This window comes from Kitasatospora sp. NPDC093679, assembly GCF_040683455.1.
In the GTDB taxonomy this organism is placed as follows: Bacteria; Actinomycetota; Actinomycetes; order Streptomycetales; family Streptomycetaceae; genus Kitasatospora; species Kitasatospora arboriphila.
The window spans coordinates 1-49,774 of the sequence record NZ_JBFBDW010000060.1; the positions used below are offsets into that span (position 1 = coordinate 1).

42 protein-coding genes are annotated in these 49,774 nt (G+C 74.8%); 21 read left to right on the top strand and 21 right to left on the bottom strand.

The window, feature by feature from the left end:
- Positions 1-41: 41 nt before the first annotated feature.
- From AB0O09_RS32885 to AB0O09_RS32920, 8 genes are all read right to left on the bottom strand, one after another.
- Positions 42-1,529, bottom strand: a complete 1,488-nt coding sequence (locus AB0O09_RS32885; RefSeq protein ID WP_363548271.1) for a SagB family peptide dehydrogenase — start codon at positions 1,527-1,529, stop codon at positions 42-44.
- A 58-nt stretch (positions 1,530-1,587) separates the two neighbouring features.
- The gene (locus AB0O09_RS32890; RefSeq protein WP_363548273.1) at positions 1,588-3,843 is read right to left on the bottom strand and encodes a TOMM precursor leader peptide-binding protein; all 2,256 of its coding nucleotides are present in this window, start codon (positions 3,841-3,843) and stop codon (positions 1,588-1,590) included.
- Between the two features lie 24 nt (positions 3,844-3,867).
- A complete protein-coding gene (locus tag AB0O09_RS32895) occupies positions 3,868-7,137 on the bottom strand; it encodes a type 2 lanthipeptide synthetase LanM (protein ID WP_363548275.1) in 3,270 nt (1,089 codons plus the stop codon).
- 1 nt (position 7,138) lies between these two features.
- Complete coding sequence (locus tag AB0O09_RS32900) at positions 7,139-9,382, bottom strand: ATP-binding cassette domain-containing protein (protein WP_363548277.1); 2,244 nt, start codon at positions 9,380-9,382, stop codon at positions 7,139-7,141.
- The gene (locus tag AB0O09_RS32905) at positions 9,379-11,691 is read right to left on the bottom strand and encodes an ATP-binding cassette domain-containing protein (protein ID WP_363548279.1); all 2,313 of its coding nucleotides are present in this window, start codon (positions 11,689-11,691) and stop codon (positions 9,379-9,381) included. Before AB0O09_RS32905 ends, AB0O09_RS32900 begins: the two co-directional genes overlap by 4 nt.
- Complete coding sequence (locus AB0O09_RS32910; RefSeq protein ID WP_363548281.1) at positions 11,688-12,476, bottom strand: acetyl-CoA carboxylase biotin carboxyl carrier protein subunit; 789 nt, start codon at positions 12,474-12,476, stop codon at positions 11,688-11,690. The genes AB0O09_RS32905 and AB0O09_RS32910 overlap by 4 nt, the downstream gene beginning before the upstream one ends.
- Before the next feature lie 185 nt (positions 12,477-12,661).
- Positions 12,662-13,912 (bottom strand): cytochrome P450, encoded by a 1,251-nt coding sequence (locus tag AB0O09_RS32915; RefSeq protein WP_363548283.1) that lies wholly within the window; start codon positions 13,910-13,912, stop codon positions 12,662-12,664.
- Between the two features lie 104 nt (positions 13,913-14,016).
- Entirely contained in the window at positions 14,017-14,181 is a 165-nt protein-coding gene (locus tag AB0O09_RS32920) for a hypothetical protein (protein ID WP_179419324.1), read from the bottom strand.
- 264 nt (positions 14,182-14,445) lie between these two features.
- Between AB0O09_RS32920 and AB0O09_RS32925 the strand changes: the two genes are divergently transcribed.
- The 5 genes from AB0O09_RS32925 (at position 14,446) to AB0O09_RS32945 (ending at position 23,403) form a co-directional block, all read left to right on the top strand.
- Positions 14,446-15,414: an ABC transporter ATP-binding protein gene (locus tag AB0O09_RS32925; RefSeq protein WP_363548285.1), complete on the top strand. Its 969-nt coding sequence runs from the start codon at positions 14,446-14,448 to the stop codon at positions 15,412-15,414.
- Positions 15,411-16,292, top strand: coding sequence for an ABC transporter permease (locus AB0O09_RS32930; protein WP_363548287.1), 882 nt, complete (start codon positions 15,411-15,413; stop codon positions 16,290-16,292). Before AB0O09_RS32925 ends, AB0O09_RS32930 begins: the two co-directional genes overlap by 4 nt.
- Before the next feature lie 119 nt (positions 16,293-16,411).
- Entirely contained in the window at positions 16,412-17,911 is a 1,500-nt protein-coding gene (locus tag AB0O09_RS32935; RefSeq protein WP_363548289.1) for an NAD(P)/FAD-dependent oxidoreductase, read from the top strand.
- A 315-nt stretch (positions 17,912-18,226) separates the two neighbouring features.
- Positions 18,227-22,510, top strand: coding sequence for a LamG-like jellyroll fold domain-containing protein (locus AB0O09_RS32940; protein ID WP_363548290.1), 4,284 nt, complete (start codon positions 18,227-18,229; stop codon positions 22,508-22,510).
- Positions 22,511-23,001: 491 nt separating this feature from the next.
- Positions 23,002-23,403, top strand: coding sequence for a hypothetical protein (locus AB0O09_RS32945; RefSeq protein ID WP_363548292.1), 402 nt, complete (start codon positions 23,002-23,004; stop codon positions 23,401-23,403).
- 10 nt (positions 23,404-23,413) lie between these two features.
- Here the strand turns inward: AB0O09_RS32945 and grpE are convergent, their stop codons facing one another.
- Positions 23,414-23,863 (bottom strand): nucleotide exchange factor GrpE, encoded by a 450-nt coding sequence (gene grpE / locus AB0O09_RS32950; RefSeq protein ID WP_363548294.1) that lies wholly within the window; start codon positions 23,861-23,863, stop codon positions 23,414-23,416.
- A gap of 96 nt (positions 23,864-23,959) precedes the next feature.
- Between grpE and AB0O09_RS32955 the strand changes: the two genes are divergently transcribed.
- Positions 23,960-24,325, top strand: coding sequence for a hypothetical protein (locus AB0O09_RS32955; protein WP_363548296.1), 366 nt, complete (start codon positions 23,960-23,962; stop codon positions 24,323-24,325).
- 36 nt (positions 24,326-24,361) lie between these two features.
- On the opposite strand, the gene AB0O09_RS32960 is transcribed toward AB0O09_RS32955, so the two are convergent.
- From AB0O09_RS32960 to AB0O09_RS32970, 3 genes are all read right to left on the bottom strand, one after another.
- Positions 24,362-25,105, bottom strand: a complete 744-nt coding sequence (locus tag AB0O09_RS32960; RefSeq protein WP_363548298.1) for a TetR/AcrR family transcriptional regulator — start codon at positions 25,103-25,105, stop codon at positions 24,362-24,364.
- Positions 25,106-25,170: 65 nt separating this feature from the next.
- Positions 25,171-26,682 (bottom strand): MFS transporter, encoded by a 1,512-nt coding sequence (locus AB0O09_RS32965; protein ID WP_363548300.1) that lies wholly within the window; start codon positions 26,680-26,682, stop codon positions 25,171-25,173.
- Positions 26,683-26,786: 104 nt separating this feature from the next.
- Entirely contained in the window at positions 26,787-27,269 is a 483-nt protein-coding gene (locus AB0O09_RS32970; RefSeq protein WP_363548302.1) for a MarR family transcriptional regulator, read from the bottom strand.
- 99 nt (positions 27,270-27,368) lie between these two features.
- Between AB0O09_RS32970 and AB0O09_RS32975 the strand changes: the two genes are divergently transcribed.
- Positions 27,369-27,779, top strand: a complete 411-nt coding sequence (locus tag AB0O09_RS32975) for an HGxxPAAW family protein (RefSeq protein WP_363548304.1) — start codon at positions 27,369-27,371, stop codon at positions 27,777-27,779.
- Here AB0O09_RS32975 and AB0O09_RS32980 read toward each other — a convergent pair.
- The 3 genes from AB0O09_RS32980 to AB0O09_RS32990 are packed head-to-tail and all read right to left on the bottom strand — an operon-like array spanning position 27,751 to position 32,281.
- Positions 27,751-28,734, bottom strand: a complete 984-nt coding sequence (locus AB0O09_RS32980) for an antibiotic biosynthesis monooxygenase (protein ID WP_363548306.1) — start codon at positions 28,732-28,734, stop codon at positions 27,751-27,753. The genes AB0O09_RS32975 and AB0O09_RS32980 overlap by 29 nt on opposite strands.
- Complete coding sequence (locus tag AB0O09_RS32985; RefSeq protein ID WP_363548307.1) at positions 28,731-31,457, bottom strand: molybdopterin-dependent oxidoreductase; 2,727 nt, start codon at positions 31,455-31,457, stop codon at positions 28,731-28,733. The genes AB0O09_RS32980 and AB0O09_RS32985 overlap by 4 nt, the downstream gene beginning before the upstream one ends.
- Positions 31,454-32,281 carry an FAD binding domain-containing protein gene (locus AB0O09_RS32990; RefSeq protein ID WP_363548309.1) on the bottom strand — a complete coding sequence of 276 codons (828 nt, stop codon included), beginning with the start codon at positions 32,279-32,281 and terminating at the stop codon, positions 31,454-31,456. The genes AB0O09_RS32985 and AB0O09_RS32990 overlap by 4 nt, the downstream gene beginning before the upstream one ends.
- 286 nt (positions 32,282-32,567) lie before the next feature.
- Here AB0O09_RS32990 and AB0O09_RS32995 point away from each other — a divergent pair, with 286 nt between their 5' ends.
- From AB0O09_RS32995 to AB0O09_RS33025, 7 genes are all read left to right on the top strand, one after another.
- Positions 32,568-33,353 (top strand): sterol desaturase family protein, encoded by a 786-nt coding sequence (locus tag AB0O09_RS32995; protein WP_363548311.1) that lies wholly within the window; start codon positions 32,568-32,570, stop codon positions 33,351-33,353.
- Positions 33,350-33,766, top strand: coding sequence for an HIT family protein (locus tag AB0O09_RS33000; protein ID WP_363548313.1), 417 nt, complete (start codon positions 33,350-33,352; stop codon positions 33,764-33,766). Before AB0O09_RS32995 ends, AB0O09_RS33000 begins: the two co-directional genes overlap by 4 nt.
- Positions 33,767-33,813: 47 nt before the next feature.
- Positions 33,814-34,338, top strand: coding sequence for a DUF4240 domain-containing protein (locus AB0O09_RS33005; RefSeq protein WP_363548316.1), 525 nt, complete (start codon positions 33,814-33,816; stop codon positions 34,336-34,338).
- 83 nt (positions 34,339-34,421) lie between these two features.
- On the top strand, positions 34,422-34,595 hold the full coding sequence (locus AB0O09_RS33010; protein ID WP_199922877.1) for a hypothetical protein: 174 nt from the start codon (positions 34,422-34,424) through the stop codon (positions 34,593-34,595).
- A 93-nt stretch (positions 34,596-34,688) separates the two neighbouring features.
- Positions 34,689-35,534 (top strand): pentapeptide repeat-containing protein, encoded by an 846-nt coding sequence (locus tag AB0O09_RS33015; RefSeq protein WP_363548319.1) that lies wholly within the window; start codon positions 34,689-34,691, stop codon positions 35,532-35,534.
- A gap of 4 nt (positions 35,535-35,538) precedes the next feature.
- Positions 35,539-36,213, top strand: coding sequence for a hypothetical protein (locus tag AB0O09_RS33020; RefSeq protein ID WP_363548321.1), 675 nt, complete (start codon positions 35,539-35,541; stop codon positions 36,211-36,213).
- A gap of 37 nt (positions 36,214-36,250) precedes the next feature.
- Entirely contained in the window at positions 36,251-36,853 is a 603-nt protein-coding gene (locus tag AB0O09_RS33025) for a DUF4291 domain-containing protein (RefSeq protein ID WP_363548323.1), read from the top strand.
- A 16-nt stretch (positions 36,854-36,869) separates the two neighbouring features.
- On the opposite strand, the gene AB0O09_RS33030 is transcribed toward AB0O09_RS33025, so the two are convergent.
- Positions 36,870-37,430 carry an SLATT domain-containing protein gene (locus AB0O09_RS33030; protein WP_363548325.1) on the bottom strand — a complete coding sequence of 187 codons (561 nt, stop codon included), beginning with the start codon at positions 37,428-37,430 and terminating at the stop codon, positions 36,870-36,872.
- A gap of 109 nt (positions 37,431-37,539) precedes the next feature.
- Here AB0O09_RS33030 and AB0O09_RS33035 point away from each other — a divergent pair, with 109 nt between their 5' ends.
- Positions 37,540-38,070, top strand: coding sequence for a SigE family RNA polymerase sigma factor (locus AB0O09_RS33035; protein ID WP_363548326.1), 531 nt, complete (start codon positions 37,540-37,542; stop codon positions 38,068-38,070).
- A gap of 38 nt (positions 38,071-38,108) precedes the next feature.
- Positions 38,109-39,296: a hypothetical protein gene (locus tag AB0O09_RS33040; RefSeq protein WP_363548328.1), complete on the top strand. Its 1,188-nt coding sequence runs from the start codon at positions 38,109-38,111 to the stop codon at positions 39,294-39,296.
- Between the two features lie 20 nt (positions 39,297-39,316).
- Here the strand turns inward: AB0O09_RS33040 and AB0O09_RS33045 are convergent, their stop codons facing one another.
- Both AB0O09_RS33045 and AB0O09_RS33050 read right to left on the bottom strand, forming a co-directional pair.
- Entirely contained in the window at positions 39,317-40,984 is a 1,668-nt protein-coding gene (locus AB0O09_RS33045; protein WP_363548330.1) for a putative PEP-binding protein, read from the bottom strand.
- Positions 40,981-41,259, bottom strand: a complete 279-nt coding sequence (locus AB0O09_RS33050; RefSeq protein WP_359983656.1) for an HPr family phosphocarrier protein — start codon at positions 41,257-41,259, stop codon at positions 40,981-40,983. The genes AB0O09_RS33045 and AB0O09_RS33050 overlap by 4 nt, the downstream gene beginning before the upstream one ends.
- A 288-nt stretch (positions 41,260-41,547) precedes the next feature.
- On the opposite strand from AB0O09_RS33050, the gene AB0O09_RS33055 reads away from it, so the two are divergent.
- The 3 genes from AB0O09_RS33055 to AB0O09_RS33065 all read left to right on the top strand — a co-directional run bounded on the left by AB0O09_RS33055 (position 41,548) and on the right by AB0O09_RS33065 (position 45,379).
- Positions 41,548-42,309 carry a DeoR/GlpR family DNA-binding transcription regulator gene (locus AB0O09_RS33055; protein ID WP_363548332.1) on the top strand — a complete coding sequence of 254 codons (762 nt, stop codon included), beginning with the start codon at positions 41,548-41,550 and terminating at the stop codon, positions 42,307-42,309.
- Entirely contained in the window at positions 42,306-43,250 is a 945-nt protein-coding gene (gene pfkB / locus AB0O09_RS33060; RefSeq protein WP_363548334.1) for a 1-phosphofructokinase, read from the top strand. Before AB0O09_RS33055 ends, pfkB begins: the two co-directional genes overlap by 4 nt.
- Positions 43,251-43,372: 122 nt before the next feature.
- Positions 43,373-45,379: a fructose-specific PTS transporter subunit EIIC gene (locus AB0O09_RS33065; protein WP_363548336.1), complete on the top strand. Its 2,007-nt coding sequence runs from the start codon at positions 43,373-43,375 to the stop codon at positions 45,377-45,379.
- A gap of 66 nt (positions 45,380-45,445) precedes the next feature.
- On the opposite strand, the gene AB0O09_RS33070 is transcribed toward AB0O09_RS33065, so the two are convergent.
- Positions 45,446-46,156 (bottom strand): pyridoxamine 5'-phosphate oxidase family protein, encoded by a 711-nt coding sequence (locus AB0O09_RS33070; RefSeq protein ID WP_363548338.1) that lies wholly within the window; start codon positions 46,154-46,156, stop codon positions 45,446-45,448.
- Positions 46,157-46,205: 49 nt separating this feature from the next.
- Positions 46,206-47,588, bottom strand: coding sequence for a glutamate decarboxylase (locus AB0O09_RS33075; protein WP_363548345.1), 1,383 nt, complete (start codon positions 47,586-47,588; stop codon positions 46,206-46,208).
- A 211-nt stretch (positions 47,589-47,799) separates the two neighbouring features.
- On the opposite strand from AB0O09_RS33075, the gene AB0O09_RS33080 reads away from it, so the two are divergent.
- Together AB0O09_RS33080 and AB0O09_RS33085 are read left to right on the top strand one after the other, a co-directional pair.
- Entirely contained in the window at positions 47,800-48,228 is a 429-nt protein-coding gene (locus tag AB0O09_RS33080; protein ID WP_363548339.1) for a hypothetical protein, read from the top strand.
- A 108-nt stretch (positions 48,229-48,336) separates the two neighbouring features.
- Positions 48,337-49,260: a LysR family transcriptional regulator gene (locus tag AB0O09_RS33085; RefSeq protein WP_363548341.1), complete on the top strand. Its 924-nt coding sequence runs from the start codon at positions 48,337-48,339 to the stop codon at positions 49,258-49,260.
- A gap of 18 nt (positions 49,261-49,278) precedes the next feature.
- Here the strand turns inward: AB0O09_RS33085 and AB0O09_RS33090 are convergent, their stop codons facing one another.
- Complete coding sequence (locus tag AB0O09_RS33090) at positions 49,279-49,698, bottom strand: acyl-CoA thioesterase (protein WP_363548343.1); 420 nt, start codon at positions 49,696-49,698, stop codon at positions 49,279-49,281.
- Between the last annotated feature and the right edge of the window lie 76 nt (positions 49,699-49,774).

Consider the following 49,774-nt stretch of genomic DNA (forward strand, 5'->3'; position numbering starts at 1 on the left):
TCCGAATTGCGCAGTTCCCCGCGCCCCTGTTGGGCTCGGCCCTACCCCCTTGCCTCGGCGACCATGTCGGCGAAGCCGTGGGCGGTGCGGGGGACGTCGGACGGGCGGCTGCCGATGAGGAATTCGCCGACGGAGGACTCCGCCGTCCAGTCCAGGCCGAGCGCGCGGGCGGCCGCGTCGGTGTCACCCGAGCCGAGGCCGCAGGGGGCCAGCCCCATGGCCGTCGCCACCAGGTACAGCGTCTGGTAGACCACGCCGACGTGCTTGAGCGTCAACGCGTACGCGATCTGGCTGTACTTCCAGGAGAGCCGACCGAACCGCGAGGTCACCGTCAGGAGCACCTGCGGGTCGACGCTGCAGCCGGTCGCCCGCCAGGCCGCCGTCATCAGCTCGCGGAAGGCGGTCTCGTCCCCGGGCCCGGAGAAGGGCCGCGGGCGGAGCCGGTGTGCGGCCGCGTCGTACCGGTAGACCCCGGGCACCAGCCCCTCGCAGCGGACGACCGAGAGGTAGACCTCGAGTTCGCCGGTGGCGCCGCCGGCCGGGTAGGGCCGGTCGACGATGTCGTAGCCGTGCGGGTCGGCCGGGTCGCCGGGGATCACCCGTCGGACCCGGGCCACCCGGTAGAGCAGTTCGCCGAGCTGGTCGAGGGTGACGGGCCGCTCGGCGTAGGTGCGCACCGAGCGGCGGCCCTCCAGGACTTCGGAGAGGGCCGGGTCGCGGGCGAGCACCTCGTCCCAGTCGGGGACGGGCAGGTCGATGCCGGCACCCTCCTCGCGCGGGCCGGTGCCGGGGATCGCCGGCAGCTGGGCGACCTCGGGGTGGGCGAAGACGCCGCCGCTCGGGTAGTCGTGGCGGCCCGGGCGGCTGCGGGCGTGGAAGAGCAGGTCGTGGAAGTCCCAGAGCGGGGGTTCGCCCTGGGCGGTGTCGTCGAGGAAGCCCGCGCCGGCGAGCAGTCCGGCGAGGGAGCGTCCGGCGGCCGGGGCGAGGCCGGCCAGCAGGGCGGCCTCGTCCACCGAGCGGGAGGCGGTGACGGCTGCGACGAAGGCGCCCGCGGCGGGCCGGTGCAGGGTGAGCCGGAACGGCGCCGTGGGCGATTCGAGGACGCAGGCCCCGGCGTGCTCCTCGGGCAGCCGTCGCAGGTAGGCGAAGCGGGAGAGCACCGCGGTGTCGGCGGACCGGCCGAGGCCGGGCAGGCCGGCCGAGCGGGCGATGGGGACGGCGGTGGCCAGCGGCACGCCGAGCGGGTCGGCGAGCGTGGTGGTGACCAGGTACGGGAAGCGCCGCAGCAGGTGCAGCAGCCTGCCGCCTGCGGGGAGTTCGTCGAGGTCGACCTCGGTGCGGGTGAGTTCGGCGAGCCGGTCGACGGTGTCGGCGCCGAGGGCGTGGACCCGCTGGCGGCCCCAGGGGTGGCTGAGTTCGAGGTCGTCGCCCTGGGCGGTGACGACGACCTCGGGGCGCAGCCGCAGCAGGGTGCGCAGGGGGCCGCCGCCGGCCGCGAGGTCGGGCGGGAGCTGTTCGGTCACGGTCATGCGGAGTTCCTCCTCCGGGAGGGGCGGGCCGCCGAGCAGCACGGCGGCCCGCACGTCGTCAGATGAAGATCGGGACGGGGTTGAGGTCCTCCTCCCGGGTCGGCCGGTCGAGCCAGCCGAGGGCGAGCGGCACGTCGTAGAGGCGGCCGGGGGCGAAGCGGGCCCAGAAGTGCCGCATGCCGGGGACGATCACCTTGGCGACCGGCAGGCCGACGTCGGGGCGGGTCTGGTCGAGCACCAGGAACTCCATGCCGCGTTCCTCGACCAGGCGCTGGGCGAGCCGCAGGTCGTCGGCGAGGTCGGTGCCGGCGAGCTCCGCCCACCGGCCGGGGCCGGCGGCCGGGGCGGCGGGGTCGGGCAGCAGGTGGGGGTTGCCGGCGACGGTGGCGGTGGTCCACCAGGCCTTCTGCTCGGGGTCGGCGCCGGCGTAGTTGACCCGGCCCTCGGCGTCACCGGCGACGGGGCCGAGGAACTGGTTCATCTCGGTGAGCGCCCGGGTGAGCGCGATGTGCGGGTCGAGGTGGGCGCCGAAGGCGATCAGGATGTCCTCGGCGGGCTTGTCCAGGCGCCGGGAGAACGCGCCGACCACCGGGATGCCGAAGTCCGAGGTGAGGTCGAGCGCCCAGATCTCTCGGCGCAGCCCCCCGTAGATGTCGCGGAGTTCGGCGATGTACGGGTCGCCGAAGGCGTCCAGGTCGACGGCGGGCCGCTGGACCCGGTTGTACCACCAGAGGGCGGCGGCGTCGCGTTCGACGAGTTCCAGGAAGCCCTGCAGGGCGGCGTCCTCGAAGGAGGTTCCTGCCGCGCAGCCGTTGGAGTCGCCGGCGGCGAAGAAGCCGTGGCGGTGCCGGTAGCCGTAGTAGAGCGACATGGTGGGCAGCCAGCGGGTGCGCTGATCGGTGAGCGACCAGGCGGGCGACCATTCGATCCGGTCGTCCTCGCGGAACCGCTCGGGGACGGTGTTGAACATCGAGCGGCGGGCGTTCCAGCGGGCCCGATCCTCGTACTGGCGGTCGCTGTAGAGCAGGGTGCGGGCGGGGTGGATCGCGGCGTCGCCGAGTTCGGTGTAGCTGGCGGTGCGGCGGGCCTCGTCGCCCTGGAAGACGCCGGAGTAGCGTTCCATCGCCTCGCCGAGTGCGCTGGCCCGGGCCTGGACGTCGGTGCGGCCCTTGCCGCAGCTCACCGAGCGCAGGCCGGTGCGCAGTTGGCGCAGGTCGCCGCTCTGCCGGGAGAGGTTCTGCCCGGAGACGTACACCCGCAGGCCGGTGGGGGTGCGGGCGGCGGGTACCAGGGAGGTCACCACGCCGGTCACCGGGGAGAGTTGGGGCCGGTAGCGCTCCAGCATGTCCTCGGGGGAGGCGGAGCGGTGGCCGCCGTCGGCGGTGAAGGCCTTCGGCCGGGAGGTGAACTCGACGGGGGCGAGCTGGCGTTCGGCCATCAGGCCGGCCTCGCCGCAGGCCGGGCACTGCGGGCGGCGGACCAGCTTGTGGCGTTCGGCCTCCAGCAGCACGGTGTCGAAGGTGAGCACCACCGGCTCCGCGGGGCGCACCCCGGCGAGCCACTTGGCGGCCTCCAGGGCGGCGAGCTGGGCGCCGGTGCCGAGGGTGGGGGCGAGGTGGGCGCCGGCGGTGGAGATCGGGGTGTCCTGGCCGAGCCGGTGCTGCAGGTAGCTGAGCGACTGGCGGTTGGCGGAGAGCCGGTGGGCGAGGCACTCCCAGCAGCCGGTGGCACCGTCGGAGGGGCCCGGGACGAAGACCGGGCCGACCCAGACGATGGAGCCGACCGGGCGGGCGAGCAGCCAGGGGTGTCCGCTCGCGCGGGCGGCGCGGTCCCGGTCGGCGAGGCCGGGGTGCAGGTAGTCCTCGGTGAGGGCGACGGTGAATCCGGCGTTCTCGTCGACGGTGACGCCGGCGGCGGCGAGGGCGTCGAGGAAGGGCTGCGGGTCCAGGTCGCCGTACACCTCGACCCGGGCGCGGGAGGTGCGCAGGGCGGCGGAGGAGGCGGCGCCGTCCAGGCCGGCCATCTCCAGGTAGGCGGCGCCGGCCGGGTCGTCGACGGGCCCGGCGGGGGCGAGGTAGCCGCGGTCGCGGAGGGTGCCGACGGCGCCGAGGACCTTGTCGGCGGGCACGGTGCCGTCCAGCGCGGCGCCGATCTGCTCGGGGGTGCGGGTGCCGTCCAGCAGCGGGGCGAGGCGCTGGGCGAGGACGCCGTCGACCACACAGACGCCGCGCTCGGAGACCAGGTAGACGGCCTCGCCGTCGACGACGTACGGGGTGTAGTGGCGTTTGAAGCCGATCGCGGTGGTGTCGGACATGGCGGTCCCTCGGGTCTCGGGCGGTCAGCGCAGGGTGGCGAGCGGGGCGGTGGCGGGGTCGAGCAGGCGCAGCAGCAGCAGTCCGAGGGCGGCGGTGCCGTCCAGGGCGCCGAGGTTGATCCGGTCGTCGGCGGCCCGGTCGGGGTGCCAGCGGCCGGTGGCCGCGCGGCGGGCGATCAGCTCGCCGACGAGCAGCCCGGCAGCCTCCCGGCCGTCGTAGAACGGGCCGGGCAGCAGTGCGTCGGCGCCGTCGGGGACGGTGTGCAGCAGGCCGGCCTCGGCGGCGGTGAGCGCCTCGCCGGCGGTGGCGATCAGGTCGCGGGTGGTACGGCCGGCGATCTGCGCGGCGCCGACCGGCGGGGTGAGGGCGCCGAGTTCGGCGGGGTCGACGGTGCCGGCGCCGAGCGAGACTGCGGTGTCCAGGCAGGCGAGCCGGCCGGCCCGGGTGGCGGTGGCGAAGCGGTGGCCGCGGAGGCGTTCGCGGACGGTCTCGGGGGCGGCGAGCAGGCCGGGTGCCTCGGCGAGGGTGCGGGCGAGGGCGGCGGCGACCGAGTCGGGGCCGGCCGGGACGAGGTCGAGGAAGCCGTTGTCGGCCGGCTCCTCGTCCGGACCTGCGGCGAGGTGGTCGAGGGCCGCGGCGGCCAGGGTGCGGATGCCGTCCTCGGTCGGCGCGTGGCCGGGGCCGGTGGCGCGGCGCAGCCGCAGCAGGTTGAGCAGCAGGCCGGCGGTGCCCATCGGGGTGTCGGGCCGCGGGGTGCGGGCGGGGCGTCCGGGGCGGGGGTCGGCGGGGGTGGCGACGGCGAGTGCGCCGGGCACCAGGGCCCGGGCGCGGGCGAGGAGTTCGGGTTCGCCGAGCAGGACGCCGGCCCGGGCGAGGGCGTGGATCAGCGAGCCGGGGCCGGCCAGTCCGCCGGGGACGGGGGCGCCGGCGGCGAGCCGGGTGTCGGCGGCGAAGGCGAAGCCGCGCGGGGAGTCCGGGTCGATGAGGTCGGCGGCGGTGGTGAGGGCGTGCAGGGCGGCGCGGTGGAAGCGGGGTTCGCCGGTGGCGGCCCAGAGTTCGGCGAGCAGGACGGCGAGGCCGGGGGTGCCGGTGACGAGGTCGAGGCCGAGCACCTCGACCTGGCGCAGCCCGGTGCCGGGGTACCAGCTCTGGCCGAGCCAGCCGTGGCCGCGCCGGTCGGCGAGGATGCGGTCGCCGACGGCGACGGCGTGGCCGAGGAGTTCGCCGGAGCCGGGTGTGGTGGTGCGGCGGGGCCGGGCGGCGGTCGGGGCGGGCAGTTCGGTGCCGGCCCGGGCGGCGTCGATGCAGCCGGTGAGGACGGCGAGGTGGGTGTCGAGGTCGAAGGTGTCGAGTTCGGCGACCCGGTGCTGGAGGCGCTGCCAGCCGGTGCCCTGGAAGTGCCCGGGGATCTCCCGGCCGTCGGCGGTGAAGACCGAGGTGGAGGTGGTGAGCGAGCGGAAGAACGGGATGTCGAGGACGCGGTAGGAGTCGAGTTCGGCGAGGACGACGTCCAGCAGGTCGCCGCGGCCGGGGTCGCCGGCCCGGGCGGTGACGGCGCCGTGCAGGGCTCCGGCGATGACCGTCTCGCGGGTGGCGCCGCTGTCGAGGGCGAGCGGGCTGGTCGAGGCGCGGACGATCTTGTAACCGTCCCAGGTGTGCCGCCAGATGTAGCGCACCCAGATGCCCCGGAAGGGCGCCAGCGGGCCGTCCGCGGAGGCGAGTTCGCCGCGCAGCGCGTACAGCGCGGCGTGCATCTCGCGGTAGCCGGCGGTCAGCTCCTCGGTGTACTGCCACGGGTCGGCGGTCTCGCCGTCGTGGACGGGCCGGTACGGGGGCAGCGGCAGCGCGGGGACGCCGGGGGCGACCTCCAGGCTGCCGATCCGGGAGAGGCAGCCGATGTCGAGGGCGCCGGAGTGCTTGGCGGGCGTCCACGCCTGGAAGGCCATCGCGGTGCGCACCACGGTGGACTCCAGCTCGTCCAGCAGGCCGTGCTGGCCGGGGCTGAGCACCGGCGGCGCCTGCACCCGCGGGTAGAGCAGGCACTCCAGGTCGATCAGGGCGGGGTGCTCGCCGTCGGCGATCAGGTTGTCGGCCCACAGGTCGCGGCCCTCCAGCAGCTGGACGAGCCGGATCGTCATGCCGAGCCGCCGGTAGAAGCGGGCGAAGCCGCCGCGGTCCGCGCAGGGGCGGTGCGGGACGAGCTCCTCCCAGCCGTAGTCGCTCTCGCAGTCGGCGGCGAGCGAGGCGCCGTGGCCGTCGTCGCCGCGGTCGCTGCGCAGCAGCACGGTGCGGACCGGCAGGTCGAGCGGGAGCTCGCGGTTGAGCCGGCGCACCAGGCCGAGGTAGGCGGTGGCGTGCCGCATGTCCTTGGGCTTGTAGACCACGGCCCGGCCGTCGGCGAAGTGCAGCAGGGCGACCGAGCGGCCGCCGGCGTGCCGGTCGCCGGCGTCACCGCGGACCTGGTCGAGCGGGCCCGGGTCCACGCCCTGCCACAGCTGCTCGACGAGCAGCGCCCGGTCGGCGGCGAGCCGGGCGAACAGCTCGGTCTGCACGTGCTGCCACTGCCGGCAGACGGTGCCGACCAGGTACGCGAGGGCGGGCAGCCGCTCCAGCCGGGCGAGCCAGCCCTCGACGGAGGTGTCCAGGCCGCCGGCGGCGTCCCAGTCGGTGGCGCGCGGCCGGCCGGTGGCGGCCTGCAGTTCGTGGCAGAGCGAGAGGTTGCAGGCCTCGGTGAGCCGGGCGGTCAGGGCGCCGGCCAGGTCTGCGCGGGCCCGGTCGGTGACCGGGACGCCGAGGATCCCGCCGGGGCCGTCGGGCAGCAGCGCCCGGGCGGCGGCCCCGAAGGCGGCGGTGAGGGCGCCTGGCGCGGTGGTCTCCGGGCCGGGCGCGGCGGGCAGGGTGCGCAGGAAGGCGGCGAGGGCGAGCGCCCAGGGCGGCAGCGCGGCCGGGTCGGCGAGGACGACCGGGCGCAGGCCGTCGCCGAGCGGCCGGCCGGTCTCCGCGAGGTGGTCGAGCAGGACGCCCGCGCCGCCGTGGCCGCCGGCGGCGCGGCGCAGCCAGGTGTCGACGGCGGCGGCGCGGGCCCGCCGGTCCTCGTCCGGGTCGGGGGCGAAGTGCGCGGTGCCGTCCGGCCGGGCGGCGGCGCGGTCCTCGAAGGAGGCCGCGGCGGCCACCACGGCGCGCAGCCGCTCGTCGCCCCGGGCGGTGCCGGGGAGCAGCCGGGCGGGGCCGTCGGCACCCCCGTCGGCGGCTGCGTCGGCGGGGCGGAGCCAGGTCTGCAGGTCGAGCGACATCTCACATCTCCTGGAGTCGGGCGAGGCGGGTGAACAGCGGGTCGGTGCCGAGCAGTTCGTCGTACGTGCCGGTGGCGGTGACCCGCCCGCCGGAGAGCACGTGGATGCGGTCGGCGGTGCGGACGGTGCTGAGCCGGTGGGCGATGACGATGCGGGTGGTGTCGAGGCCGGCGACGGCCTCGGCGACCTTGCGCTGGGTGGCGTTGTCGAGGGCGGAGGTGGCTTCGTCGAGCAGCAGCACGGCGGGCCTGCGGACGAGGGCGCGGGCCAGCAGCAGCCGCTGGACCTGCCCGCCGGAGAAGCCCTGGGCGTCCTCGCCGATCCGGGTGCCGAGGCCGAGCGGCAGGCGGCGCAGGTCGTCGGCGATGCCGGCGAGTTCGGCGGCCTCCCAGATGCGGTCCTCGGTGACCTCGCTGTCGGTGCCGGCGAGGTTCTCCAGCAGTGAGCCGCGCAGCATCCGGCCGTGCTGGAGGACGGCGCCGAGCCGGCGGCGGACCAGCCGCGCGTCGAGGCCGGCGAGGTCCCGGCCGTCGTAGCGGACGGTCCCCGACTCCGGCTGCTCGAAGCCGAGCAGCAGCCGCACCAGGGTGGACTTGCCGGCGCCGGACGGGCCGACCACGGCGACCAGTTCGCCGGGTGCGGCGTGCAGCGAGACGCCGTCCAGGGCGGGGGCGGCGGTGCCCGGGTAGCGGAACACCGCGTTCTCCAGGGCGACGTCGCCGCCGAGCGGGCCGGGGTCGGCGAGTGCCCCGCGGCGCTCGCCCGGTGCGGACTCGGCGAGGATCGGCCGCAGCCGGTCCAGCACGGGGGCGATGCCGTAGGCGCCGGCGGCGGCGTGGGTGACCTGGCCGAGCGCCATGGCGACCTGGCCGGCGGCGACACCGGCGGCCATCAGGTGCCCGGACGGGGTGTCCCCGGCCGCCGTCGCGCCCGCCAGCAGCACCGCCAGCAGCAGCGGTTGCAGAGCGGCGGTCAGCGCACCGGCCGCGGCGTCGGCCCGCTGGGCGGCGGCGTCGGCCCGCTTCTGCGCGGCGAAGGGCACCGCCCAGCGGGCGAAGGCCTGGATCTCCCGGCCCGCCGTCTGGATCTTGTCGATGCCGAGCAGCAGCCCGTACAGCACGCCCTGCAGCCGGCCGTGCAGCGCGAACACCTCGCTCTCGTACCGCTGCCGGCGGCGGCCGAGGGCCAGCAGCAGCCCGGTGACCACCAGCACGGCGAGCAGCAGCAGCGCGCCGAGCCACGGGTCGACCAGCAGCAGCACGGTCAGCCCGGAGGTGGCGAACACCGCGCCGAGCACCGCGCCGACCAGCACCTCGGACATCGCCTGGCGGGCCTGGGCGACCGCGTTCGCCCGGTGCACCAGGTCGCCGGTGGTGAAGTCGCGGAAGAACCGGGCGTCGTGGCCCAGCAGCCGGTCCCAGACGGCCGGTTCCAACGCGGACTGCACCCGCCCGGTCAGCCGGACGGCCGCCGTGTTGCGGACGAGCACCAGCAACCAGGACGCCGCCACCGCCGACCCCAGCAGCAGGGCCAGCCAGCGGACGGGGTGCCGGTCCGCCGCGAGCAGCTGCGGCAGCAGCACGCCGGTGCTGAGCGGCACCAGCAGGCCGAGCAGGGCCGCGGCCAGGCCGGCCGCGGTGAGCCGGGCGAGGTCCCGGCGGGCACCCGGGACGGCCAGCACGAACCGGGCCAGCCCGGCCGGACCGAGCGCACCGGGCGGCAGCGGCGGGTACAGCAGCAGTGCCCGCCGCTGCAGCGCCACCCGGTGCCTGCGGCCGGCGGGTCGGGCACCCGCCGGGTCGTACCGCCGGTGGCCGCCGGACGGGCGCGGCACCAGCGCGATCGGACGGCCGTCGTCCGCGGCGAACCCGACCACCGGGCCGGCCAGCCCGGCCGGGTCGCCGTGCCCGTCCGGGTCCTCCGGCAGGGTGATCGGGCGGGACCGCACCCCGGCCGACCGCAGCAGCGCGGCCAGCGGGTCACGGGCCGTCCGCACCGCGGCGGGCAGGTCGGCGGGCGGTCGACCGTCCTCACCGCGGAGCCCGAGGCCGAGCGCGTCGAGGACGGCCCGGGCCCGGTCGGCCGGGTCGGTGGCGGCGGGCGGCGGCGCGGCGGGCGACGGACCCGCGGTGTGCAGCTCGCCGAGGGCGGCGGCCAGCGCCGCCCGGTTGGCGGCGGCGGTGGCGGCCGGGCCCGCCGTTGCGGGAGCCCGGTCGGCGGGAGCCGGGGTGGTGGCGGTGGTCATGCGGTCTCCTGGGGGCCGGTCGCCCGGTCGGCGAGCAGGGTGCCGGCGGGCGCGGTGTCGGCCAGCAGGGTGCGGTACGGGCCCGGGACGGCGGCGAGTTCGGCCGGGGTGCCCTGCTGGACGATCCGGCCGTCCGCGATCACCACGACCCGGTCGGCGGCCTGCACGGTGCTCAGCCGGTGGGCGAGCACCAGGCAGCTGGTGCCGCGGCGGCGAAGGTGCGCGTTGACGGCGGCCTCGGTGTGCGCGTCGAGCGCCGAGGTGGCCTCGTCCAGCACCAGCAGGGCCGGTTCCAGGGCGAGCGCCCGGGCGAGTTCCAGGCGCTGGCGCTCGCCGCCGGAGAGGTTGCGGGCGTCCTCCTCGATCCGGGCGCCGTCCGGGCCGCCGCGGCGGCGCACCAGTTCGGCGGCCTCGGCGTCGGCGAGCGCCCGGTGCAGGGCGTCCTCGGTCAGGGCCGGGTCCCAGAGCGTGAGGTTCTCCCGGACGGTTCCCTCGAAGAGCCGCAACTGCTGTTCCACGTAGGCGACCTGGGAGGTCACCACGGACCGGTGCCAGTCGTCGCGGGGGCGGCCGTCGAGCAGCACCCGGCCGCTCCACGGGCGGAGTACCCCGGCGGCGAGCCGGGCAACGGTGGACTTGCCGCTGCCGCTGGTGCCGACCACGGCGACCCACTCCCCCGGGCGGATCCGCAGCGAGATGCCGGAGATCGCCGGCGGCCGGTTGGGGTCGTAGCCGAAGGAGACGTCCTGCAGCTCCAATTCGCCGGTCAGCCGGGCGGGTTCGGCGGGGGCGTCGAGGACGGGGACGAGGAAGGGGTCCGGCTCGGTGGTCTCCACGTCCTCCAGCAGCGCGTTCTGCGCCCGGGCGACGGTGAACTCCGACCCGGTGCCGACCAGTTGGCCGACCGGCAGGAGGAAGCCGTTGAGCAGCAGCAGGAAGGCCACCAGGGTGCCCAGGGTGAGCGAGCCGCCGAGCAGCAGTGCGGTGCCGGCCACCACCACGGTCGCGGTGGCGGCCGAGTTGAGCGCACCCGGCAGCGACAGCGGCACGATCACCGCGGTCGTGACCTTCTGGCCGGTCTCCATCGCCCGGGCCTGCCAGCCCGCCCAGGAACGGAAGAAGGAGTCCTCGGCGCCCTCCGCCTTGACCGTCTCGATCGCCGACACCCCGGCGAAGGCGACGCCGTCGCGCTTGTACTGCTCGGCGTGCAGCCGGTGCACCAGGCCGCCGCGGCGCCGGTCGGCGACCCTCAGCGCCAGTACGTCCAGCACCGCGACGGCGACCGGCACGGCCACGAGCCGGGGTTCCAGCCAGGCCAGCGCGCCCAGGTGGACGGCGGCTCCGGCGGCGGAGGCGGCGGCGCCCGCGGCCCGGTACGAGAGCAGCGCGGCCAGGCCGTCGTTCATCTGCACCCGGGTCACCAGGCCGCCGAGCTGCCGCCGGTGGAAGAACGAACCCGGCAGCCGCAGCATCCGCCAGAGGAAGCCGGACGAGCCGCGGGCGGCCATCGCCTCCAGCACCCGGTTGACCAGGCTCTGCTGCAGCCAGGTGCCGAGCAGCACCGTCACGGCGACCGCAGCCGCCGTCAGGGTCAGCGGCAGCGCCCAGGAGGCGGTGCCGGCCGGGGTCACCGAGGCGAGGTAGGCGCGCAGCAGGAACGCCGCCGCGACCCCCGGCACTGCCAGCAGCACCGCCAGCAGCACGGCGAGCAGCAGCGGTCCGGCGAACGGCCGCATCCGCCCGGCCAGGGCGTGCAGCAGCGGGAAGCGGCGGCCGCCGCGCTCGAAGTCCGGGCCCGGCTCGAAGCCGACCGCGATCCCGGCGAAGGACTCCCAGAACTCCCCGGGTGAGGCCGAGTAGGTGCCCAGCGAGGGGTCGTTGATGTGCACCCGGCCGCGCCGGACGCCCTCGAAGACGGCGAAGTGCGGGCCGGTGACCAGCACCATCGACGGCACCGGCACCTTCTCCAGGCCGAGCAGCCTGCTCTCGGCGCGCACCACCCGGCGGCCGCGGGCGATCAGCCCGTACCGGCCGGCGGCGCGGGCCACCGCGGCGGCGCTCACCCCGTCCCGGCTCACCCCGCAGGACCGGGACGCCTCCTGCAGGGTCACCCGCCGGCCGAAGGCGCCGAGCACCACGGCCAGGCAGGCGGCGCCGCAGTCCTGCTCCTCCATTTGCGGCACGACCGGGGTGCGCAGGTGGCGGCGCGGCCTGCGCCGCCGCGGAGCCTTCGCGGGCTCCTCCTGCGCGGCGGCCGGACGGGGTGTGTCGGCGGCCGCGGCCGGACTCTCCCGGACGTCGAGGCTCATCGCGCGACCCCCTTGCCGAGCACGGCCTGGTACGGGTGGCGGGCGCCGAGGTCGAGTTTCACGGTGACCGGCAGCGGGCCGGGCAGCGCGGCCGCCGACCGCTGCACTGCGGGCGGGAGTTCGGCGTACGCCGTCCAGACCGGGGCCGCACCGGCGGGCAGGCCCGGCAGCGCGACGGGCAGGGTGCCGTCCAGCGAGTCGGCGCGGGCCGGCAGCGGGTCGACGGCGGTGATCACGGCCCGGACGGGTGCCCCACCGGGGACGGGGACGAGCACCGTCCGGCCCGGCCGCAGCTCCCCGGCCCGCGTCGGGTCGGTGGCGAACAGCCGGACGGTCAGCGGGAGTCCGGCCGGGTCGAGGGTGAGGACGGGGGCGCCTGGGGCCAGCAGCCCGCCGGGGGCGGCCGCCAGCGCGGAGACGGTGCCCGCCCGGTCGGCCCGCAGCTCGGACTGCCGTCCGTCGGCGCCGCGCAGCACGGCTACGGCCTGTCCGGCCGCCACCCGCTCACCGGGCGACACCAGCAGCCGGACGAGCGTGCCCGCCTGCTCGGCCCGGACGGTCGCCGGGGCCGAGCCGTGGGCCACCACCGCGGGCAGGGCCACGGTGTGCGGCAGCGTGCCGAACACCACCCAGGCCGTCCCGGCGCCGACCGCGAGCAGCAGCGCCGCCGCAGCGGCCGACAGCCGCGCGCCGACCAGCCGCACCGGCCGGTCCAGCCCGGGTTCGAGGACGGCGGCGGCCCGCCCGGCGGCCGCCGCGGTGGCGGCGGTGGGCGCCGCGGTCACGGCGGTTGCCGCTGGTGCTGCTGGTACCGCTGCCGTGCTCACCGCGCCGGGCGGTGCGGCCTCGGAAGGTGCGGGCTCGGGCGGTGGCGTCGACGTCGGGGCCCGCTCCCCCGCCACGGTGGGCGTCGGGGTCGGTGCGGCGCTCGTGCCGCCGCGTCGGGTGCGCTTCCTGGTGGCGGTGCCGCTCATGCCTGCCCCACCTCCGTGAGGACCGGTCGGGGCGGGCAGTGCAGCGGGAGTTCGCGCAGGCCGCCGAAGACGAACTGGGTGCTCCACGGGGCCGTCCGGGTGGTGAGCGGGGTGCTGAGGGTGCGGTGTTCGCCGGCTGCGGCGAGGCCCCGCAGGACTGCGGCCCCCGCCATCAGGGAGAGCGGGGCGCCGAGGCAGTGGTGCGGACCGTGGCCGAAGGCCAGGTGGCGCGGTTCGGCCCGGTCCGGGTCGAAGCGGTCGGGGTCGGCGAAGCGCCGCGGGTCCCGGTTGGCGGCGGCGTACAGCAGCAGGACGACCCGGCCGGTGGGGATGACGGTGCCGGCGACCTCCACCTCCCGGGTGAGGGCGCGGGCGCTGGCCCGGACGGGGCTGCCGAGCCGCTGCGCCTCGTCGAAGACGGCGGCGGCGTCGGCGGGCCGCTCGCACAGCCGCTCGGCGAGGCCGGGGGTGTGCAGCAACTGCCATACGGCGAAGGAGAGTCCCGAGGTGAGTGTCTCCAGACCGTTGGCCAGCAGCATGACGACGAAGGCCAGCAGGTCCCGGTCGTCGAGCCGGCCCTCGCCGCGGGCAACGGCGAGCCGGCTGATCAGGTCGTCGCCGGGCCGGGCCGCGCGGGCCGCGCAGAGTTCCTCCACGTAGCCGCGGAACTCCTCGAACTCCACGTCGAGTTCGGCGATGCGGGCGGCGCCCTCGGTGCCGTCGAAGTCGTCGAGCAGCGAGCGGGCGACCAGGCGGGCCCAGCCGGTGACGCGTTCCTGCTCGGTGTCGGGGATGTCGAGGATCGCGCAGGAGACGGCGACCGGCAGCGGCACGGACAGGTCGGCGACGACGTCGAACGAGCCCGCGTCGAGCAGGGGTTCGAGCATCCGCTCGACGGTGCTCTCGATGCGCTCCCGCATCTGCTCCAGCCGGCGGGCGCTGAAGGCGGTGGTGGCGAGCCGCTTGAGCCGGGTGTGGTCGGCGCCGTCGCGCATCGGCAGCATCCGGTCGACCACCCGGGAGAGCGCGGTGGCGCCGGCCCGTGGCAGGCCCACGGCGGTCGGGTCGACGGCGGTGCCGGGGTGCATGAGGACGGTGACGATCTCCTCGTAGCCGGACACGACGTGCACCCGGCCGAGGTCGAGGACCGGCGCCTCGGCGAGCAACCGGCGGTAGAGCGCGGGTGGGTCCTGCTGCGCTGCGGGCTGTTGGATGAACCGCGTCAGCTCGTGCCGGAGGCTGTCCATGCCCGGCTCTCCTCAACTGGGTCGGTGGGGGTGCTGAGTTGGGGGCGGAAACAGGGGTGCCGCGGTGGAACCCGCGAGGCGGGCCCACCGCGGCACAGGACCCGTTACTCCGCGGCGGTCTCGGCGACCGAGTTGGACACGGAGCTGAAGCTGGAGACCGGGCAGGCGGCGCAGGCCAGCGAGCTGACGCTGATGCCACCGTTGACGGTGTCGAGCTCCTCGACCTCGATGTCGAACTGCTCGTTCTCGGTGATCTCGTTCTCGGCCATGGTGGTCTCCCTCCGATGGTCGGCGCCGCTCCCCGGCCGGGGCCCGGTCACCGTTCTCCGCCTTCGCCCGCCGGCCTTTTCTCCGGCTCGCTCTCGGCGACGAGAAAAATATGCACCGGGGGCACAGGAGTGCGACAGTAAGGGATGTCAGGAAATCATCCATGGAAAATGACACACCCCCTCTCATGACATTTTGAACCCATTCTGACCTGCACATATGTGGACTCTTGCCTTGACCGTCCACCACCCCTCACGCTGTATTCCATGACATCCACCATCAGCTCCGGAATTCCCGGGACGGCAGCCGTGGAGGTGCGGGACCTGCACCGCCGATACGGCGATTACGAGGCGGTGCGCGGTGTGTCCTTCACCGTCGCCCGCGGAGAACTCTTCGCCCTGCTCGGCACCAACGGCGCCGGCAAGACGACCACCCTGGAGGTGCTGGAGGGCTACGGCCCGCCCAGCTCCGGCACGGTCCGGGTGTTCGGCCTGGACCCGTACGCGCAGGGCCCCGAGGTCCGCCGGCGCACCGGCGTGATGCTCCAGGAGGGCGGCTTCTTCAAGGAGTTGACCGTCGCGGAGACGGTCGACTCCTGGCGGGGCTTCCTCACCGGGCCGCGGCCGACCGCCGAGGTGCTGGCCCAGGTCGGCCTCACCGAGCGGGCGGGCACCCGGGTCGCCCAGCTGTCCGGCGGCGAACGGCGCCGACTGGACCTCGCCCTGGCCGTGCTGAACGCCCCCGACCTGCTCTTCCTGGACGAGCCCACCACCGGCATGGACCCGGAGGCCCGCCGCACCACCTGGCGGATCGTCAAGGAGCTACAGGCCTCCGGCACCACCGTGCTGCTCACCACCCACTACCTGGAGGAGGCCCAGCAGTTGGCCGACCGGGTGGCCATCATGGACAAGGGCCGGCTGGCCGCGGTCGGCACGGTGGAGGAGGTGCTCTCCGGGCACGGCACTAGGATCACCTTCCCGCTGCCGGAGGGCGTCAGCGAGGCCCAACTGCCCCAGGTGACGGGCGGGTCGGCGAGCGTCACGGACGGCGTCGCGGTGTACACGGCGGCCCGAACCGCCCCGGCCCTGGCCGCGCTGCACGCCTGGGCGGCCGAGTGGTCGGTGGAGCTGGACGGCATCGAGGTGCGGTCCGCCTCCCTGGAGGACGTCTTCCTGGAACTGGCGCACGACGGCCGCGGCACCGACGCGACGCACGAAGGGGCAGGTGCACGATGACCACCACCGACACGACGGGCGCGCTCGCGGCCCGCCGCACCGAAGCCGCCCCCGCGGTGGCCGCACCGCACGGCCGGCCGGGCTACGCCCGCGGCCAGTTCCTGCTCTCCTGGCGGGTGTTCTGGCGCAACCGGCGGTCCACCTTCATCGGCTTCCTGCTGCCGGTGCTGCTCAACCTGGTGGTCGCGGCCCCGCTGCGCGGCAAGGAGATCGCCGGGGTGAACGCGGCCGGCTACACCACCGTCGGCTTCATCGGCCTGGCGCTGGTGACCTCGTTCATCAACCTGCTGAACGGGGTGGTCGCCCGCCGCGACGACCTCGTCCTCAAGCGGCTGCGCGGCACCGAGGTCCCGCCGACGGCGATCTTCGCCGGTCAGATCGGCGCGGGCGGCGCCGTGGTGCTGCTGCAGGTGCTGGTGCTGGGCGCAGTCTCGGTCGGCTGGTTCGGGGCGGAGCCGCCCGCCGACCCGCTGCTCTTCCTGCTCACCGTGGTCGGCGGCTACCTGCTCTTCGCGGTGCTCGCCGTGGCGCTCTCCGGGGTGACCCCCAGCGCGGAGGCGGCGCCGATGGTGGCCACGCCGGTGCTGCTGCTCTGCATGTTCGGCAGCGGCGTGGTCGCCCCGCTGGCCTCGATGCCCGACTGGCTGCAGCCCGCCGCGCACGTGCTGCCGCTCGCCCCGGTCGTGGAGACCCTGCGGACGGCCTGGTTCGGCCGCGGTTTCGGCCACGAGACCTGGGCGGGCGCCCCGCTGGAGCGGCTCGACCTGCTGCACGGCTGGGCGCACGCCACCCCCTCGCTGCTGATGATCGCCGCCTGGGTCGCCGCCGCGGCCGTCCTGGGCCGCCGGTTGTTCCGCTGGGAGCCCCGCCGCGGCTGACCGCCGCACCGCCCGGCGCGCACCCCCGACCGCCCGGGGGTGCGCGGGGCCGCCGCCCGGGTGTGCGAGAGTGCGGACGGACGGATCGTCAACGGGCGGGTACGAGGAGCGTGGGCGCGGTGGCAGGGCGGGCTTCCGGCAGCACGGCGGACGGCGGCGGGGGCGGCCGGGTCGACGCGGTGGTGGTCGGCTCCGGGCCGAACGGGCTCGCCGCCGCACTGCTGCTCGCCGCGGCCGGCCTGGAGACCGTCGTGTACGAGGCCGCCGACACCGTGGGCGGCGGCATGCGCACCGCCGAGACCACCCTGCCCGGCTTCCGGCACGACCTCTGCTCGGTCGCCCACCCGATGGCCCTGGCCTCGCCGTTCTTCCGTGCCTTCGGCCTCGCCGACCGGGTCGACCTGCTGCAGCCCCCGGCGCCGTACGCGCAGCCGCTGGACGGCGCCCCGGCCGGGATCGCCTACCGCGACCTGGACCGCACCGCCGAACGGCTCGGCCGCGACGGCCGCTCCTGGCGTGCCCTGTTCGGCCCGCTGGTGGACCGCTGGCAGGGCACGGTCGACGCCGCGCTCTCCGACCAGCGCCGGCTGCCCGCCGATCCGCTGACGGCGATTCGACTGGGCCTGCGGGTCGCCGAGTTCGGCACCCCGGCCTGGGGCGCGCGGTTCCGCGACCCGGCCGCCCGGGCGATGCTCGCCGGCGTCGCCGCGCACGCCGTCGCCCCGCCGCGCGCCCTGGCCCCGGCCGGCGCCGGCCTGCTGCTGGCCGCCCTTGGGCACGCCGTCGGCTGGCCGGTGCCGCGCGGCGGCAGCCAGGCGATCGCCGACGCCATGACCGCCGAACTCATCCGCCGCGGCGGCCGGATCGTCACCGGCCACCGGGTCGGATCGCTGGCCGAACTCCCGCCCGCCCGGGCCGTCCTGCTCGACCTCACGCCCGCCGGCCTGCTCCACCTGGCGGGGCCCGCACTGCCCGAGGGGTACGCCCGGCGGCTGCGCGCCTTCCGGTACGGCTCGGCCGTCTGCAAGGTCGACTTCGCGCTGGCCGGCCCGGTGCCGTGGGCCGACCCGGCCTGCGCCGAGGCGGGCACCCTGCACCTGTCCGGCACCCGCGAGGAGACCGTCGCCGTCGAACGCGAGGTCGCCGCGGGCCGCCACGCGGCACGGCCGTACGTGCTGGCGGTGCAGCCGGGGGTCGTCGACCCGGGCCGGGCGCCCTCCGGGATGCACACCCTGTACAGCTACGCCCATGTGCCGCACGGCTCGACGGTGGACGTCGGCGAGGCCGTGGAACGGCAGGTCGAGCGCTTCGCCCCCGGCTTCCGCGACCTCGTCCTCGCCCGGTCGGCCACCACCGCGGCCGACCAGCAGTTGCACAACGCCAACCACGTCGGCGGCGACATCGGCGGCGGTGCGATGTCGCTGTGGCAGACCGTCTTCCGTCCCGTCCCCGCCCTCGACCCGTACGCCACCCCCCTCGACGGCGTCTACCTCTGCTCCTCCTCCACCCCGCCCGGCCCCGGCGTCCACGGCATGGCCGGCCTGCACGCCGCCCGCCGCGCCCTGAAGCACCGCTTCGGCCTCACCGGTGACCCCCTGGCGGCCCTGGGCCGCCGGTGAACGGACGTGACGTCAGACACAGACCGCTGAGCGGCATGTCCGGATTTGTTCGGACTGCTGCACACCCGATCTGACGTGCTGATACGTCAACTCATCCCCGCTGGGGGGATGGTTTTGACTCAACTGGCGGACGTCCCCGAAACTGCGCAGTCGCATCATCTGATTGAGTGGATTTCAGGTATGAGACTGGTTGTGGACAACCACGACCGGCGGGGGTGGAACGCGAGGCGCAGAGCGCTCGCGGCGTGCCTTGCCGCCGGTCTGCTGGTGGGGCCGGGCATCGTGGCGGCAGGTCCGGCCGCGGCGGACCCCGCCGTGACGGGGAGTAAGGGTACAGGGCAGGCACCGCCGCCGACGGACACGCCGGAGAGCCTCGCGGTCGCCGCGGCGAAGAAGACCGGCAAGCCGGTGGACGTGGCCGCGATGCGCACCGAGTCGAGCGACGTGGTGGCGCAGCCGGACGGCAGGCTGCTGTCGACGACCTACGTGCAGCCGAAGCGGGTGCGCCGGGCGGGCGCGTGGGTGGACATCGACCCGACGCTTCAGGTGCGTTCGGACGGCTCGGTGGCGCCGAAGGCGGCCACCGCCGACGTGGTGTTCTCCGGCGGCGGCGCCGGGCATCCGCTGGTGCGGATGGCGTCGGCCGGCAAGCAGCTGAGCCTGTCATGGCCGCAGGCGCTGCCGAAGCCGGTGGTGAACGGCTCCACGGCCGAGTACCGCTCGATCCTGCCGGACGTGGACCTCAAGCTGACCGCCACGCGCACCGGCTTCACCCAGGTCTTCGTGGTGCACAGCGCGGCCGCGGCGAAGAACCCGCAGCTGGACGCGCTCCGCCTGGGCATGAAGGGCGACGGCCTGACGGTCAAGGAGGCCGCGGACGGCTCGCTGAGCGCGGTCGACAAGGCCGCGGGCGGCACCGTCTTCCAGGCGCCCACGCCGGTGATGTGGGACTCCTCCACTCCGGTTGCGGCGCCCGCCGCGGCGAAGACCGCCTCCGCCAGGACGGCCGTCGCCGCCGCTGCCGCGGCCGACGCTCCTGCGGCCGGTGCGGACAAGGACGCGAGCGCGGAGCCGCAGCCGGGTGCGAAGGTGGCGAAGGTCGCGGTGGACTTCCCGTCCGCCCAGGACCGCCTCGTCCTGACGCCGAACCAGGCGATGCTGGACGACCCGGCCACCGTCTACCCGGTGATGATCGACCCGTCCTGGGACACCCCGGCCCGCGCCGGCTGGGCGGGCGTGTCGAAGTACTACCCGAACCAGGCCTACTGGCACTACACCTACACCTCCTCCTCGGTCTACGACTTCGGCGTCGGCTACTGCGGCGACACCAGCCGCTGCGCGCCGCTGGACGTGAAGCGGGTGTTCTTCCAGGTCCCGACGAGCCAGTTCGTTGGCAAGCAGATCCTCAAGGCCACGTTCGGCGTGTGGGAGAGCCACTCCTATTCGTGCACCAAGAAGCCCGTCGAGCTGTGGAACACCAAGTACTTCGACAGCAAGCTGACCTGGAACGCGCAGAACACCTTCGGCAGCAACGGCTTCTGGAGCCGCAACCTGCAGACGATCACCGACGCCAAGGGCTGGGGCGGTTCGGGCAGCACCTGCAGCGCGGGCGGCTGGCTGGAGTTCGGCGGCGACAACTCCTCCGCGGTCCGCACCCTCGTGCAGGACGGCGCGAACTGGGGCTGGCCCACCGCTTCCTTCGGGCTCAAGGCCACGGACGAGGGTGACACCAACGCCTGGAAGAAGTTCTCCGACGGCGCCTACCTGCAGGTCTACTACAACCTGCCGCCCAGGCAGCCGGCGATGAGTGACCTGACCATGTCTCCGGGCTCGGTCTGCTCGGCGACGACCGTCAAGGTGAACACCATGCCGCAGCTCACCGCCCGGCTCACCGACCCCGACGGCGAGGCGATCGGCGCACAGTTCGCCATCGGCTGGGACGACGGCACCGGGTGGAAGCGCCGGTGGTGGAACACGGGTGACGAGGCCACCCAACCGGCGTCCAACACCTTCAAGGCATCCGGTTCCCTGTTCAGCCTCACCCCACCTGCGGGAACACCCGTGAACCGGTATCTGACGTGGGAGGTCCGGGCCTGGGACGGCGCGCAGTGGGGCCCGTGGTCCTCCGACGGGGATCCGAGCGCCTGCTACGTGAACGTCGACACCTCGACCCCTGACGGCCCGGTCGTCACGTCCCCGTCCTACCCGATCTCCAAGGACGCCGGCGCCTCCCTGCCGTGGACCGACGGTGTGGGCCGTTACGGCACGTTCACCCTCGACTCGGTGGCCACCGACGTCGTCACGTACCAGTGGGGCCTGGACACCCAGGCGTCCGCAGCCCACCAGATCGCCACGAGCGGGGGTGCGGCCCGGACGATCAACGTCCTCCCGGAGACGCCCGGCCTGCACACCCTGACCGTCAAGTCGATCAACGCGGCCGGCACGGCCTCCCAGCCCGAGACGTACTACTTCAACGTCCGCAACGGGCTGGGCCAGCGTGCCGGATGGGCGCTGGACGAGACGAGCGGAACCACGTTCGCCGGCAACGGACGGACCGTCGACGCCACACTCGCCGCCGGCACCTCCGTCAACGCCACCGGGCACACGGGCGCCGCCCTCTCCTTCGACGGCACCGCCAACGGCTACGCCGACACCGAGACTTCGGTCGTCGACACGGCCAAGAGCTTCACCGTCTCCGTCTGGGCGAACATCGCGGACATCGCCGTCACGAGGACGGCCGTCAGCCAGGCCGGCGTCAACACCGCCTTCTTCGACCTGGGCGAGCGGTCCGGCAAGTGGTCGTTCACCACGTTCAGCCAGGACCTGGCCAACGGGTTCTCCTGGCAAGGGGTCAACTCCACCGCGGCCGTCGTGCCGGGTCGTTGGACCCATCTGACGGGCGTCTACGACTCCGCCGGCCAGAAGGTCTCGCTGTACGTGGACGGGGCACTCGCCGGGGAGAGCGCCGCACCCGCGTCGTTCAGCGCGGCCGGCCCCCTGGAGTTCGGCCGCCTGCGCTACATGGGCAAGAACGTCGACCCGTGGAAGGGGTCGCTCGACGAGGTCAAGCTCTGGGACCGGGCACTGACCGCGGCCGACATCGTCAAGGTCGCGGCGGACCAGGCGTTCACCACGGGGACCCCGGCCAGGGCCGTGTGGCACCTGGACGAGGCTGCCGGTGCCACCACGGTTGCCGGCACGTCCGAGAGCGAGACGCTGACCGCCTCCGGTGGGGTGCAGGTCGGTTCGACGGGCATCGCCGCGCAGGCCGCCCACTTCGACGGCGCGAGTGGCTACGCGAAGACCTCCCGCCCCCAGGTGGACGGTACGAGGAGCTTCGCGGTCGCCGCCTGGGTGAGGACGCCGAAGCCTGCCGACACGGACACGAAGACACGGGTGGTGGCCGGCCAGACCGGTCAGCACAACAACGAGTTCGCACTGTACTTCTCGGGCGCCACGAAGAAGTGGGTGTTCGGCCGGTACAAGGAGGACTCGACCGCGGACACGCTCACCCAGGCGATGCAGCCGGACTGTGCGGCCGGTACCACGGTCAACGGCGTGCCGTGCCTCACGGTCACCGACAACCAGTGGACGCACGTGCTCGGCGTGTCCGACGCCACGGCCAAGAAGCTGCGCCTGTACGTGAACGGCTTCCTGGTCGGCGAAACGGACTACGTCCAGACCACCCCGTGGGCGGCTCCCGGACCGGTCCAGGTCGGCGCGGGCTCGCACGAGGGCTCCACCATCGACTTCTTCAACGGCGACATCGACGACGTGCGTGTCTACGACCGTGTGGTGACCGCTCCGGAGGCCGCGGACATGGTGAACCAGCGCCCGCAGCTGGCGGGCCGCTGGAAGCTCGACACCTCCTCGGGCGACCCCAAGAGCTCGCCGGACGAGGGACCGGCGCACTCGGCGGCCGTGCTGGAGAAGAACGGGGCGGCGATTCTCGCCAACGGCGGACCGCTCCCCGTGCAGGGAACGCTGCAGCTCGACGGCGTCGCCGGGGCCGCGCAGAGCACCGGTGTCCCACTGCACACCGATCAGAGCTTCACGCTGGCCGGCTGGGCGAACACCGCCGGTGTCCCGACCCGGGACATGGCGGTGCTCTCGCAGACCGGGGCGACGGGTGGAGCGGTCACGCTGCGCTGGCACTACCTCAAGGACGATCCCACCACGGGCGAGCACCTGGGCGAGTGGCAGGTGTCCGTGGCCAACACCGACAGCACGGGTGCGGCCAGGACCACCGTGGCGCACTCGCCAGCGGCGAGCGTGTTGGAGATGTGGACGCACTTGGCGGTGGTGTACGACGCGCTGTCGGGCCGTCTGACGCTGTACGTCAACGGCTCGGTGGAGAACCAGTCGTGTGACGGGCAGGACGCCTCCTGCACCGTCCGTACCTCGTGGGCGCCGGCGGTACGGCCGTTCGACGCGACCGGTGGGCTGCAGTTCGGCCGCACCAAGAACGCCGGCGCGTGGGGCGAGTTCTTCTCGGGCGAGCTGGACGACGTGTGGGCCTACCAGGGCGTGCTGAGCCCGATCCAGATCGTGCAGCTGAGCAACTGCAACAACATCGTCGACACCGCCACCGGGCCGTGACCCGGTAGGCGTGACACGGGCCGGGCAGCAGACGCTGCCCGGCCCGCTTCACAGGGGCTTCCGGCACCGCCCGAGGGCGGACGAGTGGTCCACGAGTCAGACGGTCGGAGCGCTGAACCAGACTCGATGTGGTCCCGGAATCCATGACGTCGGCCGGCGGCTGTGCAGGTCACCTCGAGCAGCGCCTGGAGAAGGCTGAGGAAGCCCGGGATGCGGAACCGCCGTTGACGAGTCCGCCGGCGCTGCCGGAGGCTGTCCCGGACCGGACGTCAGAAGGCCGCCCGGGAACCACCGCTCAGGGAGGGAACCGTGCAGCCACGGACCCGGGCCGTACCCGCCCGCCTCGCCGCGGCCCTCGCCGCCGCGCTGCTCCTCGCCGGCTGCACGCCCGGGGCACGGCACACCGCGGCTCCCGCGTCGTCCGACGGCGGGCCGACCCACGGCAACCGGATCCACTCCACACGGGCAGCGAGGCGAGCCCGTCGTACTGGGTGCGGTCACCGACGGACCGGTTCGCCCTCCTGGTGGAGGAGACCGGGTCGAGGAGCGATCCCGGCGGCACCCGCCGCCGGGCGGTGATCAGGTCCTACGCGCCGTCGCCCTCGTCGACCGGCGAGGGGACGCTCGGGGCGGTGGTGTGGCGCGACACCGCGGAGTACGGCACCTTCGCCGACAACCCCACCTTCCGGTGGGAGGAGGCCCGGGACCGCGTCTGGATCGTCCTCACCCCCGGCGGCGTGCCGCACCCGTCGGTGGCGTTCCACGTGGTCACGGAGGGACCCGGCGGCGCCTGGTCGCCGCGCACGGTCGACAGGTCGGAGTACCGGGACGTCCCGGTGTCGGTCCGCGGGAGCATCCCGCAGCCGGTGCGCGGGGAGCTCGGGCTGTCCTGACCGCCGGTGCTCAGTCCGGGCCGGACGGCGGTTCGGCGACGACGACCTCGGCGGGGCGCAGCATCTGGTCGCCGACGCGGTAGCCGGTGCGGACGACCTCGATGCAGATCGGGCCGGTGACCACGGCGGACCGGGTGTAGCCCACGGCGAGGTGCAGCACGGGGTCGAAGGCTTCACCGGGTTCGCCGAAGGACTGCAGGCCGAGGGCGCCGAGCTCGCTCTCCAGCAGGTCGGCGACGGCGCCGAAGCCGTCGACGACCTCGCCGGCGGCGCGGGCCCGGTCGAGGGCGTCCAGCACGGGCAGTAGCCGGGCGAGCACGTTGGAGACGGCGATCTCGCGGACGGCGAGACGGTCGCGGTGGACGCGGCGGCGGTAGTTGTCGTACTCGGCCTTGAGGCGGCGCAGGTCCTCGTCGGGCCCGGCGTTCGGGCCCTCTCCGTCGCCTGCCGAGTGCGCCATGGACCGGACTCCCTCCGGACGGTATCCGCAGCCCCTGAAACCGGGATAATTCTGGATAAAGGGCTTGTCAAGGGCCGAGGCAGGGAGGTAGACGCGATGATCACCGAACTGGCCGTGGAGCGGGTCGAATTCACCTGCGGACAATGCTGGCACCACTGGTCCGTGGACTACGACGTCCAGCACTACCGCGACGACGACGGCACCGACTGGGAGTACTTCTCCCGCGACGGGATCGGTGCGGCGTCCCCCTACACGCCGGACGGCGGGGTTCCCTGTCCGCAGTGCGGGCGGCACTGGGTCGGCCACCTCGTGGCCCGGCGGCTGGTGCCGCTGGCCGGCTCCGGCGGGTCCGCGCCGCGCCACCTCGTCGAGGACCGGGAGAGCCACCGCCCGGAGCGGCACGGGGCGCCGCTGCTGTCCGGCACCGTGCACCACGAGCCGCACCCGGCGCCGCCCAGCTGACCACCGGCCACCGACCCGCCGGCCCGCGGACCGCGCTCAGCGCTGCGCGGCGACGGTGGCGTCGATGCCGGCCAGGGCGATGTCGAGCCCGGCCTCGAACTGGCTGTCGCGGGAGGCGCGCAGGCCGCCGTCCTCGGTGGGCGGCAGCAGGTCGGCGTTGTCGAGGAAGCGGGCGTCGGCCCGCTCGGCGACGCCGCGGACGACGCGGTTGAGTTCGTCCTCGTGGAGGCCGGAGGCCCGGACCCGTTCCTGCCACTGCGACTCGGCGAGCGCGAAGCCGTAGACGAACTGCAGCACCAGGCCGAGGGCGCCGCCGAGCCGCTCGCCGGTGAGCCCGGTGCGGCGGATCGCGCCGATCGCGCTGGTCGAGAAGAAGAGCGCGTTGGGGCCCAGGGCGAGGAACTGGCCGGCGAGTCGGGCGGCCCAGGGGTGTTCGTGCAGGCAGCGGCGGTACTCGTGGGCGAGCAGCCTGAGGTGGGCCCGCCAGTCGTCGCCGTCGCCGAGCGGCGGGATCCGCATGTCGCCGAAGGCCTCGTCGAGGGCGAGTTCGAGGAGTTCGTCCTTGTTGTCGACGTACCAGTAGACCGACATGGGGGTGACGTCCAGGGCGCCTGCGAGTTTGCGCATGCTGAAGGCCCGGACGCCGTCGGCGTCGAGCAGGGCGACGGCGGTGCGCACGATCCGCTCACGGCTGAGGCCTGCGGGCGCGCTGCCGCGGCGCCGCTCGCGGGGCGGCGCCACCCAGATGCTGACGGCCGGGTCGCGGGGCTTGTCCGCCATGCTCGTCCTTCGTGCTCGCTGCACGGCCGCCGGTGCTGCGGCCGTGCAGCGATCGTAGGGCCGGATCAGCCCGCCTGGGCCACCGGCTCGGCGGGGGTGGACGCGGCGGGCGGCGCGTCGGCGGCCCGGCTGAGCAGCCAGGCGGCGACCAGGCCGCCGGCCAGCACCGCGGCGGCGCCGATCAGCTGTCCTGCGGTGAGGCTGTCGGCGAAGGCCGAGCGGATCGTGCCGGCGGAGGCGCCGCCGGCGGCGAGGGCGTCGGGCAGCGAGCGGGCGGCGGAGTCGGGCAGCCCGGCGGGCAGTGCGGCGGCGAAGTTCGCGGCGAGCACGGCGCCGAGGACGGCCACGCCGAGCGAGTTGCCGAGTTCGCCGAGGGTGCCCATCAGGCCGGAGCCGACGCCGGCCTTCTCCGGCGGGATGGAGGTCATCACCGCGCCGGCCATGGCCGGCTGGGCGCAGGCGACGCCGGCGCCCATCATCACCAGGCCGAGCAGGATGCCCGGGTAGGAGCCGCCGTGGCCGAAGAGGGCGATCGCGGCGAGTCCGCCGGCCAGCAGCGAGAGGCCGGTGGCGATGGCGGCGGGCGGCGAGAGCCGTGCGGTGAGCCGCATGCCGGTGCCGGTGAGGTTGAGCGCGACGACGGTGAGGGCCATCGGGGCGGTGCGCAGGCCGGCGTCGAGCGGCCCGTAGTGGAGCACGAACTGCAGGTGCTGGGTGAGCAGGAAGAGCGAGCCGCCCATGCCGAAGCTGACCAGGACGCCGCCGGAGACGGCGCCGCGGAAGCGCGCGTTGCGGAAGAACGCGAGGTCGAGCAGCGGGTGTTCGATCCGGCGCTCCCAGAAGCCGAAGGCCAGCAGGAACAGCGCGCCGAGGCCGCCGGCGAGCAGGGTGCGGGGCGCCGTCCAGCCGTAGCCGGGGCCCTGGATGACGGCGTGGACGAGGCCGGTGAGGCCGGCCGTGGAGAGCACGGCGCCGAGCAGGTCGGGGCGATCGCCGCGCGGGTCCTTGGACTCGGGCACCAGCCGGCCGACGGCGATCAGGCCGAGGGCGGCGACCGGCAGGTTGACCAGGAAGGTGGAGCCCCACCAGAAGTGGTTCAGCAGCAGACCGCCGATGACCGGTCCGAGGGCGACGCCGAGCGAGGCGACGGCCGTCCAGGCGGCGATCGCCTTGGGCTGCTCGTCGGCGTCGAAGGTGCGGACGACGATGGCGAGGCTGGTGGCGAGCAGCAGGCTGCCGCCGACGCCCATGCCGGCGCGGGCGGCGATCAGTTGGCCGGGGTCGCCGGCGAGGGCCGCGGCGAGCGATCCGGCGCCGAACAGGCCGAGGCCGATCATCTGGACCTTCTTGCGGCCGTACCGGTCGGCGAGGCCCCCGGCGGCGATCAGCAGGCCGGCCTGGGCGAGCGAGTAGGCGCCGATGACCCACTGGGTCTGGGAGGTGGTGGCGCCGAGTTCCTCGGTGAGGGAGGGCACGGCGACGTTGAGGATGGTGTTGTCGAGGATCACGACGAGTTGTGCCAGACAGATGACCGCGAGGATCACCCATCGGTCCGGACGGCGCTGGGGATCGGTCACAGCCGGCTCCACTCTCTTCTACGGTGTACAAGGCTTGTACACCGTAGAAGAGAGTCCGCGCGGGGCGCCACCGGTTTACGGCGACGCATCCGCCCGGCGGGGCGTCAGAGTCCGGCGCGGATCTCGTCCAGCGACTCCTGCATCAGCGTCCGGGCCCGGGTGAACCAGTCGGCCAGCACGGCGACCTCCTCCGGGCCGTAGTCGGCGAAGAGGGCACCGAGGCGCAGGTAGAACGGCCCGTAGGCCTCCATGATCCGCTGCTGGGCCGAGGGGTCCATCGCGATCCGGACCTTGCGGCGGTCGTCCGGGTCGGGCGCGCGGCGCGCGTAGCCGGCCTTCTCCAGGCGGTTGAGCACCCCGGTGACGGCGCCGGTGGTGAGGTTGGCCCGCTCGGCGAGGTCGCCGGCGGCCAGCGACTCGCCCGCCAGCTCGGCCTCGATGAGGAAGCCGATGCAGGTCAGGTCGGTGGTGTTGAGGCCGAGTCGCGCCGCGATGTCCTGCTGCCCGAAGTGGGCGAGGGCGATCATCCGGTCCATCGCCTGCAGGGCCTGCTCGGGGGTCGCAGCCGGGCGCGGCTTGCCTTCCACGGACAGTCTCCTTAGCATCTAAGTTACTTAGCTCGTGAGATAAAAGTTCTGCCGGACGCGGGCCTGCGCCGACGGCACCATCACACCGTACGAGGAGACATGAGCGCACACGGCGACCACGACATGGGGCACACCGTCGCCGGCTGGACGGGCTCCCTGCTCGCCGTCGCCGGCACCGCGGTGGCCGGCACGGCGTTCGCGGCGGGCTCCACCGCCGTCCTGTGGGCGGGCCTGGCACTGCTGCCGGCCGCCGCCCTCACCACCTGGCTGCTGCACCTCGCCGGCTGGGGCAAGGCCACCGGCCCGCGCCCGCCCGGCCGCCGCGACTGGCGGCTGCGCGACCCGCACGCCCGGCACGGCCACCCCGACTGCCTCGGCTGCCGGCTGGCCGGACGCGGACACCGCGCACCCGCTCCCGGGCGGGCCGTCCCCGCGCCGGGGCGGGTGCGCGTTCAGGCGCCGCGGACCGGCACCGAACCGGTCAGGGCAGCGTCCAGAACTGCGTCGTGACCAGGTAGAAGACCACGACCCAGAACGCGGTCGCCGCGGCGACGATGCCGAGGCCGACGAGGTTGGTCCTCGTCCTCGGCTCGTCCGGCCTCGGTCGCAGCCACCGCTTGAGCAGCCGGTTCACGTAGTACGGCATCGTGACGAAGGTCATGATGAAGCTCGACAGCAGGTTGCCGACGAGCAGCCCGAGCCAGAGCGGCATGTGCGCCGGCGACAGGGCGAGCGTCAGCAGCACCACGGTCGGGTAGAGGCCGACCCAGACCGCGAGGGCGGTCTTGGCCTCCGAGGGCGGCGGCGCCTCCCTGCCGTTCTCCTCGAAGGCGAACCAGCTGCCGAACGAGTTGTCGATCGTGTGCAGCTTGAACTCGTTGAACTTCCGGCCCTCCTCCAGGATCTCCTGCCGCTCGGCCGAGGTCAGCCAGGCGTCGAGGTGCTCGGCGTTGTCGAACCGGTACAGCGTGGTCCACTCCTCCTGCAGCCCCTCGATCGGGCGGAAGAGCTCGGTGCCGCGGTAGCCCTCGAAGGTGCTCTCCTCCTGGCTCATGCGCTGCTGCCAGGCGAGGAAGTCGTCGACGTGGTTCGGGTGGACGCGGTGGGTGACCACCATGGTCACCAGCGGATCCGGCGGCCTGGCACCGCCGCTGACCACCTGCTGGGTGGCCGGGCCGTCGAAGTAGGCGCGGCCGACGTCGAGCAGGGTCTGCCGGGTGGCGCTGTTGATCCACGCCTGCAGGTGGGCGATCGAGTCGAACCGGTACACCACGACCCAGTCCGGCTGCAGGGCCGTCGGCGGGGAGATCTCCGCGCCGAGGTACCCGGTGTAGTCGGCGGCGGCGCTGTTGACGTCCAGCTGCCACGTCGCGTACTCCCGGTCCAGGCCGGGCCGGACCTTCTGGCCGATGATGGCCGTGGCTGCGGCGCCGTTGCGCTCCTCGGTGCCCATGTCGCCGCTCATGTCGTCCGCCCCGTCGGTGCCTGCCTGCTCCCGGCGAGCCGGCCGTAGATGCGCTCCGGGGTGAGCGGCAGCGCGCGGTGCCGGACGCCCGTGGCGTCGTGGAGCGCGTTCGCCAGCGCCGGGGCCACCGGGTTTATGCAGCACTCCGCCATGCCCTTGGACCGCATCGGCCCGAAGGAGTCCGAGGACTCCACCAGGAGCACCTCGGTGCGGGGGACGTCGGCGTAGGTGGGGATGCGGTAGTTGCGGAAGTTGGGGTTGACCATGACCCCGTCCGCGTCGACGTGGTGGTTCTCGGTCAGTGCGAAGCCGATCCCCTGGGCGACTCCGCCCTCCACCTGCCCGCGGACCTGCGCGGGGTTGATCACCACGGCGGCGTCGGTCGCCTGGACGCTGTAGAGCACCCGGATCTCGCCCGTCACCCGGTGGACGGCGATCCGGAACCCCTGCGTGTTGGAGGTGACGCTCCGGGGCGACCCGTAGGCCCGGCGGGCGGCGGTGAAGCGGATCCCGCGCGCCCGGGCCAGTGCGACGAGCTCGGCCAGGGACACCCGCCGGTCGCCGCAGACGACGCCGTCGTCGTCCATCGAGCACAGCACGACGTGGACGCCGGTGTGCACGGCGGCGAACTCCAGGATCCGGTCGCGCACGGCGTTGGCCGCCCGCAGGACGGCGTTGCCCGCCACGAAGAGGCCGGCGCTCGCGAAGGCGCCGGTGTCGAACCCGGTGCGGTCGGTGTCGGACTGGACCAGGCGGATCCGCGACGGCGTGGTGCCCAGCTGGTCGGCCGCGATCTGCACGTGGGCGGTCGAGGTGCCCTCGCCGAACTCGACCGTCCCGACCGACAACTCGTAGACGAGGTCGTCGCCGAGCGTGACCCACGCCTCCGAGACGTGGTCGGTCGGCGGAGCGGTCTCGTGCAGCGAACTCGCCACGCCCGTCCCGACCAGCCACCCCGGACCGGGCGGCGGCTCGTCGACCCGACGGGCCAGCGCGTCGGCCACCAGGTCGATGCACTTCCCGAGCCCGTCCTCGGTGAACATCACGTCGTCGGGGCCGTCGTGCATCGCGACCAGCGGATCGCCCGGACGCACGATGTTGCGCCGCCGCAGGTCGAGCGGGTCCATGTGCAGCGCGCGGGCCAGCTCGTCCATCGCCGACTCGACGGCGAACGCCGGCTGCGTCATCCCGTAGCCGCGCAGCGCCCCGCTCGGAACGGTGTTGGTGTACACGGAGTAGGCGTCGTACTTCTTGTTGGGGCAGCGGTAGATCATGACGGCCGCGCCGCCCGCGAACAGCGTCTCGCCGCCGTGGTTGCCGTAGGCGCCGGTGTTGGACACGTTGCGCACCTGGAACGCCGTGAGGGTGCCGTCCGCCTTCGCGCCGAGCCTGACCGTCAGCGTCATCGGGTGCCGGGGCGAGGCGGTGGTGAACTCCTCCTCGCGGGTGTACTCGAAGCAGACCGGCCGGCCGGTGTCCAGGGTGGCGAGCGCGACCAGGTCCTCCGAGATCACCTCCTGCTTGCCGCCGAAGCCGCCGCCGACGCGCTTGCAGAACACCCGCAGCTGGTCCGGCCGCAGCGCGAAGAGGTAGGCGAGCTTGACCTTGGCGATGGACGGCGACTGCGAACTGGTGCGGACGTTCAGCCGGCCGTCCTCCATCCAGGCGATCGATCCGTGGGTCTCCAGGTGCGCGTGCTGCACCCGCGGCGAGGAGTACGTGCCTTCGTGGATCACGTCGGCCTCGGCGAACCCCGCGTCCACGTCGCCGATGTGCGAGTGGAGTTCGAGCAGGATGTTGTGGACGGGGTCGCGGACGAAGGGGTCCGCCGTGCCGTGCAGCTGCGGCGCCCCCTCGGCCATGGCCTCCTCGGGGTCGAACACCGCCGGCAGGGGCTCGTAGTCGACGACGACCCTGCGGCAGCCCTCCTCGGCCGCCGCGACCGTGTCGGCCAGCACGGCGACGACGCGCTGGCCGACGAAGCGCACCGTGTCGTCGAGGACGAAGGTGTCGTCCGGATCGACGAGGTGGTCGGTGTGGATCGCGGTGGTGAAGCGCTTGCGCGGCACGTCCTCCCAGGTGTAGACCCGCTGCACCCCGGGGACGGCGAGCGCGGCGGTCTTGTCGATCGAGACGATCCGGGCGTGCGCGTGCGGCGAGTGCAGGACCTTGAGGTGCAGCATGCCGTCGACGTGCGTGTCCATCGTGAACTCGGCGCGGCCGGTGACCACGTCGTTGGCCGCCGGCGCACCGACGCTCGTCCCGACGGCCTTGCCGGGCGCGGCCGTCTCCACGCCGGCGACGCCCCGTACGGCGTCCTCGATCGCCCGGTAGCCCGTGCAGCGGCAGAGGTTGCCCTTCAGCGCCCTCGGCAGGTCCTCCTTCTGGGCCTCGGTGAAGGTGGCCGAGGTCATGATCATCCCTGCGGTGCAGAAGCCGCACTGGAAGCCCGGGGCGTCCCGGAACCGGCGCTGCATCGGATGCAGGTTCCCCGGTGACCCGAGGCCCTCGATCGTCGTGACCTCACGGCCCTCCGCACGGAAGGCCGGGGTGATGCAGCTGTGCACCGGAGTGCCGTCCACCCACACCGTGCAGGCGCCGCAGTCGCCCGCGTCGCAGCCCTTCTTGACGCCGTGGTGGCCGAGTTGCCGCAGGAAGGTGCGCAGGCACTGGCCGGGGGCCGGTTCCTCGTCGAAGCCCCTGCCGTTCACGGTGTAGGTCATGCCGGGCCCCCGGCGGTGAGTTCGCGGCGAATCTCTTCGGCGAAGTGCTGGGTCAGGTGGCGGCGGTGCTCGGGGGTCCCGTTGGGATCCGCGAACCAGACGCCGTCGGGGATCGCGTCGACGGCGCGCCGCAGCGCGTCGGCGTCGGGCATCGTGTCGAAGGCCAGGCGCACGGGCCGCGTGGTGCCGGCGGTCACGGTGAGCAGCAGGTCGCTCGTGCCCGGCGTCCGGGTGCCGATGAGGAAGACCGTCGAACGGCCGAGGCGGGTCAGCGAGAAGCGGCGGTGCGCGGTGCGTTTGCGCAGGGCGCGCGCGGGGATGTCGATGCGCCGCAGGATCTCCCCGGGCGCGAGGACGTTCCGGTTGTTGCCGGTGACGAAGTCGTGGGCGTCGACGGTGCGCACCGACCCGTCGGCGGCCCACAGTTCGTACGTCGCCTCCAGGGCGACGGTCAGGGTGATCATCGGGCCGGCCGGCAGCGACATGCAGATGTTGCCGCCGACGGTCGCCGAGTTCCAGACCTTGAACGAGGACAGGAACGCCTCGCAGCTCGTCGCCAGGAGGTGGCCGGCCGTCCACTCGCCGGGCGGCTCGAAGGCGTGGAGGTCACGGACCGTGCACGTGGCGCCGATCGCGAGACCGGTGTCGCTCGGGACGAGCGGCTCCCAGCGTAACGACGTCAGGTCGATCAGGCGGTCGAGGTGCGGCTGCTCCACGGAGTACAGCCAGGTCCCGCCGGCGAGCCAGGCGTCACCCTCGCGCCAGTCCGCACCCGGCAGGTCGGCCGGTCGCCGCACGACTTCGGTGATGGTGTTGAGGTCCATGGCAGTTGATCCCGCCTCGGTGGACTCGCCGAATCCGACGGGTCGCGACGTGCGCCGGGAGCGGGCACAACCTCGAGCGACAGAGTCATGTTCCGGCCGCTGCGGTCGAGCTGTTCGAGGAAGGACCGGCGGGCGCTGGATTACCTTTCGAGCGTATACCGGAACGGGCCGGCAGGTGCGGCCGGACGGCCGCGGCCGGGGACCCGGCCCGGGGGGGCGGCCCGCCCCGGGAGTCGCGGGGCCCGCGGGGCTGCCCTGCGTCGCGGGCCCGTGGCAGGCTGGGCCGGTGGACGGATTCCTGGGGTGGGCCGCCCGGCTGGGTGCGGGCGAGGTGGTGGCGGGGGCGCTGCTGCTCAACGCGGTGCTGTTCGTCGCGGCGGTGGCCGCCGGGCGGGTGCTGGTGCGGCGCTACGGGGACCGCCGGGTGGCCCCGCCGCCCGGCCCGGTGACCGGGGCGGAGGTCGCCCTGACGGCGGTCGCCCTGCTGATCAACAGCGGCGTGGGGGTAGCCGGGTGGGCGCTGTGGAAGGCGGGCCTGGTCACCCTCTCGGCCTCGACCGGTCCGCGGGTGCTGCTCGAACTCCTGGCGTTCACCCTGGTCATGGACGTCCTGGCGTACGCGGCGCACTGGATCGCGCACCGCCGCCGGCTGTACCGGCTGGCCCACGAGCTCCACCACCGCTACCCGGATCCGCGGCCGTCGACGCTGTTCGTGCTGCACCCGCTGGAGGCGCTGGGCTTCGGCGGCGCCTGGCTGGCGATCCTGACGGTGTGGGAGCTGTCGGCGCTCGCCCTGGGCGGGTTCGTACTGCTCAACCTGGTGTTCGGGCTGCTCGGCCACCTCGGGGTGGAGCCGCTGCCGGCCCGGGTCCGGCGGTGGCCGGTGTTCCGCTGGGTGGCGCTGCCGATGTTCCACGTCGGCCACCACCTCGACCCGGGCGTGAACTTCGGTTTCTACACCACCGTGTGGGACCGGCTGTTCGGGACGGTCGACCCCGCGTACGACCGGATGCGACACGCCGTCGACCCTGCCGCCGCCCGGCTGCCGGATGCCCTTCAATCACCGGCATGAGCTGCATCTTCTGCGAGGTCGTGGCGGGCGGGGCGGACACCCACCGGGTGTTCGAGGACGAGGCCGCGGTCGCCTTCCTGGACCACCGTCCGCTGTTCCCCGGCCATGTCCTGGTGGTGCCGCGTCGGCACGTACCGACGCTGACCGACCTGCTGCCGGAGGAGATCGGGCCGTACTTCGCCCGGGTCCGGCGGATCACCGCGGCCGTCGAGTCCGCGATGGCGGCGGCCGGCAGCTTCGTCGCCGCGAACAACCGGATCAGCCAGTCGGTGCCGCACCTGCACGTCCACGTGGTGCCGCGCAATCCCAAGGACGGCCTGCGCGGCTTCTTCTGGCCGCGGACGCGCTACCGCGACGAGGCGCACGCCGTGGAGACGGCCGCCCTGGTCACCGCCGCACTGGCCGCCGGCTGACCGGCTCCGGGGCTGCCCTGTCAGAGCGGTACGGCATGCTCCGGACCATGGACGAGCAGCAGTTCTGGGACCTGATCGAAGCAGCGCGCCGGCCGGGACCGGACGACGCCGGGGCCGTGGTCGAGCGGGCCACCGCCCTGCTCGCCGTCCGGCCGCGGCAGGAGATCCTCGCCGCACAGCAGTTGCTGTGGGACGCGATGGCGGAGTCGTACCGCGGCGACCTGTGGGGTGCCGCGTACCTGATCAACGGCGGCTGCTCGGACGACGCCTTCGACTACTTCCGCGGCTGGCTGATCGTCCAGGGCCGGGAGGTCTTCGAGCGGGCCGTCGCCTCGCCGGACTCGCTCGCCGAGTTGCCGTCCGTCCGCGAAGCGGCCGCGAACCACGCGGACCTGGACTGCGAACGCACGCTCGGCCTCGCCTGGGACGCCCATCTCGCCGCCACCGGCGAGCAGATGTCCGGCGACTGCTACACGATCGCCTACCCGGAGATCGTCTTCGACTGGGACTTCGACGACCCGGCGGAGACCGCCCGGCGCCTTCCCCGGCTCGCGGCCCTGTACGGGGAGTGAAGCCGGCATCCGCGCCCAACACGCGTACCCGACACGCGCCTCGGCACCGGCCGCCCGCGCCCGGCCCCGCGCACAATGACGGTATGACAGTTCCCTTGAAGTTCAGCGGGGCCTCGAAGAACCTGACCTTCGACGAACTGGAGAAGTTCGTCCACGCCGCACGCAGGGCGGGGGTGGTCGGCAAGCAGCCCGTCACCGCCGTCGTCTCCACCACCGGCAAGCTCAAGCAGCTCCAGGTCCTCCTCGACGAGGAGTGACCGGCCCGGGTCGGGGTGACGGTCCGGGGTCCGGGTCCGATCGGCGAGAATGGTCGGGTACCGAGCACGTCCGCACCGAGGAGACGACCCACGTTGGCCAGCCGGCAGCCCTCCCCCGCGCCCACCCCGGACCGTCCCGACCTGCGGTCCGACTGCTCGCGCTGCTTCGGCCTGTGCTGCGTGGCCCTGCCGTTCGCCGCCACCTCGGACTTCGCCGCCACCAAGGACGCCGGCACCCCCTGCACCAACCTGCAGGCCGACTTCCGCTGCGGCATCCACACCCGGCTGCGGGAGGCGGGCTACCGGGGCTGCACCGTCTTCGAGTGCTTCGGCGCGGGCCAGAAGGTCTCGCAGATCACCTTCGGCGGCGAGGACTGGCGGCAGGACCCGGGCTCGGCCCGGCGGATGTTCGCCGTGTTCCCCGTGCTGCGGCAGCTGCAGGAGCTGCTGCACTACCTCGCCGAGGGCCTCGCCCTGCCCGCCGCCCGTCCCGTCCACGAGGAGCTGCAGCGCGCCTTCGACGCCACCGAGCGGCTCACCCTCGGCACCGCCGAGGAGATCACCGCGCTGGACGTCCCCACCGTCCGCCAGGAGGTCAACGCCCTGCTGCTGCGGGTCGGCGAGCTCGTGCGGGCCGGCGTGCCCGGCCGCACCCGCAACCACCGCGGTGCCGACCTGATGGGCGCCCGTCTCAAGGGCGCGAACCTGCGCGGCGCCAACCTGCGCGGCGCGCTGCTGATCGCCGCCGACCTGCGCAGGGCCGACCTGCGCAGCGCCGACCTCATCGGGGCCGACCTGCGGGACGCCGACCTGAGCGGGGCCGATCTCACCGGCGCGGTCTTCCTCACCCAGTCGCAGGTCAACGCCGCCCGCGGCGACGCCGCGACCCGACTGCCGGCTGGCCTGGACCGCCCGGCCCACTGGGCGCCGGCCCGCTGATCCCGTGGGCGACGTCGTGGACGATCCCGTGGACGATCCGGTGGAGGCGCTCTGCGTCCGGCTGCACCTCGGTCTGCGCGGCGAGGGCCCGTTGGCGGCGGCCGACGCCGCCGCGCTCGGCTGTGCGCTGCTGGACCTCGGCCACCAGGGCCCGGCGGTCCGCGAGGCGGTGGAACGCCGACCGGCCGACGTCCCACCGGCCGATGCCGCCGACCTCGCCGCACGGCTGCTCGCCGAGGCCGGCTTCGAGCCCGGCTTCGACCTGGTGCCGGAGCGGCTGGAGACCCTGCGCCGGGCGCTGGAGCACGTCCTGCGCGATCTCCCCGGGGCCGGGGGCCCCGGGGCCCGGCTGGTCGTCCAGGACGCCTGGTACCCGCCCTCCGCGGGCGTCGTCCTGGCGGACGGTCGGCTGCACGGCGGCGGCCTGCCCGTCTGTGCCGGCGGCGACCCGGTCACGGCGGTGGCGGCCGTCGCCGCGCACGTCCAGGAGAGCCTGATGGAGCGCGACCGCCGGGCCCTGCCGCTCTGCCCCGACCACGGCCTCGGTCTGCACGCCGTCCGGCACCCCGACGCCGCCGTCTGGTGGTGCGCGGCCGGCGGCGGCCACCCGGCCGCCGCGATCGGCCGGTTGCCGCGGACGGGCCGAAATCGGGATGACCGCCCGGGGCGCCGCGCATAGGCTCCGCGGGATGTCCGCGCACAGCCCTGGAGTCCGAGTGACCGATCAGCCGTTCCGCGCCGTCCGGGCCACCCACGACGGCCGGAGCCTGACCGTCTACCAGGCGTACCCGGTGGGGATCGCGGAGACGGCGCTCGCGGCGGGCACCTTCGCGCCCCCGTTCAAGCGGGAGCGGATGACCTGGATCAAGCCCTCGTTCCGCTGGATGATGTACCGCTCGGGCTGGGCGTCCAAGCCGGGCCAGGAACGGGTGCTGGCCGTCCGGATCAGCCGGGACGGCTTCGAGCAGGCCCTCGCGCTGGCCTGCCCCAGCCACCACGACCGGCGCTGCCACGCCACCGCGGAGGAGTGGCGCGCGGAGCTGGCGACCAGCCCCGTCCGGGTGCAGTGGGACCCGGAGCGCTCCACCCGGCTCGGCGCGCTGGAGCACCGAGCCCTGCAACTCGGCCTGTCCGGACGGGCGGTGGCCGGTTACGTCGACCACTGGATCCTGGGGATCACCGATGTGACCGCGCTGGCGCACGAGGTCCGGGCACTCGTCCGCGACGGCCGCACCGACCTCGCCGACGCGCTGATCCCGACCGAGACCCCGTACCCGCTGCCCGAGCACCTCGCCGCCCGGATCGGCGCCGACCACTGAGCCGGGCCGTCTCCGGTCAGCCGACGGTCTCCTGACGGCCGATCAAAAGCTCGCGTCCCTGCGGCGGCACCGGACCGGGCGGCAGCGCCACCTGCGGGTCGGAGGCGCTGCGCACCCGCGTCCAGGAGTCGTGGTCGGCCTGGACGATCTCCTCGTACGCGGCCAGGAACTCCGCCACCCGCTCCGGCTCGGGCTCGGCCCCGGCCAGCCCGGCGCGGTGGAAGGCGAGCCGGCGCTCCAGCACGGCCAGCCGGTGCACGGTGTCGGAGCGCTGCAGCCAGAGCGCGCGGTGCGAGAAGAAGGCCTGCCAGGCGGCGAGCACGGTGATCGCCGCACCGAGGCCGAGGGCGACGTCGGACAGCCACTGCCGGGCCGGCTGGCCGACCTGGACGCCGAGCAGCACGGTGATCACCGCCGACAGGCCCACCGTGGAGATCTGCAGTCCGAAGGCGCGCCTGCGGTCCGCGTCCCGACGCCGGGTGCGGATCCGCAGCTGGCTGTGCACCTCGGCTTCCACGAAGGCCAGTTGACGGCTGACCGGACTCGCGTCCGCACCGTCCGCAGTGTTCCCAGCCATGGCCCGCGTTCCTCTCCCCCGCCTTCAAAGCGGCCAGTCTGCCAGCCCGCCCGGACATCCGTGCGGAATCCGGTGGGACGCGGTGCCCGCCCCACCGCGTTAGAAGGTCATGGACCGCACAACGACGACGCGACCGGCGCCCACCGAGCCGCCGGCCTTCCTCGACTTTGCTGCGGCGAGGGGGCACCACCTGGTCAGAACGGCCTATCTGCTGACCGGCGGTGACGCGCACCTCGCCGAGGACCTCGCGCAGGAGGCGCTCGGCCGGCTGTTCGGCCGGTGGCGCAAGGTGTCCCGGATGGCCAACCCGGCGGGGTACGCGCAGACCGTCCTGGTCAACACCTTCCTGTCGCACCGCCGTCGGCGCAGCAGCAGCGAGCACGTGACGGACACCTTCGCCGAGACGGCGCAGGCCGCGCCGGACCCGGCGCTGCGGGTGACCCTGCTGCAGGCGCTCGGCGAACTGCCGCCCCAGGACCGGGCGGTGCTGGTGCTCCGCTACTGGGAGGACCGCAGCGCGGAGGAGACCGCGGCGGTGCTGCGGCTGAGCCCCAGCACGGTGCGCTCGCGCAGCAGCCGGGCGCTGGCCCGGATGCGGACGGTGCTCGGCGAGGACCTCGACGCGCTCGTCCACCCCTGACCGACCACCGGCAGTACGAGAGGATGCGGAGAACGACGATGCCTGTCGAGGAGAGCTTCACCACCGCCCTGCGGTCGGCGGCCGAACTGGCCCCCGAGCCGAACGCCCTGGCCTTCGCGCAGGGTGCGGCGACCCGCGGAGCGCGCCGGCGCAGGCGGCGCCGGGCCGCCGTGCTGGCCGGGGCGGCGGCGGTCGCCGCGGCCGTGCTGGCCGCCGGTTCGCTGCCGGCCCTGCACGGCGACCGGGCACCGGCCGCGCAGCCCTGGTCCTCGGTCAGCGGGGAGTACATGCGCGACGCGCTGGTCTCGCTGCTGCCGAGCGGCCGGGTCACCGGCGCCATGGGCTTCACCGGCAACGAGGGCGACGTGAAGCTGGGGCCGTCCGCCGTCGTCGACCTGGAGACGGCGCACACCGGCGGGCAGATCAGCCTCGGCGTCGACCGGATCGCCACGCCGGTGACGGAGGCCTCGCGCGGTGCGCACTGCTTCGACCCGTCGGAGCGGCCGACACTCAGCTGCAGCCGCACGGTGCGGCCCGACGGGTCGGTCCTGATGGTCAACGTGCTGCTGCCGGAGCAGCCCGGCATGGGCAAGGTCCTGGTCGCCACGTACACCAGGCCGGACGGACGCCAGGTGCGCGTCGACACCTACAACCGGGACGGCCGGCCGGAGCCTCCCCTCACCGCCGAGCAGGCGGTCGCGGTGGTGACGAGCGGCGCCTGGGACGTCGCGTTCGACGGCGTGCGGGTGACCGACCCGCCGAAGCCCGGGGTGTCCCTGCCGCCGACGGCCGCGCTGCACGACGCGGTGGCGAAGCTGCTGCCGGCCGGCGCGGTGGCGGGCCCGGCCGACGGCCTCGCGATGCCGGGCCGGGTGCGGCTGCAGGTCTCGCTGGACGGCCGGACGAGCTGGGTGACCGTCGAGGTCGAGCCGCACTGGCAGGAGGGCGAGCAGTCCGACCCGCGAAAGACGTTCGAGTCCGGTCGCGGCCCGGAGCTGACGCACACCGCGGACGGCACCTCGGTGGTGGCCGCTGCCCACCGGGAGTCCGACGGGACGGACGGCCCGGAGGTGCAGTGGGGCGCCGAGGCCCTCCACCCGGACGGCACCCGGGTGACCGTCGACGAGTGGAACGGCCCCGACGCCCGCACCTTCCTGCCGGGCGCCCCCGCCCTCACCGTCGACCAGCTCCGGGCCCTGGCGACGGCCCCCGCCTGGCGCGGCTGACGCACCGCCGACGGGCGGGCTCAGCCCCCGGCCGTCCGCAGCGATCCGCGCACCCGTTCCCGCGCGGTCGCCGCGTCGGGGGCGCTGCAGGCGAGCCCGGCGAGGCGGCGGCAGTCGGCGAGGGTGTGCCCGGCGAGCGCGGCGCGGACCTCGGGCAGGCAGGAGGGTGCGGCGGACAGCCCGGTGACGCCGAGGCCGACGAGGACGAGCGCGAGGTCCGGGTCGGCCGCCGCCTCCCCGCAGACGCCGACCGGGACGCCGTGCGCGGCGGCGCCCCCGGCGGTGGCCGCGACCAGGTCGAGCAGGGCCGGCTGCCAGGGGTCGAGCAGCTCGGCGAGGGCGCCGAGGGTGCGGTCGGCGGCGAAGGCGTACTGGGCGAGGTCGTTGGTGCCGATGCTGAGGAAGTCGCAGACCTCGGCGAGCCGGTCGGCGCGCAGTGCGGCGGCCGGCACCTCGACCATCGCGCCGGCGAGGGCGAGGCCGTGGGCGCGGACCCGGCCGGCGAAGGCGGCGGCCTCGGCGGGCAGCGACACCATGGGGGCCATCACCCGGACCTCCGCGCCGCTGCCGCGGGCGGCGGCCGCGATCGCGGCGAGCTGGGTCTCCAGGAGCTGCGGGTCGCGGGCGGCGGTGCGCAGGCCGCGGACGCCGAGGGCGGGGTTCTCCTCGTCGGCGGCGGTGGCGAAGGGCAGCGGCTTGTCGGCGCCGGCGTCCAGGGTGCGGACGGTGACGCGGCGTCCGGCGAAGGCTTCGAAGACGGCCCGGTAGGCGGCGGTCTGCTCGGCGGCGCCGGGGGCCTCGGCCCGGTCGAGGTAGAGGAACTCGGTGCGGAAGAGGCCGACGCCCTCGGAGTCGGCGGCGGCCGCGGCGGTCAGTTCGTGCGCGGCACCCAGGTTGACGAGCAGCGCGACGGGGTGCCCGTCGGCGGTGCGTCCGGGCCCCGCGCTGTGGGCGACCGCTTCCCGGCGGGCCCGCTGCCGCTCGGCCGCGTGCCGGACGGCCTCCGGCGCGGGATCCGGGTGGACGGCGCCGTCGGCGGCGAGCACGAGCACCGTCCGCCCGTCCTGCAGTCCGGCGGCGCCGGGGCAGCCGACGACGGCGGGCAGGCCGAGGGCCTTGGCGAGGATCGCGGTGTGGCTGGTGGGGCCGCCGCGGACGGTGACCAGGGCGAGGACCCGGGCGGGGTCGAGTTCGGCGGTGTCGGCGGGGGCGAGGTCGTCGGCGACCAGGACGTACGGGTGGCCGGGGTCGGGCAGGCCGGGCATCGGCAGTCCGAGCAGCCGGGCGACCGCGCGGTCGCGGAGGTCGTCGAGGTCGGCGGCGCGCTCGGCGAAGTAGCCGCCGGAGGCGAGCAGGGCCTCGCGGAAGCCCTGGTAGGCGGCGGTGACGGCGTGCGGGCCGTCGGTGCCGGCGGCGACGAGTCCGGTGGCCCGGTCGGCGAGCGCCGGGTCGGCGGCGATCATCGCCTGTGCGGTGAGCACGTCTGCGGCGGCGCCGTCGGCCCGGGCGGCGCGGGCCTCCAGGTCGGCGGCGACGGCGGCGAGGGCGGCACGCACGGCGGCGCTCTCGGCGGCCGGGTCGGTGACCGGCCGGGCCGGCGGCAGCACGGGGGACGGGGCGGCCCGGGCGACCGGCCCGGCGGCGCTGCCGCGGCCGACGCCGATGCCGTGCAGCGGGGCGGCCGTCACCGGACGGCGTCCAGGTCGTCGGCGAGCAGGGCGGCGAGTTCGTCGAGGGCGGCGCGGGCGGCGGTCTCCTCGCCGTCGGCGGTGAGTTCCAGGGTGTCGCCGTGGCCGGCGGCGAGGGCGAGGACGGAGAGCAGGCTGCGGGCGTCCACCGGGGTCTGGCCGGGGCGGCCGACGCCGACCTTGACGCTCTGCCGGGCGGCGGCCCGGACGAAGAGGGAGGCGGGCCGGGCGTGCAGGCCGCTCTGCGAGCCGACGGTGACCAGGAGCTGGGGCATGGGGTGTCCTTCGGGTTCACGGGGTGCGTCCGGGAGTGCCCGAACGGGCGGTCCGGATGGGGCCGCGGGCCCGGTACCGGCGGTGGGGGCGGTCCGCGGGTACCGGGCGGTCGGGGGGGTCACGCACCCGTCACCGGGTGGGTTTCATTTGGTTTTACGCCCGGTTCACTCGACATGTCAACGTAATCGGGCAGAAATCCCACATGTTCGGACCCTTGCTTTTCCACGGTCGGGGCGTATCGTCGGAGTCAGCCAGGCGTAAACAGACATGAACGGACCCGATCCCACATGTACGCTCCCGAGCGCCAGCAGCAGATCCTGCAGCTCGCCCAGACCAGGGGCCGCGTCGACGTCCCCTCGCTCGCCGAGGAGTTCAACGTCACGCAGGAGACCATCCGGCGCGACCTCAGCACCCTCGACCGGGCCGGGCTGCTGCGCCGCGTCCACGGCGGGGCACTGCCCGCCGGGGCGCTGCACCTGGAGCCCGGCCTCGCCGAGCGGGACTCGACCGCCGCCGACGAGAAGGAGCGGATCGCCCGCGCCGCGCTGGCCCTGCTGCCCGCCGAGGGCAGCGTGCTGCTGGACGCCGGCACCACCGTCTCCCGGCTGGCGGCGCTGCTGCCCGCGGACAGCACGCTGACCGTGGTCACCAACGCGCTGCCGGTCGCCGCCCGCCTGGCCGACCACCCCTCGCTCTCGCTGCACCTGGTCGGCGGCCGGCTCCGGCACCGCACCCACGCCGCCGTCGACGACTGGGCGCTGCGCGCGCTCGCCGACGTGCACGCCGACGTGGCCGTGGTGGCCACCAACGGCTTCTCGCCGGAGGGCGGCCTCTCCACGCCGGACCTCGCCGAGGCCGCGGTGAAGCGGGCGATGGTCGCCGGGGCGCACCGGATCGTGCTCGTCGCGGACTCCTCGAAGTACGGCACCCGGCACTTCGCCCGGTTCGGCTCGCTGGAGCAGGTCGACGTCCTGGTCACCGACAGCGGGCTGACCGACCGGCAGGCCGCGGAGATCGAAGAACTCGGACCGGAAGTGATCCGCGCATGATCGTCACCATCACCCCCAATCCCAGCCTCGACCGCACCTACGAGCTGTCCGAGCTCGCCCGCGGCGAGGTCAACCGGGCCACCGGGGACCGGCTGGACCCGGGCGGCAAGGGCGTGAACGTGGCCCGGGCGCTCACCGCCGCCGGTCACCGCACCGCCGCCGTGCTGCCGCTCGGCGGCGCGCCCGGCCGGCTGCTGGCGGAGCTGCTGCACCGCCAGGACATCGACGTGGCGGCCGTCCCGGTCGCCGGCGACACCCGGATCAACGTGTCGATCGTCGAGCGGCACGGCCCGCTCACCAAGATCAACGCACCCGGGCCGCAGCTGACCGCCGAGGAGTCGGCGGCGCTGCTCGGCGCCGTCCGCCGACAGGCCGCCGGGGCGGACGTGGACTGGCTGGCCTGCTGCGGCAGCCTGCCCCGCGGGCTGGCACCCGAGTGGTACGCCGACCTGGTCGCCGAGGCCCACCTGGGCGGCGCCCGGATCGCCGTGGACACCTCGGGCCCGGCCCTGCTGGCCTCGCTGGCGGCCGGCCCCGACGTGGTCAAGCCGAACCTCGACGAACTCGCCGAGGCGGTCGGCAGTCCGGTCACCACCCTCGGCGCGGCCCTCGACGCGGCCGAGCGGCTGCGCGAGCTCGGCGCCCAGCAGGTGCTGGCCAGCCTCGGCGCGGACGGCATGCTGCTGGTCGCCGAGGAGGGCTCCTGGTACGGCACGGCGCCGGTGGACGAGGTCCGCAGCGACGTCGGCGCCGGCGACGCCTCCCTGGCCGGGTTCCTCGGCGCCGGAGGCAGCGGGCCGAAGGCGCTGGCCTCGGCGCTGGCGCACGGCGCGGCGGCCGTCCGGCTGCCGGGCAGCGTGATGCCGATCCCGGCCGACCTCGAACCGGACACCGTCGTGGTGACCGCCGACGTGCCGCGGGAGCTGCCGCTGGGCCGCTGAACCGGGCGCGGCCGCGAGGGCCGCAGACGCGCACCGGCCGTCACGCACGGCCGATCGGAAGGACCTGGGGGCAACAGGAACCGACCACCGCACCTGTGCACGACTGGTGAAGGACCGACACGATGAGCGACAACGGCAGACTGATCACACCTGCGCTCGTGGATCTCTACCTCGCCCCCGACGACAAGGCGGAGGCCCTCCGCGCCCTGGCCCAGCGGCTGGCGGCCGAGGGGCGGGTCACCGACCTCGACGGCTTCCTCGCCGACGTGGCCGCCCGCGAGGCGCAGGCGCCGACCGGCCTGGGCGACGGGATCGGCATCCCGCACTGCCGCTCGGCCCACGTCACCCGGCCGAGCCTGGCCTTCGGGCGCAGCACCCGCGGGCTGGACTTCGACGCCCCGGACGGCCGGCCGGCCGACCTGGTCTTCATGATCGCCGCTCCGGACGGCGCGGACGACGCCCACCTGCAGATCCTGGCCTCGCTGGCCCGGCGGCTGATGGACCCGGAGTTCACCGGGGCGCTGCGCACGGCGACCGACCCGAGCGCGGTCGCCGCCCTGGTCAACGACGAGGAGCCGGCCCCCTCGCCGGAGCCCGCCGCGACCGCCGCCCCGGAGCCCGCCTCCGCCGCCGCACCCTCGGCGGGCGGCCCGCGGCTGGTCGCGGTGACCTCCTGCCCGACCGGCATCGCGCACACCTACATGGCCGCCCGGGCGCTGGAGCAGGCGGCGGCCCGGGCCGGTGCCACCATCCACGTGGAGACCCAGGGCTCGGCGGGCTCGACCCCGTTGGACCCGGCGGTGATCGCCGCCGCGGACGCGGTGATCCTGGCGCACGACGTGGAGGTCCGCGACCGGGCCCGGTTCGCCGGGCTGCCGACGGTCGACACCGGGGTGAAGGCCGGCGTCAACCGGGCCGACGAGCTGGTCGCCGAGGCGGTCGCGCTCGCCGCGGCCGCTCCCGCCCGCACCGCGGAGCCGGCCGCCGCCCCGGCGCCCGTGCAGCGGCAGGAGCACTGGGCGAAGCGGCTGCGCGGCTACCTGATGACGGGCGTCAGCTACATGATCCCGTTCGTCGCGGCCGGCGGACTGCTGATCGCGCTGGGCTTCGCGATCGGCGGCTACACGATCTCCTCGGCGCCGTCGGTGGTCGGCCACTTCGACTGGACGTCCCACCTCAGCTGGGCGGCGCTGCTCTTCCAGACCGGCGCGGCGGCCTTCGCCTTCCTGGTGCCGATCCTCTCCGGGTTCATCGCCTACGCGATCGCGGACCGGGCGGCGCTGGCGGCCGGCATCGTCGGCGGCGCGGTCTCGGTGACGGTCGGCGCGGGCTTCCTCGGCGGCATCGTCACCGGTCTGATCGCGGGCCTGCTGGTGCGCTGGATGACCGGTTGGAAGGTGCCGCGGGCGATCGCCGGGATCATGCCGGTGGTGGTGATCCCGCTGCTGTCGGTGGCCGCGGTCGGCTTCCTGATGTTCGTGGTGCTGGGCTCGCCGATCTCCTCCGCGATGAAGGGGCTGACGGACTGGCTGAACAGCCTGTCGGGCACCAACGCGATCCTGCTCGGCCTGCTGCTGGGCGCGATGATGGCCTTCGACATGGGCGGCCCGCTCAACAAGGTGGCGTACACCTTCGCCGCCGGCGCGCTGACCACCGCGGGCTCGGTGCCGGACGCGGGCAGCCTGAAGGTGATGGCCGCGGTGATGGCCGCCGGCATGACCCCGCCGCTGGGCCTGGCCCTGGCGACCACCGTGCGGCGGCGGCTGTTCACCCGCGAGGAGCGGGAGAACGGCAAGGCGGCCTGGGTGCTCGGCGCCTCGTTCATCACCGAGGGCGCGATCCCGTTCGCCGCGGCCGACCCGCTGCGGGTGATCCCCTCCGCGATGGCGGGCAGCATGGTCGCCGGCGGTCTGACGATGGCCTTCGGCTCGACCCTGCGGGCGCCGCACGGCGGCATCTGGGTCCTGCCGCTGATCGGCAACCCGGTGCTCTACCTGGTGGCGATCGCCGCGGGCACCGTCGTCACCGCCGGCCTGGTGATCCTGCTGAAAGGCCTGCGACGCCCCGCCCCGACAGCCGCCCAGGAACCGGACCCGGCAGCCCGGGTCCTGGCCGGCACCGCGGCCTGACGGTCGGAAGGCGCCGATCAGGGGCGCGGGGAACCGTGCGGTTCCCCGCGCCCCTACGCATGCCTCCTACGGCCAGAGCAGGGTGCTGGTCCAGGCGATCCGGCCGGTGCCGAGGCCGGTGCGGGTGTACCGCAGCCGGACGTGCCGCCGGCTCGGGTCGCCCTGCCAGAACTCGACCTCGGCGGCGCGCAGCACGTACACCGTGTGCCCCGCGGCCACCAGCTCCGGGTCGGCGTCCAGCAGCAGCTGGGCCTCGTCGGCCGCCAGGTCGTACGCGGCGAGCGACCCGAGCGGCTCGCTCTGCCGTCCGACCAGCGAGGCGACCCGGGCGCCCGGCGAGCGTCCGCGGAACTCCTCCGCGGAGACGGCCGGCGGCGCGGCCTCGACCGAGCCGCGGACGCGGACCTGGCGGCCGAGCGGCGGCCAGTACACGCTGAGCGCGGCCATCGGGCTGAGCGCCAGTTGACGGCCCTTCGGGCTGTCGGCCTCCGCGGCGAACAACCAGGCGCCCTCGGCCGCGTCGACGTCCCGCAGCACCAGCACCCGGGCGTCGGGCACGCCGTCCGCGTCGACCGTCGAGAGCGTCATCACCTGCGGGTCGAGCACGCCCGCCTCGAGGGCCTCCACCAGCCAGTCCACGAAGAGCGGTCCCGGCTCGGCCGGTGCCAGGTCGGGCTCGAAGACCGGCAGTTCGCGGGCCATCGGCGGCCGGTCCCGCAGCATCTCGCCGACCGCACTGGGTCGGTACCTGTCGAACCCGTCGTCGCCCGCCACCATCGGCCTCCCGTTCGCTCGTCCCGACGTCCGACCCCCGACCCCACCGTACTCAGTGGTGGAAGCCGACGCGGTCCGCCTCGTGCGGGTGTCCCTGTTCGAGGCGCTTGATCGCCCGGCGCATGTCCTCGGCGAGCAGCTCGATCTCGTCGCGGTCGACGCCGTGCCGCACCAGGACGCGCTGGATGACCGTCTCCTGCCGGTCCGGCGGCAGCGGGTACGAGGGCACCTGCCAGCCGCGCATCCGCAGCAGGTCGGAGAGGTCGTACAGGCTCCAGCCGACCGAGTCCGGGTCGGTGAGCGTCCAGGAGACGGCCGGCAGCGCGCCGACGCCGTCGTACAGCAGCGTGAACGGTCCCATCTCGGCGACCTGCCGGGCCAGGTGCTGCGCGGTGTCGGCGCAGGCCTGGTAGACCCGCCGGTACCCCTCGCGGCCGAGGCGCAGGAACATGAAGTACTGGGTGACGACCTGTCCGCCGGGGCGGGAGAAGTTCAGCGCCAGGGTCGGCATGTCGCCGCCGAGGTAGGAGACGTGGAAGACCAGGTCGTCCGGCAGCGCGTCGTTGTCCCGCCACAGCGCCCAGCCGACGCCGAGCGGGGCCATGCCGTACTTGTGGCCCGAGGCGTTGATCGAGGAGACCCGCGGCAGGCGGAAGTCCCAGACCAGGTCGCGGTGGAGGAACGGGGCGATGAACCCGCCCGAGGCGGCGTCCACGTGCAGCGGCACGTCGATGCCGGTCTCCGTCTGGATGCGGTCCAGCTCGGCGGCGATCTCCGCGACCGGCTCGTAGGTGCAGGTGTACGTCACGCCGAGGATCGCCACGACGCCGATGGTGTTCTCGTCGACGTACTCGCGCAGCTGGTGCGGCTGCAGGCCGGTCGCACCGGGCTCCACCGGCACCTGGCGCAGCTCCACGTCGAAGTACCGGGCGAACTTCTCCCAGCACACCTGCACCGGCCCGCACACCAGGTTCGGACGCTCCGTCGACTCGCCCGCGGCACGCCGCCGCTCCCGCCACCGCCACTTCAGCGCCAGGCCGCAGAGCATCGCCGCCTCGCTGGAGCCGGTGGTCGAACAGCCGACCGCGTTGGCCCCCTCGGCACCGGCGGGCGCGTGCCACAGGTCCGCGAGGATGTTCACGCAGCGCGACTCGATCTCCGCGGTCTGCGGGTACTCGTCCTTGTCGACGATGTTCTTGTCCAGGCACAGGTCCATCAGCCGGCGGACCTCGTCGTCCGCCCAGGTCGTGCAGAAGGTCGCCAGGTTCTGCGCGGCGTTGCCGTCCAGCAGCAGCTCGTTGCGCAGCAGCTGGAAGACCACCGACGGCGGCGCCGGGAAGTCCGGCATGGCCCGCTTCGGCAGCGGCCGCTCGCTCAGCGGCGAGGCGAAGATGTCGACGGCCGGGTCGGCCGCCGGTTCCTGAGCGTTGTGCAGAGCCACCGAGGGCACCTCTCGCGTCGTCCGACAGCATCCCCTCGGACCCTACGGGCGCCCTCGCGGGCCCGACAGCGGGCGTACTCCATACCGGGCGCAGGCGGCTCCCCGGCCGCGGCCCCCGGCACCCGGACGGCCCAGCCCCGATTGCCCGGCCCGGCGACCGGACGGACGGTCGGGACATCCCTACGTCTCCGAAAGGGAGATCGCCATGGCCTCCACCTCCGTCCCTCCGGGCCCCGCCACGGGGGGCCTGCCACCGCGTCAGAACAGCGGCTGGGTCACCGGCCTGGTGCTGTTCGCCGGCGTGGTCATGCTGGTCACCGGTCTCCTCGACCTGTTCCAGGGGATCGTCGCCGTCGCGCAGGACGAGCTGATCGTCACCACGCCGAACTACGTCTTCAAGTTCGACGTGACCTCCTGGGGCTGGATCCACATCATCCTGGGCCTGGTGGTCGCCCTCGTCGGGCTCTGCGTGCTCCGCGGCATGGCCTGGGCCCGGTACACGGGCATCGCGGTCGCCTCGCTGAGCCTCATCTCCAGCTTCCTGTGGCTGCCCTACTACCCGCTGTGGAGCATCGTGATCATCGCCCTGGACATCTTCGTCATCTGGGCGCTGGCGGTGTACCGGCAGGACTGAGCGGACCTCGCACAGCGGCCGCGGCACCCCGGCGGGGTGCCGCGCGGCCGCTCCGTGTGCGCGGGCACGCCCGGCAAGATCCGAAAGAGAGGGCCTAAGCTGCGGGGCATGCCCAGTGGTGACGCCCCCGGACCGCTCGACCTCGGACTATTGCGGACCTTCCTCACCGTGCACCGCTCCGGCTCCTTCACCGCCGCCGCCCGGCTGCTGCGGCTCTCCCAGCCGACCGTCACCGCACAGATCCGCACCCTGGAGCAGCAGCTCGGCAGGCCGCTGTTCGAACGGCTGCCGCGCGGGGTCACCGCCACCACCGCGGCCGACGCCCTCGCCGCCGAGATCGCCGCCCCGCTGGACGCCCTCGCCGCCGTCGCCGAACGCGGCAGCGCCGACCACGGCGCCCCGGCCGAGCCCGTCCACCTCGCCGGGCCGGCCGAGTTCCTCGGCGTCTGCGCGATGCCCGCGCTCGCCCCGCTGATCGGCGCCGGACTGCGGCTGCGCGTCACCCCCGGGCTCACCGACGACCTGCTCGCCGGCCTGCGGGCCGGCCGCTACGACCTGGTCGTGGCCACCTCCCGGCCGCGCGGGCGGCCCCTGCACGCCGTGCCGCTCGCCGACGAGGAGTTCGTCCTCGTCGCCGGGCCCGACTGGGCCGCCCGGATCGGCGCCGGGCGGGTCGCCGCCGAGGGCCCCGCCGCACTGCGCGGCGTACCGCTGGTCACCTACGCCGAGGACCTGCCGATCGCGCGGCGCTACTGGCGGCACGTGTTCGGCACCCGGCTGACCGGACCGGCCGCGGCCGTGGTGCCCGATCTGCGCGGGGTGGCCGCCGCGGTGGCCGGCGGCGCCGGGGTCTCCGTCCTGCCGCGCTACCTGTGCGCGGCCGACCTCGCCTCGGGGGCACTGGTCGCACTGCACGAACCGGAGGACCCGCCGATCAACACCGCCTGGCTGGTCGGACGGGCCGGGGCCGCCGAACCGGCCGCCGTCGCACAGGTCCGTGCACGGCTGCTGGCGGCGGCCCCGGCCTGGTGAGGACGCCTGCGGCGGGCGTCAGAGGCCCAGTGCCGCCGGATCCGCAGCCAGGGCGCGCATCGGCTCCCGGGCGTCCTCGACCAGCCGGCGGGCCGTCAGGTCGAGGAAGCCGCCCACTCCGGTGACCTCGGCGGCGAGGGTGCCGTCCGCCTTCACGATGGTCTGCTCGACACCGAAGGTCTTGCCTCCGCCCCACACGAAACGGCAGCTCACCGCCACCTCCTCGCCGGCCCGCAGCTCGCGCCGGTAGCGGACGGTCGTCTCCAGCACGACCGGGCCGACGCCCTTCGCCAGCAGGTCGGCCTGCCGGATGCCGGCGTGTTCGAGGTAGCACCAGCGGGCGTGCTCGGCGTACTGCAGGTAGACCGACTGGTTGAGGTGGCCCTGGGAGTCGGTCTCGTAGCCGCGGACGGTGATCGGAACACTGAATTCGGTCATGCCACGAACAGTACGGGCACGCCCGGCAGGGGCGCGTGGGGGCACCTCCCGGCCGAAGGCTGGGGGAGAACTGCGC

Bases quoted from the DNA above. Each gene is read 5' to 3' on its own strand.
- AB0O09_RS32885 (WP_363548271.1), bottom strand. From the start codon at position 1,529: ATGACCGTGACCGAACAGCTCCCGCCCGACCTCGCGGCCGGCGGCGGC.
- AB0O09_RS32890 (WP_363548273.1), bottom strand. From the start codon at position 3,843: ATGTCCGACACCACCGCGATCGGCTTCAAACGCCACTACACCCCGTAC.
- AB0O09_RS32895 (WP_363548275.1), bottom strand. From the start codon at position 7,137: ATGTCGCTCGACCTGCAGACCTGGCTCCGCCCCGCCGACGCAGCCGCC.
- AB0O09_RS32900 (WP_363548277.1), bottom strand. From the start codon at position 9,382: ATGACCACCGCCACCACCCCGGCTCCCGCCGACCGGGCTCCCGCAACG.
- AB0O09_RS32905 (WP_363548279.1), bottom strand. From the start codon at position 11,691: ATGAGCCTCGACGTCCGGGAGAGTCCGGCCGCGGCCGCCGACACACCC.
- AB0O09_RS32915 (WP_363548283.1), bottom strand. From the start codon at position 13,912: ATGGACAGCCTCCGGCACGAGCTGACGCGGTTCATCCAACAGCCCGCA.
- AB0O09_RS32920 (WP_179419324.1), bottom strand. From the start codon at position 14,181: ATGGCCGAGAACGAGATCACCGAGAACGAGCAGTTCGACATCGAGGTC.
- AB0O09_RS32925 (WP_363548285.1), top strand. From the start codon at position 14,446: ATGACATCCACCATCAGCTCCGGAATTCCCGGGACGGCAGCCGTGGAG.
- AB0O09_RS32930 (WP_363548287.1), top strand. From the start codon at position 15,411: ATGACCACCACCGACACGACGGGCGCGCTCGCGGCCCGCCGCACCGAA.
- grpE (WP_363548294.1), bottom strand. From the start codon at position 23,863: ATGGCGCACTCGGCAGGCGACGGAGAGGGCCCGAACGCCGGGCCCGAC.
- AB0O09_RS32955 (WP_363548296.1), top strand. From the start codon at position 23,960: ATGATCACCGAACTGGCCGTGGAGCGGGTCGAATTCACCTGCGGACAA.
- AB0O09_RS32960 (WP_363548298.1), bottom strand. From the start codon at position 25,105: ATGGCGGACAAGCCCCGCGACCCGGCCGTCAGCATCTGGGTGGCGCCG.
- AB0O09_RS32975 (WP_363548304.1), top strand. From the start codon at position 27,369: ATGAGCGCACACGGCGACCACGACATGGGGCACACCGTCGCCGGCTGG.
- AB0O09_RS32980 (WP_363548306.1), bottom strand. From the start codon at position 28,734: ATGAGCGGCGACATGGGCACCGAGGAGCGCAACGGCGCCGCAGCCACG.
- AB0O09_RS32985 (WP_363548307.1), bottom strand. From the start codon at position 31,457: ATGACCTACACCGTGAACGGCAGGGGCTTCGACGAGGAACCGGCCCCC.
- AB0O09_RS32990 (WP_363548309.1), bottom strand. From the start codon at position 32,281: ATGGACCTCAACACCATCACCGAAGTCGTGCGGCGACCGGCCGACCTG.
- AB0O09_RS33000 (WP_363548313.1), top strand. From the start codon at position 33,350: ATGAGCTGCATCTTCTGCGAGGTCGTGGCGGGCGGGGCGGACACCCAC.
- AB0O09_RS33005 (WP_363548316.1), top strand. From the start codon at position 33,814: ATGGACGAGCAGCAGTTCTGGGACCTGATCGAAGCAGCGCGCCGGCCG.
- AB0O09_RS33010 (WP_199922877.1), top strand. From the start codon at position 34,422: ATGACAGTTCCCTTGAAGTTCAGCGGGGCCTCGAAGAACCTGACCTTC.
- AB0O09_RS33030 (WP_363548325.1), bottom strand. From the start codon at position 37,430: ATGGCTGGGAACACTGCGGACGGTGCGGACGCGAGTCCGGTCAGCCGT.
- AB0O09_RS33035 (WP_363548326.1), top strand. From the start codon at position 37,540: ATGGACCGCACAACGACGACGCGACCGGCGCCCACCGAGCCGCCGGCC.
- AB0O09_RS33040 (WP_363548328.1), top strand. From the start codon at position 38,109: ATGCCTGTCGAGGAGAGCTTCACCACCGCCCTGCGGTCGGCGGCCGAA.
- AB0O09_RS33050 (WP_359983656.1), bottom strand. From the start codon at position 41,259: ATGCCCCAGCTCCTGGTCACCGTCGGCTCGCAGAGCGGCCTGCACGCC.
- AB0O09_RS33055 (WP_363548332.1), top strand. From the start codon at position 41,548: ATGTACGCTCCCGAGCGCCAGCAGCAGATCCTGCAGCTCGCCCAGACC.
- pfkB (WP_363548334.1), top strand. From the start codon at position 42,306: ATGATCGTCACCATCACCCCCAATCCCAGCCTCGACCGCACCTACGAG.
- AB0O09_RS33065 (WP_363548336.1), top strand. From the start codon at position 43,373: ATGAGCGACAACGGCAGACTGATCACACCTGCGCTCGTGGATCTCTAC.
- AB0O09_RS33070 (WP_363548338.1), bottom strand. From the start codon at position 46,156: ATGGTGGCGGGCGACGACGGGTTCGACAGGTACCGACCCAGTGCGGTC.
- AB0O09_RS33080 (WP_363548339.1), top strand. From the start codon at position 47,800: ATGGCCTCCACCTCCGTCCCTCCGGGCCCCGCCACGGGGGGCCTGCCA.
- AB0O09_RS33085 (WP_363548341.1), top strand. From the start codon at position 48,337: ATGCCCAGTGGTGACGCCCCCGGACCGCTCGACCTCGGACTATTGCGG.
- AB0O09_RS33090 (WP_363548343.1), bottom strand. From the start codon at position 49,698: ATGACCGAATTCAGTGTTCCGATCACCGTCCGCGGCTACGAGACCGAC.